Origin of the sequence: Enterobacter soli ATCC BAA-2102, from assembly GCF_001654845.1 — a bacterium.
Lineage (GTDB): Bacteria > Pseudomonadota > Gammaproteobacteria > Enterobacterales > Enterobacteriaceae > Enterobacter > Enterobacter soli.
Genome location: NZ_LXES01000024.1, coordinates 57123 through 114793 on the forward strand (window position 1 = coordinate 57123; position 57671 = coordinate 114793).

At 54.7% G+C, this 57671-nt stretch carries 54 protein-coding genes and 4 tRNA genes (2 of these 58 cut by a window edge); 35 read left to right on the top strand and 23 right to left on the bottom strand.

Features of this window, described 5'->3' with window-relative positions:
- Together crfC and M987_RS07665 are read left to right on the top strand one after the other, a co-directional pair.
- Window positions 1–459 carry the final stretch of a clamp-binding protein CrfC gene (gene crfC / locus M987_RS07660; RefSeq protein WP_014068576.1) on the top strand. 1896 nt of this gene lie to the left of the window's left edge, so the window shows 459 of its 2355 coding nt (coding positions 1897–2355); its start codon lies off the left edge, out of view; its stop codon occupies window positions 457–459.
- Entirely contained in the window at window positions 456–1331 is an 876-nt protein-coding gene (locus tag M987_RS07665; protein ID WP_014068577.1) for a diguanylate cyclase regulator RdcB family protein, read from the top strand. Before crfC ends, M987_RS07665 begins: the two co-directional genes overlap by 4 nt.
- A 56-nt stretch (window positions 1332–1387) precedes the next feature.
- On the opposite strand, the gene kdgT is transcribed toward M987_RS07665, so the two are convergent.
- On the bottom strand, window positions 1388–2380 hold the full coding sequence (kdgT, locus tag M987_RS07670; protein ID WP_014068578.1) for a 2-keto-3-deoxygluconate transporter: 993 nt from the start codon (window positions 2378–2380) through the stop codon (window positions 1388–1390).
- Window positions 2381–3029: 649 nt separating this feature from the next.
- On the opposite strand from kdgT, the gene proP reads away from it, so the two are divergent.
- Window positions 3030–4532 (top strand): glycine betaine/L-proline transporter ProP, encoded by a 1503-nt coding sequence (gene proP / locus M987_RS07675; protein WP_014068579.1) that lies wholly within the window; start codon window positions 3030–3032, stop codon window positions 4530–4532.
- 39 nt (window positions 4533–4571) lie between these two features.
- Here proP and M987_RS07680 read toward each other — a convergent pair whose 3' ends face one another.
- Both M987_RS07680 and M987_RS07685 read right to left on the bottom strand, forming a co-directional pair.
- Entirely contained in the window at window positions 4572–5525 is a 954-nt protein-coding gene (locus M987_RS07680; protein WP_014068580.1) for a nickel/cobalt transporter, read from the bottom strand.
- Window positions 5526–5661: 136 nt separating this feature from the next.
- Window positions 5662–5737, bottom strand: a tRNA-Phe gene (locus tag M987_RS07685).
- Window positions 5738–5906: 169 nt separating this feature from the next.
- On the opposite strand from M987_RS07685, the gene M987_RS07690 reads away from it, so the two are divergent.
- Window positions 5907–6752, top strand: coding sequence for an AraC family transcriptional regulator (locus M987_RS07690; RefSeq protein ID WP_014068581.1), 846 nt, complete (start codon window positions 5907–5909; stop codon window positions 6750–6752).
- A gap of 36 nt (window positions 6753–6788) precedes the next feature.
- Window positions 6789–7379 carry a LysE family translocator gene (locus M987_RS07695; RefSeq protein ID WP_014068582.1) on the top strand — a complete coding sequence of 197 codons (591 nt, stop codon included), beginning with the start codon at window positions 6789–6791 and terminating at the stop codon, window positions 7377–7379.
- On the opposite strand, the gene M987_RS07700 is transcribed toward M987_RS07695, so the two are convergent.
- From M987_RS07700 to aspA, 5 genes are all read right to left on the bottom strand, one after another.
- Window positions 7376–7951 carry a transcriptional regulator gene (locus M987_RS07700; RefSeq protein WP_014068583.1) on the bottom strand — a complete coding sequence of 192 codons (576 nt, stop codon included), beginning with the start codon at window positions 7949–7951 and terminating at the stop codon, window positions 7376–7378. The genes M987_RS07695 and M987_RS07700 overlap by 4 nt on opposite strands.
- A gap of 49 nt (window positions 7952–8000) precedes the next feature.
- On the bottom strand, window positions 8001–9698 hold the full coding sequence (locus M987_RS07705; RefSeq protein ID WP_014068584.1) for a protein-disulfide reductase DsbD: 1698 nt from the start codon (window positions 9696–9698) through the stop codon (window positions 8001–8003).
- A complete protein-coding gene (cutA, locus tag M987_RS07710) occupies window positions 9674–9997 on the bottom strand; it encodes a divalent cation tolerance protein CutA (RefSeq protein WP_014068585.1) in 324 nt (107 codons plus the stop codon). The genes M987_RS07705 and cutA overlap by 25 nt, the downstream gene beginning before the upstream one ends.
- Before the next feature lie 113 nt (window positions 9998–10110).
- Window positions 10111–11412 carry an anaerobic C4-dicarboxylate transporter gene (locus tag M987_RS07715; RefSeq protein WP_014068586.1) on the bottom strand — a complete coding sequence of 434 codons (1302 nt, stop codon included), beginning with the start codon at window positions 11410–11412 and terminating at the stop codon, window positions 10111–10113.
- A gap of 117 nt (window positions 11413–11529) precedes the next feature.
- Window positions 11530–12966: an aspartate ammonia-lyase gene (gene aspA / locus M987_RS07720; RefSeq protein WP_003855923.1), complete on the bottom strand. Its 1437-nt coding sequence runs from the start codon at window positions 12964–12966 to the stop codon at window positions 11530–11532.
- A 334-nt stretch (window positions 12967–13300) separates the two neighbouring features.
- Here aspA and M987_RS07725 point away from each other — a divergent pair, with 334 nt between their 5' ends.
- Complete coding sequence (locus M987_RS07725) at window positions 13301–13765, top strand: FxsA family protein (protein WP_014068587.1); 465 nt, start codon at window positions 13301–13303, stop codon at window positions 13763–13765.
- A 36-nt stretch (window positions 13766–13801) separates the two neighbouring features.
- On the opposite strand, the gene yjeH is transcribed toward M987_RS07725, so the two are convergent.
- On the bottom strand, window positions 13802–15040 hold the full coding sequence (yjeH, locus tag M987_RS07730; protein WP_014068588.1) for an L-methionine/branched-chain amino acid transporter: 1239 nt from the start codon (window positions 15038–15040) through the stop codon (window positions 13802–13804).
- A gap of 178 nt (window positions 15041–15218) precedes the next feature.
- On the opposite strand from yjeH, the gene M987_RS07735 reads away from it, so the two are divergent.
- The 3 genes from M987_RS07735 to M987_RS07745 all read left to right on the top strand — a co-directional run bounded on the left by M987_RS07735 (window position 15219) and on the right by M987_RS07745 (window position 17797).
- The gene (locus M987_RS07735; RefSeq protein ID WP_003855929.1) at window positions 15219–15512 is read left to right on the top strand and encodes a co-chaperone GroES; all 294 of its coding nucleotides are present in this window, start codon (window positions 15219–15221) and stop codon (window positions 15510–15512) included.
- Window positions 15513–15543: 31 nt separating this feature from the next.
- A complete protein-coding gene (gene groL / locus M987_RS07740) occupies window positions 15544–17187 on the top strand; it encodes a chaperonin GroEL (RefSeq protein ID WP_014068589.1) in 1644 nt (547 codons plus the stop codon).
- Window positions 17188–17443: 256 nt separating this feature from the next.
- A complete protein-coding gene (locus M987_RS07745) occupies window positions 17444–17797 on the top strand; it encodes a DUF4156 domain-containing protein (RefSeq protein WP_014068590.1) in 354 nt (117 codons plus the stop codon).
- 33 nt (window positions 17798–17830) lie between these two features.
- On the opposite strand, the gene epmB is transcribed toward M987_RS07745, so the two are convergent.
- The gene (gene epmB, locus M987_RS07750; RefSeq protein ID WP_014068591.1) at window positions 17831–18859 is read right to left on the bottom strand and encodes an EF-P beta-lysylation protein EpmB; all 1029 of its coding nucleotides are present in this window, start codon (window positions 18857–18859) and stop codon (window positions 17831–17833) included.
- Between the two features lie 40 nt (window positions 18860–18899).
- On the opposite strand from epmB, the gene efp reads away from it, so the two are divergent.
- From efp to ecnB, 3 genes are all read left to right on the top strand, one after another.
- The gene (gene efp, locus M987_RS07755) at window positions 18900–19466 is read left to right on the top strand and encodes an elongation factor P (RefSeq protein WP_010427766.1); all 567 of its coding nucleotides are present in this window, start codon (window positions 18900–18902) and stop codon (window positions 19464–19466) included.
- A gap of 58 nt (window positions 19467–19524) precedes the next feature.
- Window positions 19525–19656: an entericidin A/B family lipoprotein gene (locus M987_RS07760; RefSeq protein WP_041161986.1), complete on the top strand. Its 132-nt coding sequence runs from the start codon at window positions 19525–19527 to the stop codon at window positions 19654–19656.
- Window positions 19657–19765: 109 nt separating this feature from the next.
- Complete coding sequence (gene ecnB / locus M987_RS07765; protein WP_014068593.1) at window positions 19766–19912, top strand: lipoprotein toxin entericidin B; 147 nt, start codon at window positions 19766–19768, stop codon at window positions 19910–19912.
- A gap of 40 nt (window positions 19913–19952) precedes the next feature.
- Here ecnB and M987_RS07770 read toward each other — a convergent pair whose 3' ends face one another.
- Window positions 19953–20552, bottom strand: a complete 600-nt coding sequence (locus M987_RS07770; RefSeq protein WP_014068594.1) for a helix-turn-helix transcriptional regulator — start codon at window positions 20550–20552, stop codon at window positions 19953–19955.
- A 263-nt stretch (window positions 20553–20815) separates the two neighbouring features.
- Between M987_RS07770 and sugE the strand changes: the two genes are divergently transcribed.
- Window positions 20816–21133, top strand: coding sequence for a quaternary ammonium compound efflux SMR transporter SugE (gene sugE / locus M987_RS07775; RefSeq protein ID WP_014068595.1), 318 nt, complete (start codon window positions 20816–20818; stop codon window positions 21131–21133).
- Here the strand turns inward: sugE and M987_RS07780 are convergent.
- Together M987_RS07780 and blaACT are read right to left on the bottom strand one after the other, a co-directional pair.
- Window positions 21130–21660 (bottom strand): lipocalin family protein, encoded by a 531-nt coding sequence (locus M987_RS07780; RefSeq protein ID WP_014068596.1) that lies wholly within the window; start codon window positions 21658–21660, stop codon window positions 21130–21132. The genes sugE and M987_RS07780 overlap by 4 nt on opposite strands.
- Window positions 21661–21820: 160 nt before the next feature.
- Window positions 21821–22960, bottom strand: a complete 1140-nt coding sequence (blaACT, locus tag M987_RS07785) for an ACT family cephalosporin-hydrolyzing class C beta-lactamase (protein ID WP_014068597.1) — start codon at window positions 22958–22960, stop codon at window positions 21821–21823.
- A 132-nt stretch (window positions 22961–23092) separates the two neighbouring features.
- On the opposite strand from blaACT, the gene ampR reads away from it, so the two are divergent.
- Window positions 23093–23968 (top strand): LysR family transcriptional regulator AmpR, encoded by an 876-nt coding sequence (gene ampR / locus M987_RS07790; protein ID WP_014068598.1) that lies wholly within the window; start codon window positions 23093–23095, stop codon window positions 23966–23968.
- A gap of 30 nt (window positions 23969–23998) precedes the next feature.
- Here ampR and frdD read toward each other — a convergent pair whose 3' ends face one another.
- From frdD to frdA, 4 genes are read right to left on the bottom strand one after another with little or no spacing between them, the layout of a single operon-like run.
- Complete coding sequence (gene frdD / locus M987_RS07795) at window positions 23999–24358, bottom strand: fumarate reductase subunit FrdD (RefSeq protein ID WP_014068599.1); 360 nt, start codon at window positions 24356–24358, stop codon at window positions 23999–24001.
- Between the two features lie 10 nt (window positions 24359–24368).
- Window positions 24369–24764: a fumarate reductase subunit FrdC gene (gene frdC / locus M987_RS07800; RefSeq protein ID WP_014068600.1), complete on the bottom strand. Its 396-nt coding sequence runs from the start codon at window positions 24762–24764 to the stop codon at window positions 24369–24371.
- 10 nt (window positions 24765–24774) lie between these two features.
- Window positions 24775–25509: a succinate dehydrogenase/fumarate reductase iron-sulfur subunit gene (locus tag M987_RS07805; protein WP_014068601.1), complete on the bottom strand. Its 735-nt coding sequence runs from the start codon at window positions 25507–25509 to the stop codon at window positions 24775–24777.
- Window positions 25502–27292 carry a fumarate reductase (quinol) flavoprotein subunit gene (gene frdA / locus M987_RS07810; protein WP_014068602.1) on the bottom strand — a complete coding sequence of 597 codons (1791 nt, stop codon included), beginning with the start codon at window positions 27290–27292 and terminating at the stop codon, window positions 25502–25504. The genes M987_RS07805 and frdA overlap by 8 nt, the downstream gene beginning before the upstream one ends.
- Window positions 27293–27602: 310 nt before the next feature.
- On the opposite strand from frdA, the gene epmA reads away from it, so the two are divergent.
- Together epmA and yjeM are read left to right on the top strand one after the other, a co-directional pair.
- Complete coding sequence (gene epmA, locus M987_RS07815; RefSeq protein WP_014068603.1) at window positions 27603–28580, top strand: elongation factor P--(R)-beta-lysine ligase; 978 nt, start codon at window positions 27603–27605, stop codon at window positions 28578–28580.
- A gap of 195 nt (window positions 28581–28775) precedes the next feature.
- Window positions 28776–30275: a glutamate/gamma-aminobutyrate family transporter YjeM gene (gene yjeM / locus M987_RS07820; RefSeq protein ID WP_014068604.1), complete on the top strand. Its 1500-nt coding sequence runs from the start codon at window positions 28776–28778 to the stop codon at window positions 30273–30275.
- A 37-nt stretch (window positions 30276–30312) separates the two neighbouring features.
- Here the strand turns inward: yjeM and mscM are convergent, their stop codons facing one another.
- The 3 genes from mscM to rsgA all read right to left on the bottom strand — a co-directional run bounded on the left by mscM (window position 30313) and on the right by rsgA (window position 35774).
- The gene (mscM, locus tag M987_RS07825) at window positions 30313–33636 is read right to left on the bottom strand and encodes a miniconductance mechanosensitive channel MscM (protein ID WP_014068605.1); all 3324 of its coding nucleotides are present in this window, start codon (window positions 33634–33636) and stop codon (window positions 30313–30315) included.
- A 19-nt stretch (window positions 33637–33655) separates the two neighbouring features.
- Entirely contained in the window at window positions 33656–34624 is a 969-nt protein-coding gene (asd, locus tag M987_RS07830; protein WP_041162176.1) for an archaetidylserine decarboxylase, read from the bottom strand.
- Between the two features lie 97 nt (window positions 34625–34721).
- A complete protein-coding gene (gene rsgA / locus M987_RS07835; RefSeq protein WP_014068607.1) occupies window positions 34722–35774 on the bottom strand; it encodes a small ribosomal subunit biogenesis GTPase RsgA in 1053 nt (350 codons plus the stop codon).
- A gap of 107 nt (window positions 35775–35881) precedes the next feature.
- Between rsgA and orn the strand changes: the two genes are divergently transcribed.
- The 4 genes from orn (at window position 35882) to M987_RS07855 (ending at window position 36941) form a co-directional block, all read left to right on the top strand.
- Window positions 35882–36427 (top strand): oligoribonuclease, encoded by a 546-nt coding sequence (gene orn, locus M987_RS07840; protein ID WP_014068608.1) that lies wholly within the window; start codon window positions 35882–35884, stop codon window positions 36425–36427.
- A 198-nt stretch (window positions 36428–36625) separates the two neighbouring features.
- Window positions 36626–36701: transfer RNA gene (locus tag M987_RS07845), tRNA-Gly, on the top strand.
- A gap of 44 nt (window positions 36702–36745) precedes the next feature.
- Window positions 36746–36821 (top strand) — tRNA-Gly (locus tag M987_RS07850).
- A 44-nt stretch (window positions 36822–36865) separates the two neighbouring features.
- Window positions 36866–36941 (top strand) — tRNA-Gly (locus M987_RS07855).
- 270 nt (window positions 36942–37211) lie between these two features.
- Here the strand turns inward: M987_RS07855 and queG are convergent.
- On the bottom strand, window positions 37212–38351 hold the full coding sequence (queG, locus tag M987_RS07860) for a tRNA epoxyqueuosine(34) reductase QueG (protein ID WP_014068609.1): 1140 nt from the start codon (window positions 38349–38351) through the stop codon (window positions 37212–37214).
- Here queG and nnr point away from each other — a divergent pair.
- The 14 genes from nnr (at window position 38350) to rlmB (ending at window position 54129) form a co-directional block, all read left to right on the top strand.
- A complete protein-coding gene (gene nnr / locus M987_RS07865) occupies window positions 38350–39873 on the top strand; it encodes a bifunctional ADP-dependent NAD(P)H-hydrate dehydratase/NAD(P)H-hydrate epimerase (RefSeq protein WP_041161987.1) in 1524 nt (507 codons plus the stop codon). The two genes, queG and nnr, sit on opposite strands and share 2 nt — an antisense overlap.
- Complete coding sequence (gene tsaE / locus M987_RS07870) at window positions 39866–40327, top strand: tRNA (adenosine(37)-N6)-threonylcarbamoyltransferase complex ATPase subunit type 1 TsaE (protein ID WP_014068611.1); 462 nt, start codon at window positions 39866–39868, stop codon at window positions 40325–40327. Before nnr ends, tsaE begins: the two co-directional genes overlap by 8 nt.
- Before the next feature lie 16 nt (window positions 40328–40343).
- Entirely contained in the window at window positions 40344–41678 is a 1335-nt protein-coding gene (gene amiB / locus M987_RS07875; protein WP_014068612.1) for an N-acetylmuramoyl-L-alanine amidase AmiB, read from the top strand.
- A gap of 9 nt (window positions 41679–41687) precedes the next feature.
- Window positions 41688–43532, top strand: a complete 1845-nt coding sequence (mutL, locus tag M987_RS07880) for a DNA mismatch repair endonuclease MutL (protein WP_014068613.1) — start codon at window positions 41688–41690, stop codon at window positions 43530–43532.
- On the top strand, window positions 43525–44475 hold the full coding sequence (gene miaA, locus M987_RS07885; RefSeq protein WP_014068614.1) for a tRNA (adenosine(37)-N6)-dimethylallyltransferase MiaA: 951 nt from the start codon (window positions 43525–43527) through the stop codon (window positions 44473–44475). Before mutL ends, miaA begins: the two co-directional genes overlap by 8 nt.
- An 85-nt stretch (window positions 44476–44560) precedes the next feature.
- Complete coding sequence (gene hfq / locus M987_RS07890; RefSeq protein ID WP_014068615.1) at window positions 44561–44872, top strand: RNA chaperone Hfq; 312 nt, start codon at window positions 44561–44563, stop codon at window positions 44870–44872.
- Window positions 44873–44946: 74 nt separating this feature from the next.
- Complete coding sequence (hflX, locus tag M987_RS07895) at window positions 44947–46227, top strand: ribosome rescue GTPase HflX (protein WP_014068616.1); 1281 nt, start codon at window positions 44947–44949, stop codon at window positions 46225–46227.
- 56 nt (window positions 46228–46283) lie between these two features.
- The gene (hflK, locus tag M987_RS07900; protein WP_014068617.1) at window positions 46284–47549 is read left to right on the top strand and encodes an FtsH protease activity modulator HflK; all 1266 of its coding nucleotides are present in this window, start codon (window positions 46284–46286) and stop codon (window positions 47547–47549) included.
- A 2-nt stretch (window positions 47550–47551) separates the two neighbouring features.
- Window positions 47552–48556: a protease modulator HflC gene (gene hflC, locus M987_RS07905; RefSeq protein WP_014068618.1), complete on the top strand. Its 1005-nt coding sequence runs from the start codon at window positions 47552–47554 to the stop codon at window positions 48554–48556.
- Between the two features lie 71 nt (window positions 48557–48627).
- On the top strand, window positions 48628–48825 hold the full coding sequence (locus M987_RS07910; protein ID WP_003855996.1) for a DUF2065 domain-containing protein: 198 nt from the start codon (window positions 48628–48630) through the stop codon (window positions 48823–48825).
- A 103-nt stretch (window positions 48826–48928) separates the two neighbouring features.
- Window positions 48929–50227, top strand: coding sequence for an adenylosuccinate synthase (locus M987_RS07915; protein ID WP_014068619.1), 1299 nt, complete (start codon window positions 48929–48931; stop codon window positions 50225–50227).
- Between the two features lie 193 nt (window positions 50228–50420).
- Entirely contained in the window at window positions 50421–50846 is a 426-nt protein-coding gene (gene nsrR, locus M987_RS07920; protein ID WP_014068620.1) for a nitric oxide-sensing transcriptional repressor NsrR, read from the top strand.
- A gap of 38 nt (window positions 50847–50884) precedes the next feature.
- Entirely contained in the window at window positions 50885–53326 is a 2442-nt protein-coding gene (rnr, locus tag M987_RS07925; protein WP_014068621.1) for a ribonuclease R, read from the top strand.
- 68 nt (window positions 53327–53394) lie between these two features.
- Entirely contained in the window at window positions 53395–54129 is a 735-nt protein-coding gene (gene rlmB / locus M987_RS07930) for a 23S rRNA (guanosine(2251)-2'-O)-methyltransferase RlmB (RefSeq protein ID WP_010427468.1), read from the top strand.
- A gap of 90 nt (window positions 54130–54219) precedes the next feature.
- Here rlmB and M987_RS07935 read toward each other — a convergent pair whose 3' ends face one another.
- Window positions 54220–55509 (bottom strand): MFS transporter, encoded by a 1290-nt coding sequence (locus tag M987_RS07935; protein WP_014068622.1) that lies wholly within the window; start codon window positions 55507–55509, stop codon window positions 54220–54222.
- A gap of 192 nt (window positions 55510–55701) precedes the next feature.
- Between M987_RS07935 and M987_RS07940 the strand changes: the two genes are divergently transcribed.
- Window positions 55702–57324, top strand: coding sequence for an isovaleryl-CoA dehydrogenase (locus tag M987_RS07940; protein WP_014068623.1), 1623 nt, complete (start codon window positions 55702–55704; stop codon window positions 57322–57324).
- Here the strand turns inward: M987_RS07940 and M987_RS07945 are convergent.
- Window positions 57321–57671, bottom strand: the final stretch of a protein-coding gene (locus M987_RS07945; RefSeq protein WP_014068624.1) for a methyl-accepting chemotaxis protein. 1581 nt of this gene lie beyond the right edge of the window; the window shows 351 of its 1932 coding nt (coding positions 1582–1932); its start codon lies beyond the right edge, outside the window — the gene reads right to left on this strand; the stop codon is at window positions 57321–57323. The genes M987_RS07940 and M987_RS07945 overlap by 4 nt on opposite strands.

The following is a 57671-nucleotide window of genomic DNA, read 5'->3' on the forward strand; positions in this document are numbered from 1 at the left end:
AATGATGCGATTGCGATGGATAACCGCCCTGCGGGACAGCCGTCAGCCGCGGGGAGCGTGCGTGAAACGGTTTCCCGCTGGCTGAACAATCCGGGTTGGGGCTGGGAAGATTACGTCGAGACGCGCACCCGATATGTTATCGATGTTGGGCAGCTTCATGACAAATTTAAGCAACATATTGATCAGTTTTGTGAACAAATCCGTAAAGCTTTGGCCGCGCAGGTCGATGTCTCTGTTACGGCGGGTATGGCAACGTTCTTTGCAGAATTTTCGTTATGCCTGACCGGGTTACAGGAAAGCTTGCGTGATAGCCTCGCAGTGCGCCAGCAAAATGAGCATTCGACCCGAGCGCTCAGTCAGTTGCTGAAGCAAAGCATCACTACTGCGACGTGGATTCAGGAAGATACCCGACTGTTACGCGATGATATTCAAACTCTATTCGCGGCAGAGCAACCATGACAACACAACTACTGGACGGTCCCGGGCGGACGCTGGAGTGTATTCATCCTAAATTTATGGTCGATCTGGTTCAGGGGGTGGACGCGGTGCGTCATGCCCCTTTGGGGCCGCAACAGCTGCAATTTCGTGAGCGTTTGACTCAGGAGATCATGACGCACACCCGGCTGCGGCCATGGGCTATGGCGGGAATGCTCAACGAAAATGCGGCATTGCGTCTGGGCCTGGCCGAGAAGCTGGCGGGGATGCTCGACCCGGGGCACCTGGCGTTGACGCGAATGACGGATAAACTGACCGCGCTGCGCCAGCAGACTAACCCACGTGCGCCGCAGTCGCCGGCGCTGATGCAGCAATACGACGAACTCTCATCTCATTTTCAGCAGCGCGCAAACTATAAAGAAAAAGCGTTAACACAACGCGGCCTGACGGTGCAGGCGGGTGAGCACAGCGAACAGATTTTTACCCGCTGGCGAGCCGGGCATTATGACGGCTGGTCACTTGCCGGGCGGTGCTACATCGTGCTGGAGGAGTTGCGCTGGGGGCCGTTTGGCGATGCATGTCGCCTGGCAAATGAAGATGTGGCGGAGATGCTCAAAGATAACCTGCGCAGCATGGCGGCAAACTATCTTGCACAGGGCATTAATGCTTCTCCCGCGACCCGGCATTTTTATCATCAATGGCTGACAACGCCTGCTTCTCCGGGGCTGGTTGATCACAAAGATATGCTGGGATGGCTCGGTGACTGGTGTCAGGCAGATAAACACCCTGTGAGCTGGTCGGTGACGCAGAACTGGCAAACTGTCGCCTTAGGGATGCCGAGACTCTGTTCAGCGAAACGGCTGGTGGATGCCATGGTAGAAGAGATTTTTGGCTGACGTTCTTGTTACGTACCCTCTCCACACAAGGAGAGGGTATCGTTCGCTACGGCGTATTAGTGATGCAACTCTACCGCTTTTTGTTCCACTTTCTGAGCCTCTACACTCCCGAAGCGTTTAGCGTACAGCGCGGTAATGATCGGCACCAGAATAGCCGTCACAATCACGCTGGCTGCAACCAGCGCAGTCGCTGAGGCGGCAACAGGTTCAAAGGCGGGGTTAATCTGGGCAATAATGACCGGGTTTGCAACGGCTGCCCCCGCGGCTGACGAGGCGGCAACACCTGCGGTTCCGTTTCCTCCCCCAATCACCCGGTCGGCAATAATCAGCGGGATCCCGGTGATGACGATGACAGCCACGCCCAGCACAATACCCAGCAGACCGGTATCAAGGATAACGTTCAGGTTGATAGTATTGCCGAGCGCAAAACCAAAGAACGGGATCAGCACTGGCGTCGCTTTGCTGAAGAAATCACGCAGATCGTGGTCCAGATTGCCCAGCGCAAAACCGATCAGGAATGGCAGAATAGCCCCGACAAAGTGATGCGGTTCAAACGTCGCCAGGCCAGCGGAACCGAGGATCAGCATAGTCATGAGCGGGCCGGATTCCAGAGACATCAGGACGAAAGCGCCGGATTCTTCTTTTGTGCCGTACTGGTTCATCAGGCTGGCATATAACCCGCCGTTGGTCATATCCATCGCCGAGACAATAGCCAGAACGGATAATCCGGCAAAGAAACCGGTCTGTACGCCATTCTCAGGAATAAACAGGGCGCAGACCATTGCGACCACCCAGGCTACCGCGATTTTAGTGAGAACCAGCGTCCCGGATTTACGCAAAACCGTCCCTGTTGCACGTAAATTAATAGAGGCGCCAATACAAAAGAACCATACCGCCAGAATCGGGACCGTACCGGTGATCATTCCTTTCGTGAAACCACCAAAATAAGCCCCGGTATTCGGTGCCAGAGTATTTAGGATCGCACCAAGCACCAGCGGGACCAGCATCATACCGCCAGGAATACGTTCAATCGTGGCTTTAATTTTCATGTTTAACCCTCACATCTCACCCCGCGTGGTTGGCGAAAAAGGCGAAAAAATAATTCAATTAATTCAACGAATTGATGGTTTGCGACAGCCGTTAATTCGTTATCCATGCAATAAATTTAAATAAGTTGCTTCCGCTTAACGTTCGACGGAAGCACTCAAAGTGTGGTGTTCGGATTTATGATGCGATCATCGGAATTATGATTCAATGAAAATAAAATAATGTTTTAGTTATCCAAATCACATATTTCGTGTAAACATTCGTATTGCTGGTTGATAATTAAAAAATCTGTAAATTTGGTGTGAAGAAATGTGGATTGTTTTTTGTTAGGGGAAAAATAATAACCCCCGCAAGGATATTTTTCTGGAGTCATCTGAAATGGGGTAGGGGAGGGATAATTGACAAATCCTGAAGGCAACTGACGAACAGGGAAAATATGTGTGAAGTTGATCACAAATATAAACACTGGTAGGGTAAAGATGTCATTAACTGCCCAGGCAGGCGTCAACAGGTTCGGTTGTATAGGCGTAAAACGTCAATGTAAGTAAACCTGCTACGCTTGAAGAGGACATGCGCAAGAGGCGCTCAACCTGGTCCACAGACTGCTGGAATTTCTGTTGTGTGGACAGGGCCAACTCTACGAGGAAAGCAATGCTTAAAAGGAAAAAAGTAAAACCCATCACCCTTCGCGATGTCACCATTATTGATGACGCGAAACTGCGTAAAGCGATCACTGCCGCCTCGCTCGGTAATGCGATGGAATGGTTCGATTTCGGTGTCTACGGCTTTGTCGCCTATGCGTTAGGTAAGGTGTTCTTCCCGGATGCCGACCCCAGCTTGCAGATGATTGCCGCGCTGGGTACGTTCTCCGTGCCGTTCCTGATCCGACCGCTTGGCGGTTTGTTCTTCGGGATGCTCGGCGATAAGTACGGTCGCCAGAAAATACTCGCCATCACCATTGTGATTATGTCGATCAGTACATTCTGTATCGGCCTGATACCGTCTTACGCCTCCATCGGCATCTGGGCACCCATTCTGCTGCTGCTCTGTAAGATGGCGCAGGGCTTCTCTGTGGGCGGTGAATACACCGGCGCGTCGATCTTCGTCGCAGAGTACTCTCCGGACAGAAAACGCGGCTTTATGGGAAGCTGGCTGGATTTCGGCTCGATTGCCGGGTTTGTGATGGGTGCGGGGGTCGTCGTTCTGATTTCGACCGTCGTGGGCGAAGATAACTTCCTGGACTGGGGCTGGCGTATTCCGTTCTTCCTGGCGCTGCCGCTGGGGATTATCGGTCTGTATCTGCGTCATGCTCTTGAAGAGACGCCAGCGTTCCAGCAGCACGTCGAAAAGCTGGAGCAGGGCGATCGTGAAGGCCTCCAGGAAGGTCCTAAAGTCTCGTTCAAAGAGATTGCGACCAAACACTGGCGCAGCCTGCTGGTCTGTATCGGGATGGTGATTTCCACCAACGTGACGTACTACATGCTGCTGACTTACATGCCGAGCTATCTGTCGCATAACCTGCACTACTCGGAAGATCACGGTGTGCTGATTATCATCGCCATCATGGTGGGGATGCTGTTTGTTCAGCCGATTATGGGGCTCATGAGCGACCGTTTTGGCCGTCGACCTTTTATCATTCTGGGCAGTGTTGCGCTGTTACTGCTGGCGATCCCGGCCTTTATTCTGATTAACAGCGATGTGCTGGGGCTGATTTTTGCCGGGTTGCTGATGCTGGCTGTGATCCTCAACTGCTTCATCGGGGTGATGGCGTCAACGTTGCCTGCCATGTTCCCGACGCATATCCGCTACAGTGCGCTGGCCGCTGCGTTTAACATTTCGGTGCTGGTTGCCGGTCTGACGCCAACGATTGCTGCTTCGCTGGTGGAAAGCACGCAGAACCTGATGATGCCGGCCTATTACCTGATGGTTATCGCGGTTATCGGCCTGATTACCGGTTTAACGATGAAGGAAACGGCGAATCTGCCGCTGAAAGGGGCTACGCCTGCGGCGTCTGACCTCCAGGAAGCGAAGGAGATCCTGCGCGAGCATCACGATAATATCGAGCAGAAGATTGAAGATATCGATGCCGAGATTGAGGCATTGCAGACGAAGCGTTCGCGCCTGGTGGATCAGCATCCACGCATCAACGAGTAAGATAAAAAACCCGCCGATGGCGGGTTTTTCTTTATGGGGTTAGCATCCCGCTGCGATGTAATCGCCGTTGGCGCTGATGGGGATAACCGTCAGGAACAGAACCGTTGCAAACAGAATCAGCACAATCCCGCCGGCAATTTTGACCACCGGCACCAGCCAGCTCAGGGACGAATTCCCGCCAAAGTACGCGACAGTGCGCTCACGGGCATAACGCACCGCCAGTGACAGCCCCATGATCGACAGCGCAGTGCCCAGCGCCATGGTCATCACCGCTGCAATTCCCCAGGTCACAATCCCCAGCGCATTAGAGAACATCAAAATCATGATCGCCCCGCTGCACGGGCGTGCGCCAATCGCCAGAATCACCCCCAGGCGCGTTTTCCAGTCGCCCTGAGTCAGGTCAGCGCCTACGCCGTGGTGGCCGCAGCCACAATGTTCATCGTGCTGGTGCAGGGGCTTGATGGCATTGATGGTCAGTTTTCGCGGACGCAGGCTTTTCAGCGCCTGGTAAATGACAAAGGCACCGAATGCGCCAATCAGCACCGCGCTGATTTTCTCCACATACCAGCGGCTGGTGCTGAGATCGCCGGACGCCAGGTTAAATCCGACGGCCAGAATAAAGACAAACAGGATCGCGCTTACGCCCTGCATCAGGCTGCCGAGGAAGGGGACTACCCGGGCAGCCAGCTGGCTCTCTTTGTTGGTGCTGAGATAGGTGGTAACAATAAATTTGCCGTGCCCCGGGCCAATCGCGTGCAGCACGCCGTAAAAAAACGCGCCCGTCAGCAGCCATAACCCACCGCTGTACTGGTGGTTATTGAGTTGCAGCAGATACATGACAAGGTAGCGATGCAGCGTGATTTGGGTGGCGAGACACCACTGGATAAAGGCATTCCAGTGAGAATGCAGGGTAAAACCTGCCACCAGGATTGCCAGCAACATCAGCCCTGCGGTAGGGATGCGCCAGTCGTAGCTAAGGCGTTGAGTGGTCATGAGTTGGCCTGCAACGGGAGTGGACTCTGCGGGAAGTATAGCAAGTTAAGCGTGGGCAATCTTTGATGCAAATAATCAGGGGAGTGTTGGATTTCCAAAAGCAAAAACCCGCCTTTTGGGCGGGTTCTTTAAATAGTGGTGCCCGGACTCGGAATCGAACCAAGGACACGGGGATTTTCAATCCCCTGCTCTACCGACTGAGCTATCCGGGCAACGGGGCGCATTAAACCGCAATCACGCACGGTCGTCAACACTATTTCTGGAAAAGCTGTTCAACTGCTTAACTTTGCGGCAATCTGTCGGTTTGCGCGGCGAAATTGCACAAATCTTCCAGACAGGTTTGGCGCAGTGTGACAATGCTGATGAGAAGAGGAGGGCAGTATGGCGAACGACTGGCTTGAGCTGCGTCAGCATTCAGACACGGGCATTGAAACGATTAAAGCGCACTTTGAAGGTCATGCGTTTGATCCACACTGGCACGATAGCTACCTGGTCGGTATTACCCTTTCCGGTACTCAGCAGTTTCACTGTCGGCGTGAGCGCCATCGTAGCCATCCCGGAGATGCGTTTTTACTGGAGCCTGGTGAGATCCACGACGGGGATGCGCCGGTAGAAGGCGGTTTTACCTATCTGACGTTTTATCTGGATGAACAGTGGCTGACGAAAACGCTGCATGGGCTGTATGACACCATACCTGGCAGCTATTCGCTGCACTTTGCCCAAACGCTGACGCGAGAGCCGCAGCTGGTGCGTTCGATTGGCGAGACGTTTACCGCGCTTCACAGCGATGAGATGAAAATTGTCCAGCAAAGCACAATGGACGGTTTGCTGGCGCAAATTACCTCACACTGCCACTGGCGTAAAAGATTGCCCTCGCAGTTACAGAGCGCGGCGGTGGCCCATCGCGCACGCGATTACCTGTATGCCCATATTGGCGATAACATCGGGTTGTCCGATCTTGCGCGTGAAACCGGGACGGACCGGTTTACCCTGACGCGCTGTTTTAAACGCGAATTCCACCTTGCTCCGCACGCCTGGCTTATCCAGCTGCGGCTGGCAAAAGCACGACAGTGCCTGGCACGCGGTGAGCAGCCGGTTGATGTAGCCGCGGCTCTGGGCTTTGCCGACCAAAGCCACCTCGGGCGCTGGTTCCAGCGGGCATACCGTATTTCGCCAGCCCATTACCGTCGGTTGTGCACAAACCTTCCAGACGTTTCCAGAAAATAGCGTCACATTCATGGCTCTTATAAAAAGGAGCCACCTGTGAGTCTGATCCCCTTCCTGCTGTTTGCTTTTGTTGCCTCGATAACGCCGGGGCCAACCAATATTCTGGTCCTGACCAACAGCCAGCATTTTGGTGTGAAAAATACCGTGCCCGCCATTCTGGGGGGCTGTATTGCCGCGAGTGCCATCGTGTTGATTTCAGGGGCGGGTGCAGGTGAGGTGTTGCGTCAGTATCCGTTGATCCGTCAGGTAATGAGCTGGGCCGGTGTGCTGTGGCTAAGCTGGATGAGCTGGCAGCTGTTTAGCGCGCCAGCGGCGAATCTGTCGTCGAAAAGCCCTAACCGCTTTACCGCCCAGGCAGCGGCGCTATTGCAGGTTGTTAACCCGAAAACCTGGATGATGGCGCTGGCGGTTGTCAGCCTGTTTGCCCCGGCAAGCGATAACGCACTGCGGGATATTGCCCTGATGGCGTTGTGGTTTTTGATGATCTCGATTGCGTGTCTGTTTTGCTGGGCGTGGCTTGGCAAAGCGGTGAACAGAATTTTTCGCACCACCGTGGCGATGGTGCGTTTTCAGCGGCTGATGGCGGTGTGCCTGTTGGTTTCCGCCTGGGCCGGGATGCTGGCTTAGGTTAACGCACCACCTGAGCGGCACTGCGCAAAACGCAGAATATCTTCTGCCAGACGGTGCGCCGTATCCACGTCAGCCTGGCTACGGTTCACCAGCATTCGGCTCAGACACCCTTCCAGCACCAGCTCCATCTGCCTGGCGACCATGGCGGGGTCGTCCACTTCAAGCGTGGTGAGCAGTTCGTGGGTGAAGTCATGCGCCGCCCGTTTCTGCTGATTGGCCAACTGGTGAATCGGATGTTCAGGATCGGGATAAAACGTACAGGCGGCGATAAACAGGCAGCCAGGGTAACGGTTGTTGCTCACGCATTCGGTCAGTGCGGTATAGCGCGCCAGCAGTTTTTGCTCGGCCGTCAGCTCTTCATTTAACATGAGCTGGCGGCGCCAGATATCGACCTGCTGGCTAAGGTAGCGCAGGGCATCATAATGCAGCGCCTCTTTATCGGGCCAGAAACGCTTCAGTTCATCCAGAGGGTAATCGATACGGTCGGCTACCATCTCAAGCGTGGTGCTGGCTATCCCTTGAATCTCAAGCAATTGCAGGGCTTGTCCCAGTACGTCTTCGCGTTGCACGGTGTTCTCCTCCGTTTTTCCCAACGGTTTGTTCCATCTAAAGTGTCGTTTACGGTTGGCGATCATGCAAATGTGCGCTAAATGCCGCGGCATCCATAAACCCGGTCACGCGTGCCGCAGGCTGCTCCTCGCCCTGTTTATTGAAAAACAGGATGGTGGGCAGGCCGAGCACGTTGAGCTGTTTCAGTAACGCCTTATCCTGCGCATTGTTCGCCGTGACATCCGCCTGAAGCAGCACGGTCTCTTTCAGTGCACTTTGCACCTGCGGGTCGCTAAAGGTGTATTTCTCGAACTCTTTGCAGGCTACACACCAGTCGGCATAGAGATCAAGCATAACGGGTCGGCCATTCGCCTGAGCCAGGGCCGTGTTCAGCTCATCAACGTTCTTAATCTGCGTGAAGTTCAGGTGCGCCTGCGTTTGTGCGGTGGGGGTGCCAAACGCCCAGTCCTGCAATGGGCGTACGCTTATCAGTGCAGCGGCCAGCAACAGGATTTGCACCAGGCGCATCCACGGTTTTTTCGCGCCCAGGCTGGTAATAAACGCCCAGCCGAAGAACGCCACGCCCAGTATTGCCCACAGGCGCAGACCCCAGATGTCACCGATGATGCGTTCCAGCAGGAACACCGGCAGCGCCAGGATCACGAATCCAAATGCTGTTTTTACGGTTTCCATCCACGGGCCGCTCTTCGGCAGCAGGCGGTTACCGAACACCGTCACCAGGATCAGCGGTAACCCCATACCGAGTGCGTACAGGTAAAGCGTGCCCCCGCCAAGCCACGTATTGCCGCTTTGTGCGATGTACAGCAGGATGGCGCTCAGTGGTGCCGTGGTGCACGGAGAACAAATCAGCCCGGCAATCGCCCCCATTACAAATACACCGCCTGCTGAGCCGCCCTGTTGACGGTTGCTCATCAGCGTTAAGCGTGTTTGTAGCGATGACGGTAGTTGCAGCGTAAACAGGCCAAACATCGACAGCGCCAGCAGGGTAAACATAGCCGACAAGCCGATAAGCACATACGGATGTTGCAGCGCCGCCTGGAACTGAAGCCCGGCGGCGGCGACCACAAGGCCGAGCGCGGTATAGGTGAGCGCCATTCCCTGCACGTAGATAAAGGCCAGCAGCAGCGCCCGGGCGGTGGACAGCCGTTGTTTACCGCCAAGCACAATGCCGGAAATCAGCGGATACATCGGCAGCACGCACGGCGTAAAGGCAATGCCGATACCAATCAGTAAAGCCCAGAGTGCGGAGAAGGGAAGCGTAGACCCCGGTTCACTCCCGACTCTCTTCCCGGAAGATTGAGGGGAAATGTCGGCGGCCATGTTGACTTCGCTCAACGGCACGACTTTTGTTTCCGGCGGATAGCAGAAACCGGCATCCGCACAGCCCTGATAAGTGACCGTCAGCGTGGCGCCTTTATCGGCCTGATTCACCGTCACCGGCACACTCAGGCGCTGGCGATAGATTTCACTTTTGCCGTAGAACTCGTCTTCGTGCCACTCGCCTTTGGGTAACTGAAGCGGGCCAACGTTCGCCTGGGCAGGGGTAATGCTGACCTGCTTGCGATAGAGGTAATAACCGTCTTTGACCTGCCAGGTCAGATTCAGGTCGTGCTGGTTTTGCTGAAAATCGAAGACGAACGCCTGGTCGGCGGGAATAAAGTTAGAGCGGCCGGGTGCATCGAATAACCCGGCAAAAACTGATGTGCTGCACAGCAGCAGGATCAGCGTAAGGACGCGTTGAGCCATGAGAGATAATCGTTATCGCCGTGGACCACCGGGAGTACCAGCAGTTCTGGGGTTTGGTAAGGATGATGAGACTTGAGACAATCGAGGAGCGCCTGCTGATTCACCGTGTTGGTTTTCAGCAGCATTTGTACTTCGTACTCCTGTTCCAGTTTGCCTTCCCAGTAATACAGGGAGGTGGCGCCGGGAAGGAGGGTGACGCAGGCAGCCAGTTTTTCGGCCAGTACTTTGGCGGCAAGATCCTGGGCAGAAGCTTCATCGGGAGCGGTACAAAGCACAACAACAGCGTCTGGTGTATTCACAGGTCGACCTCGTTATCGCGAAAAAAAACACTATACCATGCGAGGGCGCTGCTCATTAATGAATCGGGCCGCAGAGCGACCCGATTTTAACTATTTTTACAACCGTAAAGGATTTACAGCACGACGCCGCCGATGATAAAGCCGAGGATGACGCAAAGTGAAATCGCGACCACACCTGGGATCAGGAACGCGTGGTTAAACACATACTTACCGATACGGGTGGAGCCGGTGTCATCCATTTCAACCGCCGCCAGCAGGGTTGGGTAAGTCGGCAGTACGAACAGCGCAGACACCGCCGCAAAAGAGGCAATCGCTGTCAGCGGGGTGACGCCCAGCATCAGCGCCGCCGGCATCAGTGCTTTAGTGGTTGCCGCCTGGGAGTACAGCAGCGTGGCCGCGAAGAACAGCACCACAGCCAGCAGCCACGGGTAGTTGTGCAGCAGGTCACCGGCAACGGTCTGGATATCCGCGATATGCGCTTTCACGAAAGTATCACCAAGCCAGGCCACACCCAGTACGCACACGCAGGCGCTCATACCAGACTTAAAGGTGCTGGCATTCAGCACTTCGCCGGTGTCGATTTTACAGGTGATGCTAATCAGCGTGGCGATGGTCAGCATGAACACCACAATGGCTTCGTTACGCGGCAGAACCGGGTTTTGAATCAGCCCCACGGTATCGCTGATGGCGGTGGCGTAGAACATCACTGCCACAATGCCGATCAGGAACAGCAGCACAGAGCGTTTCGCGTGCGGTTTCAGTTCGAAGACCTGGCTGCCGCGCAGTTTCACTTCGCCTTTTGCCAGACGCTCCTGGTAAACCGGATCGTCTTTCAGCTCGGTACCGAGGAAGTTACACAGCACGGCGGTGATCATCACCGCAATCAGCGTGACCGGAATACAGATCCCCAGCAGCGTCAGGTAGCTCACGCCCATTGGCTCCAGGATGCCCGCAAAGAAGACCACGGCAGCGGAAATAGGTGAAGCGGTGATCGCAATCTGGGACGCCACCACGGCGATGGAGAGCGGGCGAGACGGGCGAATGCCTTGCTCTTTTGCCACTTCGGTAATGACCGGCAGCGTGGAGAACGCCGTGTGGCCCGTTCCGGCGAGAATGGTCATAAACCATGTCACCAGCGGGGCAAGGAAGGTAATGTATTTTGGATGGCGGCGCAGCATACGCTCCGCCAGGCTCACCAGGTAGTCCATGCCTCCCGCCACCTGCATGGCAGCGATAGCGGCAATAACAGCCATGATGATTTCGATAACGTCAAAAGGGATTGCGCCGGGTTTGATCTGAAAGATAAGGGTAAGAACAAGCACCCCAAGACCACCGGCAAAACCGATGCCGATACCCCCGAGTCGTGCTCCCAAATAAATCGCCAACAAGACGATAACGAGTTCTGCTCCAAACATAAGTGCCTTCCTTGTTTATTAACAAGTTGATATTAAATTGTTGTGTAATTGGTAACGCTTAAAAAGAAAAAAGGCACGTCACAAGTGACGTGCCTTTCGCAAGCTTAGCCTGAACTGCTATTGTTCGCTTTCATCGGTGTAACGTTTCGCTTTATACGCCGGGTGCATCAGGTTTTGCGCCGAGAAAATGTCGTCCAGCTCCGCTTCAGTCAACAGACCGCGCTCCAGCACTACTTCACGCACGCTCTTACCGGTTTCCGCACAAATCTTCCCGACGATGTCGCCGTTATGGTGGCCGATGAACGGGTTGAGGTAGGTGACGATACCGATGGAGTTGTACACGTAGCCTTCACACACTTCTTTATTCGCGGTGATACCGTTAATGCATTTTTCCAGCAGGTTGTAGCACGCGTTGGTCAGGATGTGGATGGATTCAAACATCGCCTGGCCAATCACTGGCTCCATCACGTTCAGCTGCAACTGACCGGCTTCAGAGGCCATGGTCACGGTAGTGTCGTTACCAATAACTTTGAAGCAGACCTGGTTCACCACTTCTGGCACCACCGGGTTGACTTTGGCTGGCATGATAGAGGAACCCGCCTGGAGTTCTGGCAGGTTGATTTCATTCAGGCCAGCGCGTGGACCGGAAGAGAGCAGGCGCAGGTCGTTACAGATTTTGGACAGTTTCACCGCCAGACGTTTCAGCGCGCTGTGTACCATCACGTATGCGCCGCAGTCGGAGGTGGCTTCAATCAGGTCTTCAGCCGGGACAACCGGCAGATTAGAGACTTCCGCCAGTTTCTGCACCGCCAGCTGCTGATAGCCGTCCGGGGTGTTCAGACGTGTACCGATGGCGGTTGCGCCCAGGTTCACTTCCAGCAGCAGTTCAGAGGTGCGCAGCAGGTTTTTGGTTTCTTCATTCAGCAGAACGTTAAACGCGTGGAATTCCTGACCGAGGGTCATTGGAACCGCGTCCTGCAACTGGGTGCGCCCCATTTTCAGGATGTCCTGGAATTCAACAGCTTTACGCTGGAAGCCATCACCCAGCTGATTGATAGCGTCGACCAGTTTCACCACGGAGGCGTACACTGCGATGCGGAAACCGGTAGGGTAGGCATCGTTAGTGGACTGGCATTTGTTCACGTGGTCGTTCGGGTTGAGGTACTGGTATTCACCTTTCTGATGACCCATCAGCTCCAGGCCGATGTTTGCCAGCACTTCGTTGGTATTCATGTTGACGGAGGTACCCGCGCCGCCCTGATAGACGTCAACCGGGAACTGATCCATGCATTTGCCGTTGTTCAGCACTTCATCGCACGCGGCGATAATCGCATTTGCAGCGCTTTTCGGAATGGTTTGCAGCTCTTTGTTTGCCAGTGCTGCGGCTTTCTTCACCATTACCATGCCACGCACAAACTCAGGGATGTCGCTGATTTTGCTGTTGCTGATGTAGAAGTTTTCAATCGCTCTCAGAGTGTGAACACCGTAGTAGGCATCCGCTGGAACTTCCCTGGTACCCAACAAATCTTCTTCGATACGAATGTTGTTTAACATGTGAACCTTCTTTTCAAGCTGCCGATGGATTGTACTAAACACACAGTATTTATGTGGTTTTGAATATTTTATGACCGACGATTATTCCCTCAATCGGCCACATGCTCGAGATCATATGCTGATAATAGCGAATTGCCGTAATCTGGATCACTTATTATCGAGCCGATTACATGATAATTATTAATCTGTGAAATGAGTCACCGCTTTAATATTTCCAAAAAAAATATCCGTGCAAACTGATTGAATTTTGGCTAACCGCCTCCATCTCTTCTACACGCGAGTTGCGAACACATTCAGACAGAGGCCAGACGCCTCTGCCACACAGGAGATGCCAGTGCGCTGGATACCGTTTATTGCTTTTTTTCTCTATGTTTACATTGAGATTTCGATTTTTATCCAGGTCGCCCATGTGCTTGGCGTCCTGCTGACGTTGATCCTGGTTATCTTCACGTCGGTGATTGGTATGTCGCTGGTGCGTAATCAGGGTTTCAAAAATTTCCTGTTAATGCAGCAGAAGATGGCGGCAGGTGAAAGCCCGGCCGCGGAGATGATCAAAAGCGTGTCGCTGATTATTGCCGGCTTGCTGCTGATCCTGCCGGGGTTCTTTACCGACTTCCTGGGGCTGTTGCTGCTGTTACCGCCGGTGCAAAAGCACCTGACCATGAAGTTAATGCCTCACCTGAGCTTCAGCCGGATGCCGGGCGGTGGTTTCAGTACCGGGCCGGGCAATACGTTTGATGGTGAATACCAGCGTAAAGACGAACAGCACGACCGGTTAGATAATAAAGACGATCGTTGATTTCATGCCCGGTGGTTTAGCGCCACCGGGCGTTATTCAGATTGAACTTCGCTTCGGCAAAAACAGCCAAAGCCCGACCAGCATCACAATGGCGTACAAACTCTTCCAGCCCACCATCGCCAGTAGCAGTAAACAGAGCACCCCACCGATAATGGCCAGTGCTTTGAAGCGGCCTTTCAGCAGTCGGCAACCCGCCAGCATACACAGCAGATAGATCATGATGAAAATGCCGTTGGCATAGACGATCAACGCATCAAGATTGATATTCAGCCAGTAAATCCCCAGGGTACTCAGCACGCAACAACCCAGCACCGTGTTCAGCGCATTCAGCGGAAGCTGGCGTTTTGACAACTGCGCGAGGCGGCTTCCCGGCTTGTACAACGCTTGCGACCATACCAGACGAGCAAAGCTCTGAATGTAAATATTGAGGCTGGCGAAGCAGGCGAGATAACCAATCACACAGGCCACCCACAGGGCTTTGACGCCGAACAGTGTCACCACGATGCCCGGCAGCGATGCCGCTGCGGCTTTATCTTCACCAAAGGCATTAAAGTGCAGTACCAGCACGGTACAGGCCCAGTAGACAGTGCCTGCCAGCAGCAGGCCAATCATCAGCGCGCGCGGGAAATCGCGCTCGGGTTGTTTAAATTCCGATGCCAGATGCGCGAACGCCTCCAGACCCACAAAACACCAGAACATGACCGAAAGCGCTGCGAACAGCTGTGAATGGTCGACATCGCTCACCGCCGGGAAGGGGATTTCCGCCACGGTGATGTTGCCTGCCCACCAGATAGCGGCAATCAGGGCGACGATAAGCACCGCGACCAGCGTTTGCAGATTGGCGCTGGAGCTTGCCCCACGCGAGCCGACCCACCAGACAATCGCCAGCGTTCCCAGCTCAGCAAACAGCAGTTGTTCGTCATGCCAGCCAAACAGCGCCTGCCCAAAGCCCGTTGCGATATGCAGCGCGGCAGGTAGCCCAACAGGGATCACCGAAAGGAAAAGCCAGCCGGTCACGCGCTCCAGGCGCGGGCCAAACGCCATGCCGACAAAATGCGCGACGCCGCCTGCGCTGGGAAAGTGCCGCCCGAGCACGGCAAAGACAATCGCGACAGGAAACACCAGCACAATTAATACCGGCCACGCCCACAGACTGTTATTCCCGGCGACCAGCGCCGCGAGCGCGGGTACAGCGAAAACACCTGTGCCTAACAAGGAAGTTGAGAGTAAGCCCACGCCCTGTGCCAGCCCCAACTCCTGTTTGAGTCCACTCATTGACATCGTCCTGCCACCACCCAAAGAGAGGCGATGGTAACACTTTCGCAAATTTTTTTTCGACTACCCCTTGAAGGGGTAAAAAGCTATCCCCATCTCTCAGGGCACTAGCCGGAAAACCGTGTACGGCCCGGCGTCATCCATAACTGATAATGACTTTCTCAAAGGAGAGCTATCAATGAGTATTCGTCCGTTACATGATCGTGTGATCGTCAAACGTAAAGAAGTTGAAACCAAGTCTGCTGGCGGTATCGTTCTGACCGGTTCCGCAGCAGCAAAATCAACGCGTGGCGAAATCATCGCTGTCGGTAAGGGCCGCATCCTGGAAAACGGAACTGTGCAGCCACTGGACGTTAAAGTTGGTGACATCGTAATTTTCAACGATGGCTACGGCGTGAAATCCGAGAAGATCGACAATGAAGAAGTGTTGATCATGTCCGAGAGCGACATTCTGGCAATTGTTGAAGCGTAATTTACGCACGAGAATTTGAGGAAATAAGAACATGGCAGCTAAAGACGTAAAATTCGGTAACGACGCTCGTGTAAAAATGCTCCGCGGCGTAAACGTACTGGCAGATGCAGTTAAAGTGACCCTGGGCCCGAAAGGCCGTAACGTAGTGCTGGATAAATCCTTCGGCGCACCAACCATCACCAAAGATGGTGTTTCTGTAGCACGTGAAATCGAGCTGGAAGACAAGTTCGAAAACATGGGCGCGCAGATGGTGAAAGAAGTTGCCTCTAAAGCGAACGACGCAGCAGGCGACGGTACTACCACTGCAACCGTACTGGCACAGGCGATCATCACCGAAGGCCTGAAAGCCGTTGCTGCGGGCATGAACCCAATGGACCTGAAACGTGGTATCGACAAAGCTGTCGCTGCTGCCGTTGAAGAGCTGAAAGCGCTGTCTGTACCGTGCTCTGACTCTAAAGCCATTGCTCAGGTTGGTACTATCTCCGCTAACTCCGACGAAACCGTAGGTAAACTGATCGCTGAAGCGATGGATAAAGTCGGTAAAGAAGGCGTGATCACCGTTGAAGACGGTACCGGCCTGGAAGACGAACTGGACGTGGTTGAAGGTATGCAGTTCGACCGCGGTTACCTGTCCCCATACTTCATCAACAAGCCAGAGACTGGCGCTGTTGAGCTGGAAAGCCCGTTCATCCTGCTGGCTGACAAAAAAATCTCCAACATCCGCGAAATGCTGCCAGTTCTGGAAGCCGTTGCGAAAGCAGGCAAACCACTGGTTATCATCGCTGAAGACGTTGAAGGCGAAGCGCTGGCGACCCTGGTGGTTAACACCATGCGTGGCATCGTGAAAGTGGCTGCGGTTAAAGCACCTGGCTTCGGCGATCGCCGTAAAGCTATGCTGCAGGATATCGCTACCCTGACCGGCGGTACTGTTATCTCTGAAGAGATCGGTATGGAGCTGGAAAAAGCAACTCTGGAAGACCTGGGCCAGGCGAAACGCGTTGTCATCAACAAAGACACCACCACCATCATCGATGGCGTGGGTGAAGAAGCCGCTATTCAGGGCCGCGTGGGTCAGATCCGTAAGCAAATTGAAGAAGCAACTTCCGATTACGACCGTGAAAAACTGCAGGAGCGCGTAGCGAAACTGGCAGGCGGCGTAGCAGTTATCAAAGTTGGTGCTGCAACTGAAGTTGAAATGAAAGAGAAAAAAGCACGCGTTGACGATGCCCTGCACGCGACCCGTGCTGCGGTAGAAGAAGGCGTGGTTGCTGGTGGTGGTGTTGCGCTGGTGCGTGTTGCCGCTAAGCTGGCAGGCCTGACCGCACAGAACGAAGATCAGAACGTGGGTATCAAAGTTGCGCTGCGCGCAATGGAAGCACCACTGCGTCAGATCGTGTCCAACGCCGGTGAAGAGCCATCTGTTGTGACCAACAACGTGAAAGCGGGCGAAGGTAACTACGGTTACAACGCAGCAACTGAAGAATACGGCAACATGATCGACTTCGGTATCCTGGACCCAACTAAAGTGACCCGTTCTGCACTGCAGTACGCGGCATCTGTTGCTGGCCTGATGATCACCACCGAGTGCATGGTGACCGACATGCCTAAAGGCGACGCACCTGACTTAGGTGCTGCTGGTATGGGTGGCATGGGCGGTATGGGCGGCATGATGTAATTTAATCTTCATACTTCAAGCCGCAGATGCGTTGACTGCGTTCGCTCACCCCAGTCACTTACTTGAGTAAGTTCCTGGGGATTCACGAACTTGTCGCCTTCCTGCAACTTGAATTATTCGATTAAATAACATATCTCGCGAAAAAATGAGAAACCCCTGGGTAGAAATGCCTGGGGGTTTTTCTTTTGGTCATCTTTTAGGTATAAGATTCACACACGGACAACTACTGTCCAGCTTATTGAAAACGAGGAATAACATGCGCGTAAAAGTCTGTGCAGGGATTGTAGGGGCAGCATTGCTGCTGGCGGGTTGTAGCTCCAGCAATGAGCTGTCAGCAGCGGGCCAGGGTGTTCGCTTTGTGGAAGATAAGCCGGGCAGCGAATGTCAGCTGCTGGGCACGGCAACCGGCGAACAAAGCAACTGGATGTCGGGCCAGCACGGTGAAGAAGGCGGCTCTATGCGTGGCGCGGCGAACGCCCTGCGTAACCAGGCGGCAGCGATGGGCGGTAACGTGATTTATGGCGTGAGCAGCCCGTCGCAGGGGATGTTGTCGAGCTTTGTGCCAACCGCCAGCCAGATGAATGGCCAGGTTTATAAGTGCCCGAACTGATGACCTTTCCCTCTTCCAAAGGAAGAGGGAAAACTAACTCTGTCGCAGCTGCAAATCCAGCGGCGTCTTGCTTGGCTCGCCGCCAATCTCACGTGCCAGTTTAGGCACCATATAACCTGACACCAGTGTCAGCAATTCACGCATAATCGCTCTTGCTTCCTCATCTGACACCATGAAATGCGCAGCGCCCTGGACTTTATCCAGCACGTGAATGTAGTAAGGCATTACGCCCGCATCAAAGAGCGCATTGCTCAGATTGGCCAGCGCGCGGGCATTATCATTTACCCCACGCAATAACACGCTCTGGTTCAGCAGCGTGACGCCTGCCTTGCGCAATCTTGCCATAGCCATACGGAAATCCTGATCCACTTCGTTGGCATGGTTGATGTGATTCACCAGCAGAATTTGCAGGGAAGAACGCTCGAACCGGGCGGCCAGTTCGTCAGTAATGCGGGCCGGGATAACAATCGGCAAACGGCTATGGATCCGCAGACGTTTGATATGAGGAATACCTTCAAGCTGGGTTATCAGCCAGTCCAGTTCATGATCTTTTGCCATCAGCGGATCGCCACCGGAAAAGATAATCTCATCCAGCTCAGGATGCGCGGCAATGTAGTCCAGCGCGACCTGCCAGTTCCGCTTGTTACCCTGATTTTCGGCATACGGGAAGTGGCGTCGGAAGCAATAGCGACAATTTACGGCGCAGCCGCCTTTTACCAGCAGCAATGCGCGGTTCAAATACTTATGCAGCAAACCGGGCACAACGCTGTTCTGTTCTTCCAGTGGATCGGTACTGAAACCCGGCGCAGTCGCAAACTCATCCTGAACAGTAAGCGTCTGTTTTAGCAGGGGATCGTCAGGGTTGCCTTTCTCCATGCGCGCCACAAATGCGCGAGGAACTCGCAGGGGAAAGAGGCGTTTAGCCTCACGACCCGCGAGCAAGTTTTCATGCGTTTCCAGGTCTAAAAGACGCAGTAATTCATCAGGACTGGTGATTACATCGGCAAGTTGCGATAACCAATCTTCTCTGGACGGGGTGTTTAGGGTTACAATATGCGCCATTTTGTGGCTTAGCTACCAGTTAACAAATTTAGAGGGCCTTATGGCAACGTACTATAGCAACGATTTTCGTGCTGGTCTTAAAATCATGATGGACGGCGAACCGTATGCGGTTGAAGCCAGCGAATTCGTTAAACCAGGTAAAGGCCAGGCATTCGCGCGTGTTAAGCTGCGCCGCCTGCTGACCGGTACCCGTGTAGAAAAAACCTTCAAGTCTACTGACTCCGCTGAAGGCGCTGATGTTGTTGATATGAACCTGACTTACCTCTACAACGATGGTGAGTTCTATCACTTCATGAACAACTCTACTTTCGAACAGCTGTCTGCTGACGAGAAAGCAGTCGGTGACAGCGCTAAATGGCTGCTGGATCAGGCTGAGTGCATCGTGACCCTGTGGAACGGCCAGCCTATCGCTGTGACCCCACCAAACTTCGTAGAGCTGGAAATCGTTGAAACCGATCCAGGCCTGAAAGGTGACACCGCAGGTACTGGCGGCAAGCCTGCTAAATTGTCTACCGGTGCAGTGGTTAAAGTTCCACTGTTCGTACAGACTGGCGAAGTGATCAAAGTGGATACCCGCTCCGGCGAATACGTATCCCGCGTGAAGTAATCATGTAAATGATTGATGGCGCAGCGCCCGCTGCGCCTGTTTTATGCAGGCAGGGATGATGAAACGTACCGTTAAAATTCTGCTTCTGTTGGCGCTGTCCGGCGCGTTCCTTTCCGGGTGTAATACCGCACGCGGTGTCGGCGAAGATATCAAAGATCTTGGCCATGTGATTTCTCACGCAGCCAGCTAATTTCGTCTAATTCTCCTAAAATCGCTTCCTGAGCCGTCAAATGACGGGATCTTGTCTATCCTTAAGTTGCTATTCAACAAAATAACTTTGGCTATAAAAGGAAGATATTATGGTTAAGAAGACAATTGCAGCGATCTTTTCTGTTCTGGTTCTTTCTTCAGTTTTAACCGCCTGTAATACCACGCGTGGCGTCGGTCAGGATATTTCTGAAGGTGGCAGCGCAATTTCTGGTGCAGCAACAAAAGCGCAGAACTAATGAAGTTCAGACGGTACGTTGTGTCGATCTCCTCGTACCGTCAATTTTCCACTTCTTGCAGGGATAAAAACGGCGAAAAACGTGTATCCATATGTAGTTTCATACGGATGTTGCGTTTGTAGGTATAAACCGTTTTCCCGTTAATGCTCAAATGGCTGGCAATCTTCTGATTGCTTGCGCCATCCATCCACAGCGTGAGCACTTTTTCTTCCTGGCGGGTTAATAACGGTGCTGCAATTTGCGGTATTTCAATGCTGGCGCAGGATGTCAGCGCATCGTTAATCACCGTGGCCAGCTGCTCGAGTTCGGCATTTTTCAACAGACAGGACCAGACCGGGAACTGCTCCAGGTAATTTGCCATCTCCGGCTCTTCGCCTGACTGCAACAAAATAAAGGGCAGCGTTTCGCAGGCTTTCAGCAAAGAAGAGAGCTGCTGGAAATGGTGAATATCCTGTTTGAAGCCGTGCAAGTCAGCAATCACCAGCGTCGGCTTCCACTGTAGAATGTGCTCCCTGGCCAGGAAAAGATTATTCAAACCGGTCACAACGTAGCTACCCGGGAACAGGCCTGAATGATTGAGCCATGCTTCAAACCCGGTACGGGTGAAGTGACAACGGTCAATCAAAAGAATTTTGAACATATTTTTTTCGCAGTCGGCTAGTGGTTTGGCTTCCTGCCATCAGAAAGCACATCATCATAGAGAAGTCGGATGAGTGATAAATGCCTGAACTACGCGCCATACTGCGGCTATTTCTTGCCTTAACAAGTTCAGCATAAATGGATTGAAAAAAAATCGGTCGTTAACCAAAATATGCCACCTAATCTCTGCCTTTCGGGACGACCCGTAAGTGCATCTGTTCATCGGGGACGGCCCCAACTTGTATTTAAGTTAAGGAGCCAGATATGTCCTGGATTATTCTTGTCATTGCCGGTTTGCTTGAGGTTGTCTGGGCAATCGGTCTGAAGTACACCCACGGTTTTACCCGCCTGATGCCAAGCCTGATTACCGTTACCGCGATGGTTGTCAGTATTGCGCTGCTGTCGTGGGCGATGCGCACGCTGCCGGTAGGCACGGCTTATGCCGTGTGGACGGGGATCGGCGCTGTCGGAGCGGCAATTACGGGCATTTTGCTGCTGGGTGAATCGGCGAGTCTGGCACGTATTGCCAGCCTCGCCTTGATTGTCGCAGGAATTATTGGTTTAAAACTCAGCGCACATTAATGGGGTTGTTCAACCCAGATTAATTTCGTCACATCAAACCCTTGCCGGGTCGCGACGTCCAGCATCTGCTGTTTCATTTCACTGGAAATGGTTGGCGTGCGGGAGAGTATCCAGAGGTAGTCGCGATCCGGCCCGCAAACCAGTGCATGACGGTATTCTCTGTCCAGGGCTATGACGTTATACCCGCCATAGAAGGGACCAAAGAAAGAGACTTTAAGCGCCGCCCGATTTGGGTCGCCGGTAAAGTAGGCTTGTCCAATTGCCTGTTGCCACATGCCGCGGTCAGGGTTATAGCCGCGATTAATTACCTGGATCCCGCCATCATCCATCAAGCTGTAGTTCGCGGTGACCTTCTGCAAACCCCGCTCAAAGCGGTGATCGAAACGGGCAATTTCATACCATGTTCCCAGGAATCGCTGAGCATCGAAATTGTTGACGACGGTGACACCCGCTGGTGGGGTCGGAGAACTACAGGCAACCACTAAAAACGCGGCTGTCACTGCGGCGATAACAGGCAGAATGCGCATAGGTGTTTCCTTACTGTTTTTTGTTAAGTGTAGATGACGGCAAGGAAAATGTGGGGGACGTGCGGTGTGTTCCGCCGGGTGGTGGCTTCGCCTTACCCGGCCTACAACACCGATGCGTTATGAAGGCCGGATAAGCGTTAGCGCCACCCGGCAATGTTTACTACAGAGCGCTCAAAATACGGTATGCCGACTCAACTCGCGCCGGGTTCGGATAGCTTTTATTCGCGAGCATCACAATACCGATCTGCTTTTCAGGAATAAATGCCACGTAGCTGCCAAACCCGCCAGTAGAGCCTGTTTTGTGTACCCAGGACGCTTTGACCGGGGGAGCGGGTGGATTGACCTCTGCCGCGGGCAACGGTGCCAGCGCCACCTTATTGTCGCTGCCCCCGACCACGGTTTTGGCATCGACCGGCCAGTTAAGCATTTCCCAGCCTAACCCTTGATACATGGCACCCACGCGCCAGTAGCGCGATTGTGCAAGGGCGATGCCTTGCTTAAGAGACGCATCCGCGACGGTATCTGGCGCCATGTTGGCCATCACCCAGTTCGCCATATCCTTCACGTTGGTTTTGACGCCATAGGCTTCAGCGTCCAGCATCCCCGGTGATACGCGTACCGCTTTACCGTCACGGTATCCCCAGGCGTAATGCGCCTCTTCTGCTTTCGGAACGTTAATCCACGTATGGTCCAGTTTGAGCGGCTTAAAGACCCGCTTCGTCATGGCCTCCTCAAAGCTCATGCCGGAAGGCTTAACTGCCAGCGCGCCGAAAAGGCCAATACTGGCGTTTGCATAAAGGCGCGTTGTCCCGGGTTTCCACTGTGGCTGCCAGTGCTGGTAGAAATTCAGCAGTGAAGCGTTGTCAGTGACCTCATCCGGGACTTGTAACGGCAGGCCGCCGGCGGTGTAAGTTGCCAGATCCAGCAGACGGATCCCTTGCCACTGTTTGCCCGTCAGTTCAGGCCAGTATTTCGTTGCCGGGTCGCTCAGTGAGATTTCATGGCGAGCAATGGCATCGCCTCCCAGCACGCCGGTGAAGGTTTTACTGATGGAGCCCAGCTCGAATAACGTCTGTTGTGTAACGGGCAGGTGGGCTGCGACATCGGCTTCGCCGAAGGTGAAATAGTGCGGTTTGCCCTGATAAATGACCGCCACCGCCATACCGGGAATGGCCTGTGCTTTCATCAGGGGAGTCACGGAACGTTCCACCACATCAGCCAACTGTTTTTCTGACATCGTCCCGGCAAGGGCAGAACAGGAGGCGGTGAGCAGCAGAGCGCAGCAAAGTGATTTTTTCATGAGATATCTTCCGTAATAACGAGTCAAGGGAGTGTCCGGGCCCATCAGACGAGCGTAGTCTGTTGGATTTGACTGTGCATGACAAACGGTTAAATTTAGCAGGAGCTGTTAATTTTTCTAACGGACAAGACCATGACGCGCAGCTATATTCCCCTTAATTCGCTTCGGGCATTCGAAGCCGCCGCCAGGCACCTCAGTTTTACTCATGCGGCGATCGAGCTGAATGTCACCCATTCCGCCATTAGCCAGCAGGTGAAAGCTCTGGAACAGCACCTCAACTGCCAGCTGTTCGTGCGCGTCTCTCGCGGCCTGATGCTGACCACGGAAGGTGAGAATTTATTGCCGGTACTGAACGACTCTTTTGATCGCATTGCCGGAATGCTGGACCGCTTTAGTCGTCACCGGGCGCAGGAAAAACTCAAAATTGGCGTTGTCGGGACCTTCGCCACTGGCTGCTTATTCCCGCTGCTGGAGGATTTTCGCCGCAGTTACCCGCATATTGACCTCCAGCTTTCCACGCATAACAACCGGGTCGATCCGGCTGCCGAAGGGCTGGATTACACCATCCGCTACGGTGGCGGTGCATGGCACGGCACTGAGGCCATTTTTCTTTGCGCAGCACCGCTGGCCCCTCTTTGCTCGCCGGAGTTTGCCGACAGGCTACACGCGCCCGCTGATATTCTGAAATTTACCCTGCTGCGCTCCTATCGACGCGATGAATGGTCGGCATGGATGCAGGCTGCGGGTGAGCCGCCACCCTCGCCGACACATCGGGTGATGGTATTTGATTCATCCGTGACCATGCTGGAAGCCGCGCAGGCGGGCGTGGGGATTGCCATCGCACCGGTCGGCATGTTTGCCCATCTGCTGAACAGCGAGCGTATTGTGCAGCCGTTTGCCACCCAGATCGATCTGGGCAGTTACTGGCTAACGCGATTGCAGTCCCGGACTGAAACCCCTGCCATGCACGAGTTTGCGCAGTGGCTGGTGGGGAAGATGCAGAAATAAAAAGGCCCACCGGATGGCGGGCCAGATGATTCAGATGGTGACCACGGCAATCAGCGTCACCACGGTCAGAATGGTTGCCAGACCGTAGAAGACCCACTTGCCGCTCGGCACATGGATTTTCAGGTCATGCATCGCATGGTGAATACGGTGCAGGCCACACCACAGCGGCAGGAGAATCATCAGGAAGATGAATACGCGGCCAATAAAGCTGCTCGCAAACGCCAGCACGCGATCGTAGCCAAGCGCATCACCCGGGAACAGCCCCAGCGGCAGCATAATGCCAACCAGCAGGATGATCACCGGCGCGATGATGGCACTCCACATGCCGCCTGCGCCAAACAGACCCCAGAAGACCGGCTCGTCTGAACGTTTTGGATTTGGATTGATCACAGTAGTCTCCTTACCAGAACAGTGCGACAAACAGAATGACCACAGTGACTATCGCCGTCACCGCCCACAGCCCTTTAATCACCGGCTCTGGCCCCATTTTCTCGCCTTTTACGATGATGTTCGCTGCTTTTGGCGCCAGTTCAAACCAGGTTTTAGTATGAAGCAGCGCCGCTGCAAGCACGATGAGGTTCAGGATCACCACAATCGGGTTTTGCAGGAAGCCCACAAAATTCGCCCAGGTTTCCGGGCCGTGTTTGAGAGCGAACACCCCGTACATCAGTTCAATGCTGAACCAGACCGCCGGTACAGCCGTGCCTTCACGCAGCATATAGAAGCGATAAAACGGCAGATTTTTCCACCAGGTGGACGGCATTGGCCGCACGTAGGCTTTGCGTTTAGTCGTCATCATGCACTCCTTAGCGTGGTTTCAGGGTAGCGATAAGAAAGTCTTTCGAGCTTTCAACTTTACCCTGCTGAATGGCGGCGGCCGGATCGACATGCTTCGGACAGACTTCGGAGCAATAGCCGACAAAAGTACAGCTCCAGACGCCGTTCTGGCTGTTAAGCTGCGCCATACGTTCTTTTTTACCGTGGTCGCGGCTGTCTTCGTTATAGCGATGCGCCAGGGTAATGGCCGCCGGGCCGATGAACTCTTTATTCAGACCAAACTGTGGGCAGGCGGCGTAGCACAGGCCACAGTTGATGCAGCCGGAGAACTGATGGTATTTCGCCATCTGCGCCGGGGTCTGGGTGTTTGGCCCCTGATCCGGCGTGCGCGGGTTGCCGATGATGTACGGCTTAATCGCTTCCAGGCTTTCGATAAAGTGGGTCATATCGACCACCAGATCGCGCTCGATCGGGAAGTTGCCCAGTGCTTCAACCTTGATCCCTTTGGTGTATTCCCGCAGGAAGGTTTTACAGGCCAGCTTCGGTACCTTGTTGACCATCATGCCGCAGGAGCCGCAGATCGCCATACGGCAGGACCAGCGGTAGCTCAGGTCAGGCGCCAGGTTGTCTTTAATGTAGCCGAGCGCATCCAGCAGGGAAGTTTGCTCGTCGTAAGGGACTTCGTAGAAAGCGCTGTGCGGGGCGGCGTCCACTTCCGGGTTGTAGCGCACCACTTCAACTTTCAGTTTTTGCATCTCAGCCATTCGCCTTCTCCTTCTTCTCGGCGGCTTCTGCTTCTGCACCGTAAACGCGTTTCGCTGGCGGCAGCGTGGTGATCTTCACGTCGCTGTAGTCCAGACGCGTGGTTCCATCCGCATCACGCCAGGCGAGGGTGTGTTTCAGGAAGTTGATATCGTCACGTTCGGTGCAGCCTTCATCCAGACGCTGGTGCGCGCCGCGTGACTCTTTACGGGCCAGCGCAGAGTGCGCCATACATTCGGCCACGTTCAGGCCGTGTCCCAGCTCAATGGTGTAAAGCAGGTCGGTATTGAACACGCTGGAGGTATCGGTGATACGCACGCGTTTGAAGCGCTCCTGCAACTCCGCCAGCTTGTCGACGGTTTTTTGCATCAGCTCTGGCGTACGGTAGATACCGCAGCCTTCCTCCATGGAAAGCCCCATTTCATCGCGGATTTTCGACCAGTTTTCGTTACCTTCCTGATTAACGAGGTCTTTCAGGCGTTTTTCAACGTCTGCAACCTGTGCATCCAGTGCGGTGCTATTCGCTTCACCTGCGGTGGCGGCACGTTCCATCGCGCTCTCGCCCGCCATACGACCAAAGACGACCAGCTCTGCCAGTGAGTTTGATCCCAGACGGTTGGCGCCATGCAGGCCCACGGAGGAACACTCGCCCACGGCGAACAGGCCTTTGATACGGGTTTCACACTGCTGATCGGTTTCGATACCGCCCATGGTGTAGTGCGCGGTTGGACGCACCGGAATCGGCTCTTTCACCGGATCGACGCCCACGTAGGCTTTTGCCAGTTCGCAGATGAACGGCAGACGTTCCAGCAATTTCTTCTCGCCCAGGTGACGCAGGTCAAGGTAGACCACATCGCCGCGCGGGGTAGGGATGGTGTTGCCTTTGCGCCACTCGTGCCAGAAAGCCTGGGACACTTTGTCGCGTGGGCCAAGCTCCATATATTTGTTCTTCGGCTCGCCGAGCGGGGTTTCCGGGCCCATGCCGTAATCCTGCAAATAGCGATAGCCGTTTTTGTTGACCAGGATACCGCCTTCACCACGGCAACCTTCCGTCATCAGGATGCCGGAACCCGGCAGGCCAGTTGGGTGATACTGAACAAACTCCATATCACGCAGCGGTACGCCGTGGCTGAGCGCCATGCCCATCCCGTCGCCAGTCACAATCCCGCCGTTGGTGTTGTAGCGGTAAACACGGCCAGCGCCGCCGGTTGCCACCACCACGGCTTTCGCGCGGATCTGCACCAGCGTGCCTTCCATCATGTTCATCGCCACCAGGCCACGCGCTTCGCCATCGTCCACGAGGATGTCGAGAACGAAATGTTCATCAAAGCGTTGAATCTGGGGGAACTGAAGGGAGGTCTGGAACAGGGTGTGAAGCATGTGGAAGCCGGTTTTATCGGCGGCGAACCAGGTACGTTCGATTTTCATCCCGCCGAAGCGGCGAACGTTCACGCTGCCATCCGGGCGGCGGCTCCACGGGCATCCCCACTGTTCGAGCTGGGTCATTTCCGTGGGACAGTGGTGCACGAAGTAGTCAACGACATCCTGTTCGCAAAGCCAGTCGCCCCCTGCAACCGTGTCGTGGAAATGGTATTCGAAGCTATCATGATCCTGCGCAACGGCGGCGGATCCCCCTTCGGCGGCAACCGTGTGGCTGCGCATAGGGTAGACTTTTGAAATCAGTGCGATTTTAGCGTTTGGATTAGCCTGAGCGGCTGCAATCGCAGCACGTAATCCAGCCCCGCCAGCGCCTATAACGGCAAGATCGGCTTGAAAAGTTTGCACGACATTCCTCCAGATTTTTGTTATTTCGCAATGCGATGAACTAAAGGTAGCTCACCTGCCCGGACGGGCTATCGCGAAAGCGTTTCCACTGCTCCTTTATGGGTAAAACAGTATAACCGCGTGGATGTGAGGGAAATTTGACGTGTTCGATTTTTTTGCTGTTATGTGCGGTGATTTATCATTGTGATTGATGAATTGCGTCACGGAATTATCGCCTTCAATGAAATCCGCTAATTTACTGCGCAAAATTTGTCTCTGTCCCTGCTAACGAGTAGACTTCGTGCCCTTGTTTGAAATCGGAGAAGAACTCATGAGCGAAACGGCCACCTGGCAGCCGAGCGCGTCCATCCCTAATTTGTTAAAACGCGCAGCAATTATGGCGGAGATCCGCCGCTTCTTTGCCGATCGCGGTGTACTTGAGGTGGAAACGCCGTGCATGAGTCAGGCAACGGTTACCGATATTCATCTGGTCCCGTTCGAAACCCGTTTTGTTGGTCCTGGTCACTCTCAGGGCATGAATCTGTATCTGATGACCAGCCCGGAATACCATATGAAGCGCCTGCTGGCGGCGGGCTGTGGCCCGGTGTATCAGCTGTGTCGCAGCTTCCGCAATGAAGAGATGGGGCGTCACCATAACCCGGAATTCACCATGCTGGAGTGGTATCGCCCGCATTATGATATGTACCGCCTGATGAATGAGGTGGACGATCTGCTGCAACAGGTACTGGATTGTGCAGAAGCCGAAACGCTCTCCTATCAACAGGCGTTCCAGCGCTATCTGGAAATTGATCCGCTGTCTGCCGACAAAACGCAGCTGCGTGAAGTGGCGGCGAAGCTTGATTTGAGCAACGTGGCGGATACTGAAGAAGACCGCGATACGCTGCTGCAACTGCTGTTCACCTTTGGCGTTGAGCCGCAGATTGGCAAAGACCGGCCTGCTTTTGTTTACCACTTCCCGGCAAGCCAGGCTTCTCTGGCGCAGATCAGCACTGAAGATCACCGCGTGGCGGAACGCTTTGAGGTTTACTACAAAGGCATTGAGCTGGCGAACGGGTTCCACGAACTGACCGACGCGCGCGAACAGCAGCAGCGCTTCGAGCAGGACAACCGCAAGCGTAATGCGCGTAGCCTGCCGCAGCAGCCGATTGATACTCATCTGCTGGAAGCCCTGAAAGCCGGTTTGCCGGATTGCTCTGGCGTGGCGCTGGGTGTTGACCGTCTGGTGATGCTGGCGCTGGGTGCCGAGCAACTGGGCGATGTGATTGCGTTTACCGTCGACCGCGCGTAACAACATGCCGGGTGGCGCTGCGCTTACCCGGCTCTTATCGACTGGCAATATTCCTTTCCATTTCCGCACGACAACATTAAAAACTGCCACGCTCTCTATACACGGGTCAATTTCTTAATTTGACCCGCATAGCCACATCATTTATCCGGTCTTTTGCTACCATCCGCGCAGTTTACTTCTCCTTCGGATGGCTCTATGTCCCACTCACTCAAAAAGATGACCCTCATCGGGCTCATTCTGATGATTTTTACCTCCGTCTTTGGCTTTGCGAATAGCCCATCTGCGTTCTACCTGATGGGTTACAGCGCGACGCCGTTCTATATCGTTTCTGCTCTGTTCTTCTTTATTCCGTTTGCGCTGATGATGGCGGAAATGGGCTCGGCTTACCGGAAAGAAGAGGGTGGGATTTATTCGTGGATGAATAACAGCGTCGGCCCGCGCTACGCGTTTATCGGCACGTTTATGTGGTTCTCCTCTTACGTGGTCTGGATGGTCAGCACGGCGGCGAAAGTCTGGGTGCCGTTTTCCACGTTTTTGTTTGGGGCCGATAAAACACAGGTCTGGTCGCTGGCGGGTCTGAGCTCCACGCAGGTTGTGGGGATCCTGGCAGTCCTCTGGATGGTGGTGGTGACGCTGGTGGCGTCGAAAGGTATCAATAAAATTGCCCGCATTACTGCCGTGGGGGGGATCGCAGTGATGTGCCTGAACCTGGTACTGTTGCTGGTGAGTATCGCCATTCTGTGTCTGAACGGCGGGCATTTCGCGCAGGAGGTGAATTTCGTTTCATCGCCTAATCCGGGCTACCAGTCTGGCCTCGCCATGCTCTCTTTTGTGGTATTTGCCATCTTTGCCTACGGCGGTATTGAGGCTGTGGGCGGCCTGGTTGATAAGACCGAGAACCCAGAGAAGAACTTTGCCAAAGGGATTATCTTTGCCGCCATTGTTATCTCCGTTGGCTACTCGCTGGCGATTTTCCTTTGGGGCGTGAGCACCAACTGGCAGCAGGTGTTGAGTAACAACACCACTAATCTCGGCAATGTTACGTATGTGCTGATGAAAAGCCTGGGGGTGACACTGGGGCAGGCAATGCATCTGTCGCCAGACGCCGCGGCAACAATGGGCGTCTGGTTTGCACGCATAACCGGTCTGTCGATGTTCCTTGCCTATACCGGCGCATTCTTCACGCTTATCTATTCGCCGCTCAAAGCCATTATTCAGGGCACGCCAAAAGCGCTGTGGCCGGCACGCATGACACAGCTGAATACCGCGGGTATGCCTGCCAACGCCATGTGGATGCAGTGTCTGTTGGTCTGCGTGTTCATTCTGCTGGTGTCGTTTGGTGGGGATACGGCATCCGCGTTTTATAACAAGCTGACCCTGATGGCGAACGTGTCGATGACGCTGCCTTATCTTTTCCTGACGCTGGCGTTCCCGTTCTTCAAGGCGAAGCAGGATCTTGAGCGTCCGTTTGTGATTTTCAAAACGCGCGCTGCAACGCTGCTGGCGACAATGGTTGTGGTGCTGGTGGTCGCATTCGCCAATATCTTTACCATTATCCAGCCGGTGATCGAAGCGAATGACTGGAACAGCGCGCTGTGGATGGTGGGTGGGCCGATCTTCTTCTCGCTGCTGGCGATGGGAATTTATGAGAACTACCGTCGACGTTCGACGGCCTTTGTTGCCGAAGTGGCGTAGTGAATAAAAAACCCCTCCCGGATGGGAGGGGTCAGGGCTACAAACTTCCCGCCGGGCGCTTACGCGCCGCTGATGTCACCGTTCTTGCCGTCTTACGACCATCCAGACTTTCCAGGCGCATCTGGAATGGAGGGAACGGCATATCGATACCGTGCTCGCGGAAGCCTGCCAGAATCAGCTGGTGGATCTCGTGGCGCAGCGGCATTCGATGCCCCATTTCAGCCGCATAAATACGCAGCTCGAAAATCTGGATCCCCTGCTGCAAATCGACCAGGAAGACTTCCGGTGCCGGGTTGTCTATCACCAGCGAGCAGCGCTCTGCGGCGGTGTACAGGATTTGCGTCACCTCTTCGCTGTTTGCATCTGATGGCGCAGGCACGGTCAGCACCACACGCGTAACGGAGTCTGACAACGACCAGTTGATAAACTGCTCGGTGATAAACGCCTTATTTGGCACGATGATCTCTTTACGATCCCAGTCGCTGATCGTCGTCGCACGGGTGTTGATCCTGGTGACACTGCCGGTCAAGTCGCGGATCGTCACCGTATCGCCGATACGGATCGGTTTTTCAAACAGGATGATCAGGCCGGAAACAAAGTTGGCGAAAATCTCCTGCAAGCCAAAGCCCAGGCCAACGGTGAGGGCAGCAACCAGCCACTGTAGCTTCGACCACTCAATACCAATCATCGAGAACCCAACCAGCCCACCAAACAGCATGATCAGATATTTGGTGATGGTGGTAATGGCATAGCCCGTACCTGGCGCTAAATCCAGGTGTTGCAGCAGCGCCAGTTCCAGCAGAGCAGGGAAGTTACGGATAAGCTGCGTGGTGATGATCAGCACCAGAATCGCAATCAGCACCGCGCCCAGGGTGATAGGCTCAAGGCTTTCAACACCCTGTACCGTCGACGTGACATCCCACAGCGAGATGTTTTCGAGGAAGCCAAATGCAGAGTGGATCTCAGACCACAGGAAAATCACCGAGAGCAGGGCAATCAGCATCAGGATCGAGCGTACCAGTCGCAGGGACTGGGTACTGATAGCATCGAGATCCAGTTCAACATCATCCGCATCGGTGTTCCCTTCCGTGCTGTTGGTATGGTGCGATTCCTCTTCACCTCGGGCACGCTGCGCGAGGATCTCCGCGCGGCGGTGCTTGGCACGGTCGAACGCCAGCCTGCGGCGCTGGATAAGCATCCATCGGCGAATAACGTGGTAGACCACCAGGAGCAGGAACCAGATGGCGACTGACGTTTCCAGCCGCGCCAGCAGCGCCTGCGCAGTAGCCAGATAACCCACGGCTGCCGCCAGGATCGCGAGCAGTGGAGCAGAGAGCATCAGGTTCCACAGCAGGCGGTTGAACATGTTATCGCCGCTGCCGGTTTTATCGAGATACAGCGGAATACCGGCACGTTTGAGGCTGAGCTTAACCATCGCCAGCGCGCCGCAAATCAGCATAAAGCACAGACGACCCAACGAGCCGGAGAATTCACGGTCATTGAGGTTATCGAACATGATAAGCGCCATGATCAGAGGCACGATAAGCCCGATGCTCATCAGGTAATAACGCATGGCGCGCGCCACGCGATTCCGCGGCCAGCCAAAGTGGGCTATGAACAGGCCGTTCGGACGGGCAAACGTGGCGCAAATCATCACCACCCACAGCAGCGGAACGGTGGCGGTCACACCATCGCCAATCGCCACCGCCAGCGGATAAGGCCAGGCCTCCCGCAGGCCGTAGCCGAGCGTCATCCACAGCACCGGCAGCGGCGAGGCAACGAGAATCGACCAGAATACCGTGCGTAGCGTTAGCCAGAAGTGATCCTGCGTCACCTTGCCGACGCGCGCACTGGAGCGCTCCAGGAAGCGGGTAAAGTGCCTGCGCGAATAAATACTGCAACCCACCAGAATCAATGCCCCCAGCAGCGGGAAGATCGTCTCTTTGCTGGTGAGCATCATCACGCTGGCCTGGCCCAACTGGCTGAAGGTATCCAGTGAAATAAGGCGGCGCAGATCCTGCACGATTTCAATTGGCCAGGAGAAGGTCATCGGGCGGACGTCGGAAGTCCAGAACAGGTAGCGGTGCGTCGCCTCGTTCACCTCTTTCAGCGCATCTTCAAGCTGGCTGTTAGACACTTTCAGCTTGGTGAGCTCGAGGATAAGCGTATCGCCACCCTGAAGCAGTGAATTCAGCAGCTCGCGTTGGGTGCGCATCTGCGCGTCCAGAATGCGGTTTTGCTCACTGGTCAGCGGCTGCCCGTCGGCCTGACGGATCTGGCGGATTTGCGGCTGTTTGTTGAGGAGATCTTCAAAATGCAGGCGCTGGACGCGCAGTTGTGCCATTTCAGTATCAAGCTGTTGTGGCTTTGGCATTTCCGGCAAGCGTGCAACCTGCGCGCGTAATGCTTCGCCCAGCAGGTTTGAGGAGCCAAGCCACTGGGATTGCTCGCGCAGGGTATTCAGCGCCTGACGTACCTGCAAGGTTTGGTTAGTGGCCTGACGCTGTTGCGACGCCACCAGATCCATACGCTGTGCTTGCTGGTTCAGGGCGGCAGAAAGCTCGCGGTTAACCTTAAACTGATCGACAATCCCGACGGGCAGGTTATCGCTGTTTTCGGCAAGTAATTCCGTGCTTTCCAGCGCTTTTTCAGCTTCACGCTGGCGCTGGCTGTTTAGCTGGTTACGCAGGGTCTGTAACCAGGCATCAAGCTGCTCACTCTGCTTTTGCGCCAGCTCGGAACGCATCCGCGACAGCTCCTGGCGGTTGTTGGCAGACAGTTGCGCCAGCTCCAGCTCATCCACCAGGGCTTTGAGTCTGGCGGATTCAGCCTGAATGGCAAGATTCTGCGCCTGGTTAAGCGGGGTATTACCGGTCTGTGTCCCGACACGTCGCTCAACTTCACTGAGCTGGCGGCGGGCATCGGTTTGCTGTTGTGGAAGCTGGTTGAGCGAATCGGCAATTTCACGTGCGCGCTCCTGCTCCTGCTGAGCCATACGACTCTTTTCCAGAAGCTGGCTGCTGACTTGCAGGATCTCCTGATTAAGCGCGTCGGAGGTCATGCCCGCAGGCACCTCGCGCGGTTCATCGCGCAGGTTATTCAACTGCGAGCGCAGCGTTTGCGAAAGTTTGGGGAAGTTATCGATAACCTGCTGATATTGCTGAGCACGCTCAAGGGAACCTTTGCGTTCCTCGAGCGCGTTCAGCGCGGCCTGGAGCGATTCGACGGTTTCAGGCTGCGCGGGTTTTGCCGCTTTTGCCTGCTCCAGCTCCTGGGTTATCTGTTTGGCGTCGGGGGCTGTCGCTGCGTACGCCCCCATGCTGAGGCACCAGGCCATCAGTAGTACGATAATCGGGCGCACGTCAGCGGTCCTTCTGTTGTTAGCCTTCGTCTTTTTTGTCGTCAACCAGCGGGCTGGCGTCGTGCTCTGCTTTAATCTCTTCTTCTGCCAGCGGTGCAGGCTCTGCGTCCGGCGTGGCGAAGGTTTCGGTAGAAACGGCCAGCGGCTGACCCAGTTTGGTCACTGACAGGCTTTCCAACTGCTCTACCAGGTTTACTTTACCCGGCGCAAACAGGTTGATAACCGTAGAGCCCAGCTTGAAGCGGCCCATTTCCTGGCCTTTCAGCAGCGCCACGGAGCCTTCTGCTTCGCCCGCAGGCCATGTCCAGCGCTTGATAACACCTTCGCGTGGCGGGGTGATGGTGCCCGCCCAGACGGTTTCGATGCTGCCTACAATGGTAGCACCCACCAGAATCTGCGCCATTGGGCCAAATTCAGTATCAAACAGGCAGATGACGCGTTCGTTACGGGCGAACAGGTTCGGGACGTTCTGCGCGGTCAGGTGGTTCACAGAGAACAGGTCGCCTGGCACATAGATCATTTCACGCAGGATGCCGTTGCATGGCATATGCACGCGGTGATAGTCGCGCGGCGAAAGATAGGTGGTGGCGAATGACCCGTTGCGGAACAGGTCAGCCATCAGGTAATTACCCGCCAGCAGCGCTTCCAGGCTGTAGTTGTGGCCTTTCGCCTGCAAAATTTTGTCGTCTTCGATTTTACCGAGCTGGCTGATGACGCCGTCAGCAGGCATGACCAGCACGTTAGGGTCGGTGTTTACCGGGCGAACGTCGTCGCGCAGGGGACGGACGAAGAACTCGTTGAAAGTGCGATAGCTGGCGGTGTCCGGCTTCTGCGCCTCTTTCATGTCGACCTTGTAGTATTTCACAAACAGGTCGATGACCAGTTTGGTCAGCCAGCCTGCTCGTTTGCTCGCGCCCCAGCCCGCCAGGCGAGTGAGCCACAGTTTTGGCAGAATGTATTGAAGCGAAAGTTTAAATGAGTTTAACAAGGTAGCCTCCAGGCCATTGTTTTGTCGTTCCTGATCCGGCATTACGCTGCCGGAACCTGAAAAAAGGGGACGATTTTAGCGATGCTTAGCTTAGTTGTCAGTTATCCGAATCAGAAAAGTTTTTACGCGTTTTTACGTCTTCCATGCTCTCAAGAATTCGGTGATAGTTTTCAAAGCGGGTTTCCGCAATTTCACCGTTCTCTACCGCTTCACGGATAGCACAACCTGGGTCGTTATCGTGTTTGCAGTCGCGATATTTGCAAGCGCCTAAATAATCATGGAATTCGACAAAACCATTGAAGATTTGTTCCGGTTCGAGGTGCCACAGGCCGAATTCGCGCACGCCCGGGGAGTCGATCACGTCGCCGCCGTGCGGGAAGTGATACAGACGCGAGGCGGTGGTGGTGTGCTGGCCCAGACCTGAAACATTCGAGACATCGTTCGTCAGGATCTCTTGCTGGAGGCCAAGCAGGTTATTCAGCAGGCTGGATTTACCCACGCCGGATTGACCCGCAAAGATGCTGATCCGGTCGGTCAGCGCTTCTTCTAACGGTTTCAGGCCATCTTTGGTGTGGCTGGAGACCATCAGCACGCGATAACCAATCTTGCGGTAGATATCCATCTGCTCGTTAACAAAGGCCATGCCGTCGTCATCCAGCAGATCGATTTTGTTCAACACGATGATCGGTTCAACCTGAAGCGTTTCGCAAGCAACGAGGTAGCGGTCGATGATATTGAGCGAAAGCTCCGGTAAAATCGCCGAAACGATGACGATCTGGTCAATGTTGGCGGCAATCGGTTTTACGCCATCGTAGAAATCCGGGCGGGTTAACACCGATGTGCGTTCATGTACGGCCTCAACGATACCTTTTACCGTCACACCTTCCGCGGCTTCTTTGCCTGGACGCCAGACCACGCGGTCACCGGTAACCAGTGAACGGATGGTGCGACGGATATTACAACGGTGGATATCCCCGTCGGCGGATTCGACATCGGCATGCATACCAAAACGGCTAATCACGACACCTTCTGTCGCTTCGCCAAACAGGTTGTCGTCGTAATCCGGCTTCTCCGAAGTGGTTTTAAGACGGCGCTGGTGATTGGCGTTGACGCGGCGCTGCTGCCCTTTGGAGAGTTTATTTTTACTCAATCGCACTGGCTCCTGGTCGCCCGTGATGGGCAAAACCTCTATGATACACTCTAATTAATACTAGTTAACCTGCTACCGCCGGTTATGCGAGAAGGGTGGAAAATAACATGAGCGCAGATGAAAACAACCTGATTTGGATTGATCTTGAAATGACCGGGCTGGATCCCGAGCGCGATCGCATTATTGAGATTGCCACGCTGGTCACCGATGCAAACCTCAATATTCTGGCTGAAGGGCCAACCATTGCCGTTCATCAGTCTGATGAACAACTTGCGCTGATGGATGACTGGAACGTGCGTACCCATACCGGCAGCGGGCTGGTGGATCGCGTGAAGGCCAGCACGCAGGGCGATCGTGATGCGGAGCTGGCGACCATTGAGTTTCTGAAGCAGTGGGTTCCGGAAGGGAAATCACCTATCTGCGGTAACAGTATTGGCCAGGATCGCCGTTTCCTGTTTAAGTACATGCCGGAACTGGAAGCTTACTTCCACTACCGTTACCTGGATGTCAGCACCCTGAAAGAGCTGGCGCGTCGCTGGAAACCTGAAATTCTGGACGGCTTTAAAAAACAGGGCACCCACCAGGCGATGGATGATATCCGTGAGTCTGTAGCGGAACTGGCTTACTACCGCGAGAATTTTATTAAGCTGTGATTTTTGAGGCCCGGCACCCTTGCGTTGCCGGGTTTTTGTCGTTAAATTGTGCAGCTTGCTGATTAATTAATCACTTGAACAAGATTTCGAAAAAATCGCTTTCAGGGGGGTTGCAGCTAAAAGGATTTCTCGTATAATGCGCCTCCCGTAACGACAGAGAATTACGCGTTACGACAGCAACAAAAGCAGTACAGATTTGCGGGAATAGCTCAGTTGGTAGAGCACGACCTTGCCAAGGTCGGGGTCGCGAGTTCGAGTCTCGTTTCCCGCTCCAAAATTTGAAAGTATCGCAAGATACGCCAGCATCAGAACACCCAAGCGGGAATAGCTCAGTTGGTAGAGCACGACCTTGCCAAGGTCGGGGTCGCGAGTTCGAGTCTCGTTTCCCGCTCCAAAATTTGAAAGTATCGGAAGATACGTCAGCACCAGAACACCCAAGCGGGAATAGCTCAGTTGGTAGAGCACGACCTTGCCAAGGTCGGGGTCGCGAGTTCGAGTCTCGTTTCCCGCTCCAAATTCTTCTTCGTCTCTAAAATATCCACAGCGAAATATTTCGTTGGGGACGTTTTCTATTGCATCTGAAATACTACTATAAACAGAGTTATCCACAGATCCTGTCGTTTACCTGAATGGGGTAAAAACTTCGCAAGGTGAATAATATCTATTTAATGCATTGAATTTTATTAAGAAAATTTGATTTCAAAATGTTAAAGAGATCACTTGACCTGTCTGCTAAGCCTGATGGCGCCTGAGTTTTTATTTTTATACACAGGCTGTGAATAGTTCAGGCGTCACGTGTAAGTCCTTTTTCGATCACTCTCACCAGACGCTGTTTTTTCGGTAATTGCACTTCAACTACGCAGGCATTTCGCTTCTCGATTTGCTGCGCAATCGCCCACTCTATGTGTTCGTCGAGAAGTGGGTGCTCACCTCTACGACTTTCCAGTGCCTGAACATTGGCTTCATCCCAGGGGGCGTTGCCCAGGGCAACAGCCACATTTCGTAGCCAGCGCAAGTGCCCGATACGACGGATAGCTGAACCTTCAGTGACTTTCAGGAACCAGGCCTCGGTCCAGGCGAACAGCTCGATAAGCTGCGGGGCGTGCAGTGCCTTGCGCGGACTAAAGTCCTCTTCATCGGTAAGCTGTGAATAGCGGTTCCACGGACAAATTAGCTGGCAGTCGTCGCAACCGTATATCCGGTTGCCAATGAGCGGGCGGAACTCTTCCGGGATAGCGCCTTCCAGCTCGATAGTGAGATAAGAGATGCAGCGGCGAGCATCAACGGTGTAGGGCTCAACAATCGCGCCTGTCGGGCAGATGGTCATACAGGCCACGCACCGCCCGCAACCTTCCTCCACCGGGCCGTCTACCGGCAGCGGCAAATCAATGAGCAACTCACCCAGAAAGAAGAATGATCCGGCATCGCGGCTCAGGATAAGTGAGTGCTTACCTGTCCAGCCAAGCCCGGCTTTTTCAGCGATTGGGCGCTCAAGAATAGGCGCAGAATCGACAAAGGGTCTAAAATTCAGCGAAACACAGTGCTGCTGAATAGTTTCCCCAAGTTTTTTTAAGCGGTTACGCAGAAGTTTATGGTAATCACGCCCCAGGGCGTAACGGCTGACGTAACCCAAAGAGGGATTTTTTAGCGTGCGGGCAAACGCCGCGTTGGCCGGCAGATAGTTCATACGCACGCTAATGACACGTAATGTGCCCGGCAAAAGCTCGTGTGGACGCGCACGCATCATGCCATGACGCGCCATCCACTCCATTTCGCCGTGGTATTGTTTGTCCAGCCAGGCCTGAAGTTTAGGCTCGCTGGCGGAAAGGTCTGTGTCTGTAATACCGACCTTCTGAAAGCCAAGCTCAGCGCCCCACTGTTTAATTTTTTGCGCTAACTGATTGAGATCGAGGGGCTGTGACATGACGGACCATACAGTGAAGAAAAACCCCGCAAGTATACCACATTCCATCTGGGATGCGGATGACCTCCGCCGCGCTGAAAAAGAGGCGGCAGACAGTCTAGGCCTTACCCTTTATGAACTGATGCAACGCGCAGGCGAGGCGGCATTTACCGTTTTCCACGCCCTTTATCCCCAGTCGACACATTGGCTTATTTTATGCGGACACGGCAATAACGGCGGGGATGGCTATGTGGTCGCCCGGCTGGCCGTGGCGGCGGGTATTCGAGTGACATTACTGGCGCTGGAGAACAATAAACCGCTGCCGGAAGAAGCCGGCGCGGCACGTGAAGCCTGGCTGAACGCGGGTGGTGTTATTCATGCGTCTGATATCGTCTGGCCCGATGACATCGATGTGATTATTGATGGTCTGCTGGGCACCGGGTTGCGCAGCGCGCCGCGCGAGGGTGTTGCGGCGTTGATAAAACAAGCCAATGCCCACTCTGCGCCGGTGGTGGCGCTGGACATTCCATCCGGGCTTATCGCGCAAACCGGGGCCACACCCGGCGCGGTTATCCATGCCAGCCACACGGTGACGTTTATCGCCCTCAAACCTGGTCTGCTGACCGGTAAAGCACGTGACGTGGTGGGTGTGCTGCACCATAACGCGCTGGGGCTGGAAAACTGGCTTGCCGGGCAGGAAACACATATCGCCCGCTTTGATGTCTCACAGCTTGCGCAGTGGTTGCCACCGCGACGCCCGACATCCCATAAGGGCGATCATGGCAGGCTGGTGATTATTGGCGGGGATTACGGAACCGCTGGTGCCATTCGCATGGCGGGAGAGGCCGCAGTGCGCAGTGGTGCAGGATTAGTGCGAGTACTTACTCGCATCGAAAATATCGCCCCCATTATAACCGCGCGCCCGGAACTGATGGTGTATGAGTTAACCCCTCAGACGCTGGAAGAGAGCCTGGAATGGGCGGATGTCGTGGTCATTGGCCCCGGGCTTGGACAGCAGGCCTGGGGTAAGCAGGCGCTACAAAAAACCGAGAATTTTCGTAAAGCGATGCTGTGGGATGCCGATGCGCTGAACCTTCTGGCAATCAATCCTGATAAGCGTCACAATCGCATCCTGACGCCGCACCCCGGCGAAGCCGCGCGATTACTCAATTGCAGCGTTGCAGAAATTGAAAACGATCGCTTACTTTCTGCACAGCGTCTGGTAAAACGTTATGGGGGTGTTGCCGTTTTAAAAGGGGCGGGAACCGTCGTGGCCTGTGACGATGCGCTGGGCATTATCGATGCCGGTAACGCGGGAATGGCGAGCGGCGGTATGGGCGATGTGCTCTCTGGCATCATAGGTGCATTGCTCGGACAGAAACTTCCCCTATATGATGCAGCCTGTGCGAGCTGCGTGGCGCACGGTGCGGCCGCAGACAAGCTTGCGGCACAATATGGTACGCGCGGAATGCTGGCCACCGATCTTTTTTGCACGCTAAGGCGTGTTGTTAACCCGGATGTGATTGACGTAGAAAATGACTAATCGAGCGATTCCTTTACCTGACGAACAGGCAACTTTAGATCTCGGCAAGCGTGTGGCGCAGGCCTGTCAGGGTGCAACCGTCATTTATCTGTATGGTGATTTAGGCGCGGGTAAAACAACCTTCAGCCGTGGCTTCTTACAGGCGTTAGGCCATAACGGCAATGTAAAAAGCCCAACGTATACGCTGGTCGAGCCTTATACGCTTGAAAACCTGATGGTGTATCACTTCGACTTATACCGTCTTGCGGACCCTGAGGAGCTGGAGTTTATGGGGATCCGCGATTACTTTGCCAACGATGCCATCTGCCTGGTGGAGTGGCCGCAACAAGGTGCGGGTGTGTTACCTGACCCGGATGTCGAAATTCACTTAGATTACCAGGCACAAGGGCGTGAGGCACGCATCAGTGCTGTTTCCTCATCAGGTAATTCCTTACTGGCTCGTTTAGCCGGTTGAGCTTAGGGATAACGGGATGATTAATCGCGTTAAAGGTTGGTTATTGGCTGCAACGGTGTTGCTGTGCGCGCACGCCGGCGCGGCCAGTCTCTCGGATATTCAGGTATCGAACGGTGAAAACCAGGCGCGGATTACGTTCAGCTTTATGGGCGATCCTGAGTATGCGTTTTCCCAAATCGATAGCCACAGCGTGGCGCTGGATATCAAGCAAACGGGTGTGGTCCAGGGGTTGCCGCTGCAATTTAGCGGGAATAACCTGGTAAAACGTATTCGCTCTGGCACGGCAAAAGACGATCAGTCGTTACGGCTGGTGGTCGATTTGACCGAAAAGGGCAAAACGCAGGCGGTGAAGCAGCAGAATGGCGCGAACTATACGGTGGTCTTTACCATCAATGCTGACGCGCCACCGCCGCCGCCACCACCACCAGTGGTGGTAAAACGTGTGGAAGAGCCGGTATATACGCCGCGTCCATCCACGCCGGCGCGGAATCCGTTTAAATCAGAGAATGACCGTATCACTAGCGTGACCAGCAGCAATACGGCAACACGCCCTGCGGCCAGCACGCGTGCGGTGAGTGGCGATAAAGTGATTATCGCTATCGACGCCGGGCATGGCGGGCAAGACCCGGGCGCTATCGGGCCGGGCGGCACGCAGGAAAAAAATGTCACTATCGCGATTGCCCGTAAGTTACGTGCATTGCTCAACGATGACCCGATGTTCAAAGGCGTGCTGACCCGTGACGGCGATTATTTTATCTCCGTGATGGGGCGTTCGGATGTGGCGCGTAAACAGAATGCGAACTTTCTGGTGTCGATTCATGCGGATGCTGCGCCAAACCGTGATGCCACCGGGGCGTCTGTCTGGGTGCTTTCCAACCGTCGCGCTAACAGCGAAATGGCCGGCTGGCTGGAACAGCATGAGAAGCAGTCCGAACTGTTAGGCGGCGCGGGTGATGTGCTGGCAAATAGTCAGTCTGATCCGTACCTCAGCCAGGCGGTTCTGGATTTACAATTCGGCCATTCGCAACGCGTCGGGTATGATGTGGCGACTAACGTATTGAGCCAGTTGCAAAGCGTGGGTGTGTTGCATAAACGTCGCCCGGAACATGCAAGCCTGGGCGTGTTACGTTCGCCAGATATTCCATCCATCCTCGTCGAGACGGGCTTCATCAGCAATAACGGTGAAGAGCGCTTGCTGGGGAGCGATAGCTATCAGCAGCAGATTGCTGATGCGATTTATAATGGTCTGCGCAAATACTTTAATGCGCATCCGTTGCAGTCCGCGCCACGGGGCGGTGCAGGGCAGACGGCCAGTGCGGCGCTGCCGGGTGAGATGACCGCGACAAACTAAGGAGCATTCATGCCGATTCAGGTTCTACCGCCGCAGCTTGCGAACCAAATCGCCGCCGGTGAGGTGGTGGAACGACCTGCATCGGTGGTGAAAGAGCTGGTGGAAAACAGTCTTGATGCGGGGGCAACCCGCATCGATATTGATATCGAACGCGGTGGCGCAAAGCTTATCCGCATTCGTGACAACGGCTGTGGCATCAAAAAAGACGAGCTGGCGCTGGCGCTGGCGCGTCATGCCACCAGTAAAATTGCCTCGCTTGACGATCTGGAAGCCATCATTAGCCTCGGCTTTCGCGGCGAGGCGCTGGCCAGTATCAGCTCCGTTTCCCGTCTGACGCTGACCTCCCGCACGGCTGAACAGCAAGAAGCCTGGCAAGCCTACGCCGAAGGGCGCGACATGGACGTGACGGTCAAGCCCGCGGCCCATCCTGTTGGCACCACGTTGGAAGTGTTAGATCTGTTCTACAACACCCCTGCCCGGCGCAAATTCATGCGCACCGAAAAAACCGAGTTTGGCCATATCGATGAAATTATCCGTCGTATTGCACTGGCTCGCTTTGATGTCACCATTAATCTCAGCCATAACGGCAAGGTGATGCGCCAGTATCGTGCCGTAGCGGAAGGTGGGCAGAAAGAGCGCCGCCTGGGCGCTATTTGCGGGATGCCGTTTCTGGAGCAAGCACTGGCGATCGAGTGGCAGCATGGCGATCTGGCCCTGCATGGTTGGGTGGCCGATCCTAAGGCATCCAGTGCGGCATTCACGGAGATCCAGTATTGCTATGTGAACGGCCGTATGATGCGCGACCGCCTGATTAACCACGCTATTCGCCAGGCGTGTGAAGACAAACTCGGGGCCGACCAGCAGCCCGCGTTTGTGCTGTATCTGGAGATTGACCCGCATCAGGTCGACGTGAACGTGCATCCTGCCAAGCATGAAGTGCGTTTTCACCAGTCGCGTCTGGTGCATGATTTTATCTATCAGGGCGTGCTGAGCGTATTGCAGCAGCAGGCCGAACCCGCGCTGCCGCTGCAAAACGAAGAACCTGTGCCGCGCCCGCTGCCGGAAAACCGTGTCGCCGCGGGGCGTAACCATTTTGCTGAACCTGCGGTTGCGCGTGAACCAGCGGCGCCGCGTTTCTCGTCGGTGGGGAACACTCCGCGCCCGACAGGGGCTAACTATCCAAACGCTCAGCCCGGCTACCAAAAACAGCAGGGGGCGTTGTACCGTAAATTGCTCGACACCCCAGCCGTGGAACGTAAAGAGCATATTGAGGTTCCGACACCTTCACTGGAAGGGCATAGCCAGAGCTTTGGCCGGGTATTGACGATTGTCGCTCCGGATATGGCGCTGCTTGAACGTGAGGGCAAGCTGGCGCTACTCGCTTTGCCGGTTGCTGAGCGTTGGCTCAAGCAAGCGCAGCTGACGCCGGGGGCAAATGCGGCGTGTGCACAACCGCTGTTAATTCCGGTGCGCTTAAAAATATCCCCACAAGAACTGTCAGTATTACAGCGTGCTACAGAGCAACTCGCGGAAATGGGCATTGAATTTGTGTTAGAAGCACAGCATGTGACAATTCGTGCAGTGCCTTTACCCTTACGCCAACAAAATTTACAAAACTTGATTCCTGAACTGATAGGCTACCTGGCGCAGCAAACAACGTTTGTTGCCGCCAATATCGCGCAGTGGATAGCCCGCCATCTGGCGAGTGAACACAATCCGTGGAGTATGGCGCAGGCGATTACCGTGCTGGCAGAGGTCGAGCGCCTTTGTCCGCAACTGGTGAAAACGCCGCCGGGTGGATTATTGCAACCTGTTGATTTACAAACGGCGATGACCGCCCTGAAACATGATTGATGTAAGCAAGGCGAGCCTGCCTAAGGCACTATTTTTGATGGGGCCAACGGCCTCCGGCAAAACGGCATTAGCCATTGAGTTACGTAAAGTTTTGCCCGTAGAGTTGATTAGCGTCGATTCTGCCCTCATCTATCGAGGGATGGATATCGGCACGGCAAAGCCGAACGCAGAAGAACTGCGCGCGGCACCGCACCGGTTACTGGATATTCTCGACCCGTCGCAAGCGTATTCCGCCGCTGATTTTCGCCGCGATGCGCTTGAGCAGATGGCCGAGATAACCGCTGCGGGACGAATTCCGCTGCTGGTTGGCGGGACAATGCTCTACTTTAAGGCGCTGCTGGAAGGGTTATCACCTTTGCCATCAGCGGATCCCGAGGTAAGAGCGAAGATTGAGCAGCAGGCGGCAGAGCAAGGATGGGACGTTTTGCACAAGCAACTGGAGGAGATTGACCCAGTTGCCGCAGCACGGATTCATCCAAATGATCCGCAAAGGCTTTCCCGGGCACTGGAAGTTTTTTTCATTTCGGGTAAAACTTTAACGGAACTGACGCAAACGTCAGGAGAAGCTCTGCCGTATCAGGTGCATCAGTTCGCCATCGCCCCGGCGAGCCGTGAACTGCTCCATCAGCGAATTGAGCAGCGTTTTCATCAGATGTTAGCTTCAGATTTTGAAGCAGAAGTGCGGGCGCTTTTTGCCCGTGGAGATTTGCATACGGATATGCCTTCCATTCGTTGTGTGGGATACCGCCAGATGTGGTCGTATCTTGAAGGTGAGATTTCATACGATGAAATGGTTTATCGAGGTGTTTGCGCCACGAGACAGTTAGCGAAGCGCCAGATCACCTGGTTACGCGGTTGGGAGGGTGTTCACTGGTTAGACAGTGAAAAACCGCAACAAGCGCTAAACGAAGTGATTGAGGTTGTTGGTGATATCGCTCACTGAATGTGTACAATTAAGCCGTATCGTGCGCAATTTTTCAGAATCGCAAGGTTCTAAGTACAAAACAAGCATATAAGGAAAAGATAGAATGGCTAAGGGGCAATCTTTACAAGATCCGTTCCTGAACGCATTGCGTCGGGAACGTGTTCCAGTTTCTATTTATTTGGTGAATGGTATTAAGCTGCAAGGTCAGATTGAGTCTTTCGATCAGTTCGTGATCCTGTTGAAAAACACGGTCAGTCAGATGGTCTACAAGCACGCTATCTCTACTGTTGTTCCGTCCCGTCCGGTCTCCCATCACAGCAATAACGCTGGCGGCGGCACAGGCAGTAACTACCATCATGGCAGCAACGCGCAGGGTTCTTCAACGCCGGCGCAGGACAGCGAAGAGAACGAATAAGTTCTCCGGCTGTTATCCACACGGGGAGCCAGCGATCCTGCGTTCCCCGCTGATCTTTTTAGAGGGTTATACGCTTGTTTGACCGTTATGATGCCGGTGAGCAGGCGGTGCTGGTACACATCTATTTTTCGCAAGACAAAGATATGGAAGACCTCCAGGAGTTTGAATCTCTGGTCTCTTCCGCCGGTGTCGAAGCAATGCAGGTGATTACCGGTAGCCGTAAAGCGCCGCACCCGAAGTATTTTGTTGGTGAAGGTAAAGCAGTCGAAATTGCGGATGCCGTAAAAGCAACCGGCGCGTCAGTCGTGTTGTTTGATCATGCGCTGTCTCCAGCCCAGGAGCGCAACCTGGAAGCCCTTTGCGAATGCCGTGTTATCGATCGCACGGGATTGATTTTAGATATTTTTGCTCAGCGTGCGCGTACCCACGAAGGTAAGTTGCAGGTTGAGCTGGCGCAGCTGCGTCATCTGGCGACGCGCCTGGTGCGTGGCTGGACCCACCTTGAAAGACAAAAAGGCGGGATTGGTTTGCGCGGTCCGGGTGAAACCCAGCTCGAAACCGACCGCCGTCTGTTGCGTGGCCGTATTACCCAGATCCTCTCGCGGCTGGAAAGAGTAGAGAAACAGCGTGAGCAGGGGCGTCGGGCGCGAACAAAAGCCGACATCCCGACGGTGTCGCTGGTGGGGTATACCAACGCCGGTAAATCCACCCTGTTTAACCAGATTACTGAGGCCCAGGTTTATGCCGCAGACCAACTGTTTGCGACCCTGGACCCTACGCTGCGTCGTATTGATGTTGCAGACGTAGGTGAAACTGTTCTGGCGGATACGGTTGGGTTTATCCGCCATCTGCCGCATGACCTGGTGGCGGCGTTTAAGGCCACATTGCAGGAAACACGACAAGCAACCCTGTTGCTGCACGTTATTGACGCAGCAGACGTTCGTGTGCAGGAAAATATTGATGCAGTAAACGTGGTGCTGGAAGAAATTGACGCCCACGAAATCCCAACGCTGTTGGTGATGAACAAGATCGATATGCTGGAAGATTTTGAGCCGCGTATTGATCGAGATGAAGAGAACAAACCGATTCGGGTCTGGCTTTCCGCTCAGACCGGTATTGGTGTGCCACTGCTTTTCCAGGCTTTGACAGAACGTCTTTCCGGTGAGGTAGCCCAGCACACGCTGCGATTGCCGCCACAGGAAGGCAGGCTGCGCAGCCGGTTTTATCAGCTTCAGGCGATAGAAAAAGAGTGGATGGAGGATGACGGCAGCGTGGGGATGCAGGTGCGTATGCCGATCGTTGACTGGCGTCGCCTCTGTAAACAAGAACCTGCGCTGGTGGACTATATCGTCTGACCAGAAAGGGGATGCCTGAATAATTCGCCCTTGCATAACAAATATGGAGCATATACATGGCGTGGAATCAGCCCGGTAATAACGGACAAGACCGCGACCCGTGGGGAAGCAGCAATAATCAAGGCGGCAACTCTGGGGGAAATGGCAACAAAGGTGGTCGCGAGCAGGGGCCGCCGGATCTGGATGATATCTTCCGCAAACTAAGCAAGAAGCTTGGTGGTCTTGGCGGAGGTAAAGGTTCTGGCTCGGGTGGAAATGCTCCACAGGGGCCGCGCCCGCAAATGGGTGGCCGCATAGTGGGCATTGCTGCCGCTGCTGTGGTGATCATCTGGGCTGCCAGCGGATTCTACACCATTAAAGAAGCAGAACGCGGCGTAGTCACTCGTTTCGGTAAGTTCAGCCATCTGGTTGAACCAGGCCTGAACTGGAAGCCAACGTTCATTGACGACGTGACCGCGGTAAACGTGGAGTCCGTGCGTGAACTGGCCGCATCTGGCGTGATGCTGACGTCTGACGAAAACGTGGTGCGCGTTGAGATGAACGTGCAGTACCGCGTGACCGATCCTGAACGTTATCTGTTTAGCGTGACCAGTGCGGATGACAGCCTGCGTCAGGCAACCGACAGCGCGCTGCGTGGTGTTATCGGTAAATACACCATGGATCGCATCCTGACCGAAGGTCGTACCGTTATTCGTAGCGATACTCAGCGTGAGCTTGAAGAGACCATTCGCCCATACAACATGGGTATCACCCTGCTGGACGTTAACTTCCAGGCTGCTCGTCCGCCGGAAGAAGTGAAAGCGGCGTTTGATGATGCGATTGCTGCCCGTGAAAACGAACAGCAGTACATCCGTGAAGCGGAAGCCTACACCAACGAAGTTCAGCCGCGTGCTAACGGTCAGGCGCAGCGTATTCTTGAAGAAGCGCGTGCATACAAGACTCAGACCATCCTGGAAGCTCAGGGTGAAGTGGCTCGTTTCGCGAAGATCCTGCCTGAATATAAAGCGGCTCCGGAAATTACCCGTGAACGTCTGTATATCGAGACCATGGAAAAAGTGCTGAGCCATACGCGTAAAGTGCTGGTTAACGACAGCAAAGGTGGAAACCTGATGGTGCTGCCGTTGGATCAGATGCTGAAAGGCGGTTCTGCGCCTGCGGCGAAGTCGTCAGACAACAGCGGTGCTAACAACCTGCTGCGTCTGCCGCCAGCGTCATCAGGTAGCTCCAGTGCGACTACAACGCCTTCTTCGAACGATGGTGACATCATGGACCAACGCCGTGCTAACGCGCAGCGTAACGACTACCAGCGTCAGGGGGAATAAGGATGCGTAAGTCAGTTATTGCGATCATCATCATCGTATTGGTCGTGCTTTATACCTCTATTTTCGTTGTGAAAGAGGGTGAACGTGGGATTAAGTTCCAGTTCAGCAGCGTCGTCCGTGATGGTGACAAGCGTCCGGTGATTTATGAGCCGGGTCTGCACTTCAAGGTGCCTTTCATTCAGTCTGTGAAAACGCTCGATGCGCGTATCCAGACCATGGATAACCAGGCCGATCGTTTCGTGACCAAAGAGAAGAAAGACCTGATCGTTGATTCCTATATCAAATGGCGCATCAGTGATTTCAGCCGTTACTTCCTGGCGACAGGCGGTGGCGATGTTTCTCAGGCAGAAGTACTGTTGAAACGTAAGTTCTCTGACCGTCTGCGTTCTGAGATTGGTCGTCTGGATGTGAAAGACATCGTGACCGACTCCCGCGGTCGTCTGACGCTGGAAGTGCGTGATGCGCTGAACTCCGGTACAGCGGGCACGGAAGACGAAGTCTCTACTCCGGCCGCGGATGACGCGATTGCCAAAGCAGCAGAACGTGTTCAGGCTGAAACCAACGGCAAAGTGCCGGTGATTAACCCGAACAGTATGGCTGCACTGGGTATCGAAGTGGTTGACGTGCGTATCAAGCAAATCAACCTGCCTGCTGAAGTGTCTGAGGCGATTTACAACCGTATGCGCGCTGAGCGTGAAGCGGTAGCCCGTCGTCACCGTTCGCAGGGTCAGGAAGAGGCTGAGAAGCTGCGCGCTGCCGCGGACTACGAAGTGACCAAGACGCTTGCTGAGTCTGAACGTCAGGGTCGTATCCTGCGCGGTGAAGGTGATGCCGAAGCGGCGAAACTGTTCGCTGATGCCTTCAGCCAGGATCCAGACTTCTATGCCTTCATCCGTAGCCTGCGTGCTTACGAGAATAGCTTCCAGAGCAACCAGGATGTGATGGTGCTCAGCCCGGACAGCGATTTCTTCCGTTATATGAAGACGCCAGCTAACGCAACGCGATAAACTCAGGCTCGTTTGAGTTTTCAAACCACCGCTCTCAACGGAGCGGTGGTTTTCTTTTATAAGGAACCAAAATGAATTCAACGATCTGGCTGGCGCTGGCTCTTGTTTTAGTCCTGGAAGGGTTGGGCCCAATGCTTTATCCGCGTGCCTGGCGTCGTATGATCGCCACAATGAGCCAGCTTCCGGATAATATTTTGCGCCGATTTGGCGGTGGTCTTGTGGTTGCCGGCATCGTTATCTACTACATGTTGAGGAAAACGATTGGCTGATCAAAAAGTGGTCGGATTTGGCATGTTTTGGGGCCAAAAAGTGCTGTATATCTGAAAAAGCGATGGTAGAATCCATTTTTAAGCAAACGGTGATTTTGAAAAAATGGGTAACAACGTCGTCGTACTGGGCACCCAATGGGGTGACGAAGGTAAAGGGAAGATTGTTGATCTTCTGACTGAACGGGCTAAATATGTTGTACGCTACCAGGGCGGTCACAACGCAGGCCATACTCTCGTAATCAACGGTGAAAAAACCGTCCTCCATCTTATTCCATCAGGTATTCTTCGCGAAAACGTCACCAGCATCATCGGTAACGGCGTTGTGCTGTCTCCAGCTGCGCTGATGAAAGAGATGAAAGGTCTGGAAGACCGTGGTATCCCTGTTCGTGAGCGTCTGCTGCTCTCTGAAGCGTGCCCGCTGATCCTGGATTATCATGTGGCGCTGGACGTAGCGCGTGAAAAAGCGCGTGGCGCGAAAGCTATCGGCACCACTGGCCGTGGTATTGGGCCAGCTTACGAAGACAAAGTTGCACGTCGCGGTCTGCGCGTAGGCGACCTCTTCGACAAAGCAACCTTCGCTGACAAACTGAAAGAAGTGATGGAATATCACAACTTCCAGCTGGTGAACTTCTACAAAGCTGACGCTGTTGACTACCAGAAAGTGCTGGATGACGTCATGGCGATTGCTGACATCCTGACCGGTATGGTTGTTGATGTGTCCGATCTGCTGGACCAGGCGCGCAAGCGTGGCGATTTCGTCATGTTCGAAGGTGCGCAGGGTACGCTGCTGGATATCGACCACGGTACCTATCCGTACGTAACCTCCTCTAACACCACCGCAGGTGGCGTGGCGACCGGCTCTGGCCTGGGTCCGCGTTATGTGGATTACGTTCTGGGCATCATCAAAGCATACTCCACTCGCGTGGGTGCGGGTCCGTTCCCGACTGAGCTGTTTGATGATATCGGCGAGTTCCTGTGCAAGCAGGGTAACGAGTTTGGCGCGACCACCGGTCGTCGTCGTCGTACCGGCTGGCTGGATGCGGTTGCAGTGCGTCGCGCAGTGCAGATCAACTCCCTGTCTGGCTTCTGCCTGACTAAGCTGGACGTGCTGGACGGCCTGAAAGAAGTAAAAATCTGTGTGGGCTACCGGATGCCAGATGGCCGCGAAGTGACGACCACTCCGCTGGCAGCTGACGACTGGGAAGGCATCGAGCCAATCTACGAAACCATGCCGGGCTGGTCTGAAACCACCTTCGGTGTGAAAGAGCGTAGTGGCCTGCCACAGGCAGCACTGGATTACATCAAGCGTATTGAAGAACTGACCGAAGTGCCGATTGATATTATTTCTACCGGCCCGGATCGTACTGAAACGATGATCCTGCGCGACCCGTTCGACGCATAATCTTCGTGACTGCTGGCCTGCGGGGAAACCTGTAGGCCAGATAAAGCGTAGCGCCATCCGGTTAACGCTCTGAGATCCCCGCTTTTTCGCCCCGTCTGTCAAATAAATTAGCCGCCAACTATCTGGCTGGTTTATCATCATTAATGAATATCTCTGCGGTTTTACCGCGTTTTCCCTTTTTCCTGAGGTTGATGTGCAGTTAACAAGTTTCACCGATTACGGCTTACGCGCGCTGATTTACATGGCGTCGTTACCCGATGGGAAAATGACCAGCATCTCTGAAGTAACAGAGGTCTACGGTGTGTCCCGTAATCATATGGTCAAAATAATCAATCAACTTAGTCGTGCCGGATATGTTGCTGCCGTCCGCGGGAAGAATGGCGGGATCCGCCTTGGGAAACCGGCGCAGAGTATCCGGGTTGGGGATGTGGTACGTGAACTGGAGCCATTGTCTCTGGTGAATTGCAGCAGCGAGTTCTGCCACATTACGCCCGCTTGTCGTCTGAAACAGGCGCTTTCTAAGGCCGTGCAAAGTTTTCTCAAGGAACTGGATAACTACACGCTGGCCGATTTGGTTGAAGAGAATCAACCGCTTTATAAATTATTGCTGGTGGAATGAAGAAAATTTCCACTGGAGCTGACAACGGAGGAACCGCTATGTCACATGATCCTTTCCAGGAACGCGAAGCCGAAAAATACGCGAATCCAATCCCAAGCCGCGAGTTCATCATTGAACACTTAACAAAGCGCGAAAAACCCGCCAATCGTGAAGAACTTGCCGTTGAATTAAACATTGAAGGTGAAGAGCAAATTGAAGCCCTTCGCCGCCGCCTGCGTGCCATGGAGCGCGACGGGCAACTGGTCTTTACCCGCCGCCAGTGCTACGCCCTGCCTGAACGTCTTGATCTGCTGAAAGGGATCGTCATTGGTCACCGTGACGGCTACGGTTTCCTGCGCGTGGAAGGACGTAAAGACGACCTGTACCTGTCATCCGAACAGATGAAGATGTGCATTCATGGCGATCAAATTCTGGCTCAGCCACTGGGTGCCGATCGTAAAGGTCGTCGCGAAGCGCGCGTGGTGCGCATTCTTGTACCGAAGACCAGCCAGATTGTCGGCCGCTATTTTACCGATGCAGGCGTGGGTTTTGTGGTGCCGGATGATAGCCGCCTGAGTTTCGATATCCTGATCCCGCCTGAAGAAGTCATGGGCGCGCGGATGGGCTTTGTGGTCGTCGTCGAACTGACCCAGCGCCCGACTCGTCGCACCAAAGCGGTAGGTAAAATTGTTGAAGTGCTTGGCGATAACATGGGCACGGGTATGGCGGTTGATATGGCGCTGCGTACCCATGAAATCCCCTATGTATGGCCAAAAGCCGTTGAAGAGCAGATTGTCGGCCTGAAAGAAGTGGTGCCGGAAGAGTCCAAAGCAGGCCGCGTGGACCTGCGCTCCCTGCCGCTGGTCACGATTGATGGTGAAGATGCGCGTGACTTCGATGACGCCGTGTACTGCGAGAAAAAACGCGGTGGCGGCTGGCGCCTGTGGGTGGCTATCGCCGACGTAAGCTATTACGTTCGCCCGCATACGCCGCTGGATAATGAAGCCCGCAGCCGTGGTACATCGGTTTACTTCCCGTCCCAGGTTGTACCGATGCTGCCGGAAGTACTCTCTAACGGCCTGTGCTCCCTGAACCCGCAGGTTGATCGCCTGTGTATGGTGTGTGAGATGACTATCTCCACCAAAGGCCGCTTAACCGGTTATAAGTTCTACGAAGCGGTGATGAGCTCTCATGCGCGTCTGACCTATACCAAGGTCTGGCATATGCTCCAGGGCGACCAGGATCTGCGTGAACAATACGCACCGCTGGTCAAACACATCGAAGAACTGCACAACCTTTACAAGACGCTGGATCAGGCGCGCGAAGAGCGCGGCGGGATCTCGTTTGAAAGCGAAGAGGCGAAGTTTATCTTCAACGCCGAACGTCGTATCGAGCGTATTGAGCAGACGCAGCGTAACGATGCGCACAAACTGATTGAAGAGTGCATGATTCTGGCGAACATCTCAGCGGCGCGTTTCGTTGAAAAAGCCAAAGAGCCAGCACTGTTCCGTATCCACGATAAACCAAGCACCGAAGCGATTACCGCATTCCGTACTGTTCTGGCCGAGCTGGGTCTTGAACTGCCGGGCGGCAACAAGCCGGAGCCGCGTGATTATGCTGAACTGCTGGAGTCCATCGGCGACCGCCCTGACGCAGAAATGCTGCAAACCATGCTGCTACGCTCTATGAAGCAAGCGATTTACGATCCGGAAAACCGGGGTCACTTTGGCCTGGCGTTGCAGTCGTATGCACACTTCACGTCCCCTATCCGCCGTTATCCGGATCTCTCCCTGCACCGTGCGATTAAGTATCTGCTGGCGCAGGAGCAGGGGCATAAGGGCAACACTACGGAAACGGGTGGTTATCACTACTCGATGGAAGAGATGCTGCAACTGGGCCAGCACTGCTCCATGACCGAACGCCGCGCTGATGAAGCCACGCGTGAAGTCTCCGACTGGCTGAAATGCGACTTTATGCTGGATCAGGTCGGTAACGTCTTCAAGGGCGTGATTGCCAGCGTGACCGGCTTTGGTTTCTTTGTCCGTCTCGACGATCTGTTTATCGATGGCCTGGTACATGTGTCCAGTCTGGATAACGACTACTACCGCTTTGACCAGGTTGGCCAGCGTCTGATTGGCGAATCCGGCGGCCAGACTTATCGCCTGGGCGATCGTGTCGAAGTGAAAGTCGAAGCCGTTAATATGGACGAGCGTAAAATCGACTTTAGCCTGATTTCCAGCGAGCGTGGCCCACGTAATGTTGGCAAAACTGCGCGTGAGAAAGCCAAAAAAGGCGGCAACGGTAACACCAGCGGCAAGCGTCGCCAGGCTGGTAAAAAGGTAAACTTTGAGCCGGACAGCGCCTTCCGTGGCGAAAAGAAAAAGAAACCGAAGGCCGCGAAGAAAGAAGCTCGCTCAGCGAAAAAGCCTTCCGCTAAGACCCAAAAAATTGCTGCCGCCACCAAAGCGAAGCGCGCGGCGAAGAAAACGCAGGCGGAGTAATTCCGCCCCTCACCCTGACCCTCTCCCCACGGGGAGAGGGAAAAGTATCGTTATAATGAGAACCATCAATGAGTGAAATGATTTACGGCATCCACGCGGTGCAAGCCCTGCTGGAGCGCGCGCCGGAGCGTTTTCAGGAAGTCTTTATTCTGAAAGGGCGTGAAGATAAACGTCTGATGCCGCTTATCCACGCGCTTGAAGCTCAGGGCGTGGTGATCCAGCTGGCGAACCGCCAGTTCCTGGATGAGAAAAGCGAAGGCGCGGTTCACCAGGGCATTATTGCGCGCGTGAAGCCGGGCCGTCAGTATCAGGAAAACGATCTGCCGGATCTGATTGCCGAACTGGATAACCCGTTCTTCCTGATCCTGGACGGCGTGACCGATCCGCACAACCTGGGCGCGTGTCTGCGTAGTGCTGATGCGGCCGGTGTGCACGCGGTTATCGTGCCAAAAGATCGCTCTGCACAGCTGAACGCCACGGCCAAAAAAGTGGCCTGCGGCGCGGCAGAGAACGTTCCGCTGATCCGTGTTACCAACCTGGCGCGTACCATGCGTCTGCTTCAGGAAGAGAACATCTGGATCGTGGGCACCGCGGGTGAAGCCGACCATACTCTGTATCAGAGCAAAATGACCGGTCGTCTGGCACTGGTGATGGGTGCAGAGGGTGAAGGAATGCGTCGCCTGACGCGCGAACACTGCGATGAGCTGATCAGCATCCCGATGGCGGGCAGCGTGTCGTCTCTGAACGTGTCTGTGGCCACAGGTATTTGCCTGTTTGAAGCAGTGCGTCAGCGCGGAGAATAAACAGCAAGGCCGTCCGATGGACGGCCTTTTGTGTTTTCTCCCTCTCCCGGTGGGAGAGGGCCGGGGTGAGGGCACCAGACGGTGACAGCATTACTCCTCCAGTGACCGCAAATGGTCATCCTTTCTGAGCGTCATCAGTGCCACAATACTCACCACCGCCGTTGCCATGACGTAATACGCCGGAATGTCCAGGTTGCCTGTCTCTTTAATCAGCCCGGTGATAATCAAACCCGCACAGCCCGAAAAAATAGCGTTTGAGAGCGAGTAGGCCAGCCCAAGCCCGGTATAACGCACGCGGGTCGGGAACATCTCGGAGAGCATCGCAGGCCCCGGCCCTGCCAGCATTCCCACCAGACCGCCTGCAACCAGCACTACAATTGCTTTTACCGCCAGCGTGCTGGACTCTGCCTGGAGGATTTTAAGCAGCGGCAAGGCGAGGATCAGAAGCAGCCCGGTGGCAATGAGCATCACGGTACGTCGGCCGATCCGGTCGCTCAGGATCCCCGACGGAATGATGGTCAGTGCAAAGCCGATATTGGAAATCACCGCAATCAACAATGCCTGATTAAACCCGGTATGCAGCGCAGACTGGAGGTAGGTGGGCATGATCACCAGATAGGTATAGCCCGCTGCCGACCACACCATGACCCGGCCAATCCCCATCACGATGGCTTTCAGCGTCGCCGCAGTGTGAGCCTGAGCGACAACCGGCTTTTCCTGTTGCTGGACGAAGCTTGGCGTCTCTTCCATGCTCACGCGCAGCCACAGGGCAACTGCGCCCATCGGCAGAGCCAGGAAGAACGGAATACGCCAGCCCCAGTCGTGCAGTGCCTCCGGGGTAAGCAACGCAGAGAGGAGGGCGACAATACCCGCACCCGCCAGCAGCCCCAGCGCCACGGTGAAAGATTGCCATGCGCCGTACAGGCCACGTTTGCCTCGTGGAGCAAACTCGGTCATTAGCGAGACCGCGCCACCGTATTCACCCCCGGCGAACAGCCCCTGCAATATGCGAAGCAACGTCATCATCAGCGGTGCGGCAATCCCGATGCTCGCATACACTGGCACAATACCAATCGCGGCGGTGGCGAGCGTCATCAGCACCAGGACTATAATCAGCGTGGGTTTGCGGCCAATCCTGTCACCTATCCGGCCGAACACGACGGCACCGAGCGGGCGAAAGAAGAAGGCGATGGCAAACGAGGCGTAGGTGAGGATCAGGCTGGTCAGCCCCGCGTCCCCTTCCAGCTGGAAGAAGTTCTTCGCAATCACGGTCGCCAGAAAACCGTACACCGCAAATTCATACCATTCGATGAAATTACCTATAGAGCCGGCAATGAGTGCGCGCTTGTGCGCATCCGGCGCAAAGTGTGAAGGTTGCATAAGGATCCTCACTGGAAGAGTAAGAATAAATTATTCAACAAATAATCGGTGATGAAATAGTTTATTCTTATGTTATGTGAGCTATTTCACGAATGATTTCAGTGGGATTGCCACCCTGTGACCCCACTCCCATGCAGCGTTAGCCTGTGCTGTCCATACTTACCTTCATTGCCACTGAAGGAGGGACACAACATGAACTGGCAAACGCATACGGTTTTTAATCAGCCTGTGCCGCTTTCCAACAGCAATCTTTTCCTCTCGGATTGCGCTTTGCGTGAAGCGGTAAACCGCGAAGGGGCGGAGTGGGACATGGAACTGCTCGCCAGCATCGGCCAGCAGTTGGGTACGGCAGAATCCCTGGAGCTTGGCAGGCTGGCGAACGTCAATCCGCCGGAACTTCTGCGCTATGACGCCACGGGCGAACGGCTGGATGATGTGCGTTTTCACCCTGCCTGGCATTTACTGATGCAGGGGCTATGTGCCAACCGGGTTCACAACCTGGCGTGGGAAGAGGACGCGCGCAAAGGCTCGTTCGTTGCCAGGGCGGCACGCTTTATCCTCCATGCGCAGGTAGAAGCGGGTACGCTTTGCCCCGTCACCATGACCTTCGCCGCCACGCCGTTGCTTCAGCAGGCACTGCCCAAAATCTTTCGTGACTGGCTCACGCCTTTGCACAGCGATCGCTATGACCCGCATCTCGCGCCAGGTGGACAAAAGCGTGGGGTGTTGATTGGTATGGGGATGACCGAAAAACAGGGCGGTTCGGATGTTCTCAGCAATACCACCAAAGCGGAGAAAAGCAGTGACGGCAGTTACCGGCTGGTGGGCCACAAATGGTTTTTCTCGGTGCCACAAAGTGACGCGCACCTGGTGCTGGCCCAGGCGAAAGGGGGGTTATCCTGCTTTTTTGTCCCGCGCTTTTTACCTGACGGGCAGCGCAATGCCGTACGTCTGGAGCGGCTGAAAGATAAGCTGGGCAACCGCTCCAACGCCAGCAGCGAAGTGGAGCTTCTGGACGCCGTCGGCTGGCTTTTGGGTGAAGAGGGCGAAGGGATTCGACAAATCCTCAGGATGGGCGGCATGACGCGCTTCGACTGCGCGCTTGGCAGCCACGGCCTGATGCGCCGGGCGTTGTCTGTGGCGCTGTACCATGCCCATCAGCGACAGACATTTGGTAAGAACCTTATCGATCAGCCTTTAATGCGCGATGTACTGAGCCGGATGGCGCTGGTGCTTGAGGGACAAACCGCGCTGCTGTTTCGCCTTGCCCGTGCCTGGGACTCGCGGGAAGACGTGCAGGAAGCGGCCTGGGCGCGGCTTTTCACCCCAGCAGCAAAATATGGCGTGTGCAAAGCTGGTATCCCGTTTGTGGCGGAGGCGATGGAGGTGCTGGGCGGGATTGGCTATTGCGAAGAGAGTGAACTTCCACGCCTGTACCGGGAAATGCCGGTGAACAGCATCTGGGAAGGCTCGGGCAACATCATGTGCCTGGATGTTCTGCGAGTACTGACAAAGCAGCCCGGCATTCTTGAGCTGCTCACCGACGATTTTGTGCAGGTAAAAGGGCAGGATCGGCATTTTGATCGTAGCTGGCGTCAGCTTCAGCAAAAACTGCGTAAACCTCAGGAGGCGCAGAGCAGGGAGATCACGCAACAGCTCTTTTTGCTGGGCGCCGGAAGCCAGATGCTGCGGCACGCATCGCCGCCGGTCGCGCAGGCGTGGTGCCGCATGATGCTCGATACCCGTGGCGGCTCACTTCTGAGCGAACAGGTACAGAATGACCTGCTGCTGCGTGCCACGGGCAGGGTGGGTTAGTCTTTTAACTGGAACAGGCTGACCAGTTGGGTAAGGTGTGAGCCTTTCTCACGCAGCGTTTGTGCGGTTTGCTCGCTGCGTGAAACGCGGTCGGCGTTGATATGTGAAGCTTCGCCAATGTGCGTCATGGCAAGGTTAACCTGATGGATCCCCGCCGACTGCTCGTGGGAAGCGTGGTTAATCTCCGTGACCAGCTGGCTGATGTTATCGATATGAAGGATGATGGCATCCATCGCCAGACGCGTCTGTTCAGACAGCGCGTGGCCTTCGCTCACTTTATTCAGCGTGTCGCCAATCAGCTGCTCAATCTCTTTCACCGCATTGGCACTACGTGCTGCCAGGGCGCG

Bases quoted from the DNA above. Each gene is read 5' to 3' on its own strand.
- M987_RS07915 (WP_014068619.1), top strand. From the start codon at position 48,929: ATGGGTAACAACGTCGTCGTACTGGGCACCCAATGGGGTGACGAAGGT.
- yjeH (WP_014068588.1), bottom strand. From the start codon at position 15,040: ATGAGTGGACTCAAACAGGAGTTGGGGCTGGCACAGGGCGTGGGCTTA.
- M987_RS07780 (WP_014068596.1), bottom strand. From the start codon at position 21,660: ATGCGCATTCTGCCTGTTATCGCCGCAGTGACAGCCGCGTTTTTAGTG.
- M987_RS07935 (WP_014068622.1), bottom strand. From the start codon at position 55,509: ATGCAACCTTCACACTTTGCGCCGGATGCGCACAAGCGCGCACTCATT.
- hflC (WP_014068618.1), top strand. From the start codon at position 47,552: ATGCGTAAGTCAGTTATTGCGATCATCATCATCGTATTGGTCGTGCTT.
- efp (WP_010427766.1), top strand. From the start codon at position 18,900: ATGGCAACGTACTATAGCAACGATTTTCGTGCTGGTCTTAAAATCATG.
- rlmB (WP_010427468.1), top strand. From the start codon at position 53,395: ATGAGTGAAATGATTTACGGCATCCACGCGGTGCAAGCCCTGCTGGAG.
- mutL (WP_014068613.1), top strand. From the start codon at position 41,688: ATGCCGATTCAGGTTCTACCGCCGCAGCTTGCGAACCAAATCGCCGCC.
- sugE (WP_014068595.1), top strand. From the start codon at position 20,816: ATGTCCTGGATTATTCTTGTCATTGCCGGTTTGCTTGAGGTTGTCTGG.
- M987_RS07680 (WP_014068580.1), bottom strand. From the start codon at position 5,525: ATGACCACTCAACGCCTTAGCTACGACTGGCGCATCCCTACCGCAGGG.
- frdC (WP_014068600.1), bottom strand. From the start codon at position 24,764: ATGACGACTAAACGCAAAGCCTACGTGCGGCCAATGCCGTCCACCTGG.
- ampR (WP_014068598.1), top strand. From the start codon at position 23,093: ATGACGCGCAGCTATATTCCCCTTAATTCGCTTCGGGCATTCGAAGCC.
- orn (WP_014068608.1), top strand. From the start codon at position 35,882: ATGAGCGCAGATGAAAACAACCTGATTTGGATTGATCTTGAAATGACC.
- ecnB (WP_014068593.1), top strand. From the start codon at position 19,766: ATGGTTAAGAAGACAATTGCAGCGATCTTTTCTGTTCTGGTTCTTTCT.
- M987_RS07705 (WP_014068584.1), bottom strand. From the start codon at position 9,698: ATGGCTCAACGCGTCCTTACGCTGATCCTGCTGCTGTGCAGCACATCA.
- M987_RS07760 (WP_041161986.1), top strand. From the start codon at position 19,525: ATGAAACGTACCGTTAAAATTCTGCTTCTGTTGGCGCTGTCCGGCGCG.
- epmA (WP_014068603.1), top strand. From the start codon at position 27,603: ATGAGCGAAACGGCCACCTGGCAGCCGAGCGCGTCCATCCCTAATTTG.
- hflK (WP_014068617.1), top strand. From the start codon at position 46,284: ATGGCGTGGAATCAGCCCGGTAATAACGGACAAGACCGCGACCCGTGG.
- hfq (WP_014068615.1), top strand. From the start codon at position 44,561: ATGGCTAAGGGGCAATCTTTACAAGATCCGTTCCTGAACGCATTGCGT.
- M987_RS07715 (WP_014068586.1), bottom strand. From the start codon at position 11,412: ATGTTTGGAGCAGAACTCGTTATCGTCTTGTTGGCGATTTATTTGGGA.
- M987_RS07735 (WP_003855929.1), top strand. From the start codon at position 15,219: ATGAGTATTCGTCCGTTACATGATCGTGTGATCGTCAAACGTAAAGAA.
- aspA (WP_003855923.1), bottom strand. From the start codon at position 12,966: ATGTTAAACAACATTCGTATCGAAGAAGATTTGTTGGGTACCAGGGAA.
- proP (WP_014068579.1), top strand. From the start codon at position 3,030: ATGCTTAAAAGGAAAAAAGTAAAACCCATCACCCTTCGCGATGTCACC.
- amiB (WP_014068612.1), top strand. From the start codon at position 40,344: ATGATTAATCGCGTTAAAGGTTGGTTATTGGCTGCAACGGTGTTGCTG.
- epmB (WP_014068591.1), bottom strand. From the start codon at position 18,859: ATGGCGCATATTGTAACCCTAAACACCCCGTCCAGAGAAGATTGGTTA.
- M987_RS07940 (WP_014068623.1), top strand. From the start codon at position 55,702: ATGAACTGGCAAACGCATACGGTTTTTAATCAGCCTGTGCCGCTTTCC.
- M987_RS07745 (WP_014068590.1), top strand. From the start codon at position 17,444: ATGCGCGTAAAAGTCTGTGCAGGGATTGTAGGGGCAGCATTGCTGCTG.
- tsaE (WP_014068611.1), top strand. From the start codon at position 39,866: ATGACTAATCGAGCGATTCCTTTACCTGACGAACAGGCAACTTTAGAT.
- miaA (WP_014068614.1), top strand. From the start codon at position 43,525: ATGATTGATGTAAGCAAGGCGAGCCTGCCTAAGGCACTATTTTTGATG.
- M987_RS07770 (WP_014068594.1), bottom strand. From the start codon at position 20,552: ATGTTCAAAATTCTTTTGATTGACCGTTGTCACTTCACCCGTACCGGG.
- M987_RS07910 (WP_003855996.1), top strand. From the start codon at position 48,628: ATGAATTCAACGATCTGGCTGGCGCTGGCTCTTGTTTTAGTCCTGGAA.
- nnr (WP_041161987.1), top strand. From the start codon at position 38,350: ATGACGGACCATACAGTGAAGAAAAACCCCGCAAGTATACCACATTCC.
- yjeM (WP_014068604.1), top strand. From the start codon at position 28,776: ATGTCCCACTCACTCAAAAAGATGACCCTCATCGGGCTCATTCTGATG.
- M987_RS07665 (WP_014068577.1), top strand. From the start codon at position 456: ATGACAACACAACTACTGGACGGTCCCGGGCGGACGCTGGAGTGTATT.
- rnr (WP_014068621.1), top strand. From the start codon at position 50,885: ATGTCACATGATCCTTTCCAGGAACGCGAAGCCGAAAAATACGCGAAT.
- kdgT (WP_014068578.1), bottom strand. From the start codon at position 2,380: ATGAAAATTAAAGCCACGATTGAACGTATTCCTGGCGGTATGATGCTG.
- M987_RS07690 (WP_014068581.1), top strand. From the start codon at position 5,907: ATGGCGAACGACTGGCTTGAGCTGCGTCAGCATTCAGACACGGGCATT.
- groL (WP_014068589.1), top strand. From the start codon at position 15,544: ATGGCAGCTAAAGACGTAAAATTCGGTAACGACGCTCGTGTAAAAATG.
- blaACT (WP_014068597.1), bottom strand. From the start codon at position 22,960: ATGAAAAAATCACTTTGCTGCGCTCTGCTGCTCACCGCCTCCTGTTCT.
- M987_RS07805 (WP_014068601.1), bottom strand. From the start codon at position 25,509: ATGGCTGAGATGCAAAAACTGAAAGTTGAAGTGGTGCGCTACAACCCG.
- queG (WP_014068609.1), bottom strand. From the start codon at position 38,351: ATGTCACAGCCCCTCGATCTCAATCAGTTAGCGCAAAAAATTAAACAG.